The 51,276-nt window shown below is 51.4% G+C and carries 61 protein-coding genes (1 of these 61 cut by a window edge); 28 read left to right on the forward strand and 33 right to left on the reverse strand.

Annotation, left to right across the window (positions count from 1 at the left end; all coding sequences use genetic code 11):
• Positions 1-365, forward strand: partial view of an ATP-binding protein gene (locus tag IPG80_RS07900; RefSeq protein ID WP_345104853.1) — the end only. 1,084 nt of this gene lie to the left of the window's left edge; the window shows 365 of its 1,449 coding nt (coding positions 1,085-1,449); its start codon lies off the left edge, out of view; its stop codon occupies positions 363-365.
• Positions 366-644: 279 nt separating this feature from the next.
• On the opposite strand, the gene IPG80_RS07905 is transcribed toward IPG80_RS07900, so the two are convergent.
• From IPG80_RS07905 to ssb, 5 genes are all read right to left on the reverse strand, one after another.
• Entirely contained in the window at positions 645-1,055 is a 411-nt protein-coding gene (locus tag IPG80_RS07905) for a nucleoside 2-deoxyribosyltransferase (protein WP_345104856.1), read from the reverse strand.
• Entirely contained in the window at positions 1,052-1,666 is a 615-nt protein-coding gene (locus IPG80_RS07910) for a hypothetical protein (protein ID WP_345104859.1), read from the reverse strand. The genes IPG80_RS07905 and IPG80_RS07910 overlap by 4 nt, the downstream gene beginning before the upstream one ends.
• Before the next feature lie 2 nt (positions 1,667-1,668).
• Complete coding sequence (locus tag IPG80_RS07915) at positions 1,669-2,358, reverse strand: haloacid dehalogenase (RefSeq protein ID WP_345104861.1); 690 nt, start codon at positions 2,356-2,358, stop codon at positions 1,669-1,671.
• Between the two features lie 2 nt (positions 2,359-2,360).
• Positions 2,361-2,699: a DUF3467 domain-containing protein gene (locus IPG80_RS07920; protein WP_345104864.1), complete on the reverse strand. Its 339-nt coding sequence runs from the start codon at positions 2,697-2,699 to the stop codon at positions 2,361-2,363.
• Between the two features lie 93 nt (positions 2,700-2,792).
• Complete coding sequence (gene ssb / locus IPG80_RS07925; protein ID WP_345104867.1) at positions 2,793-3,218, reverse strand: single-stranded DNA-binding protein; 426 nt, start codon at positions 3,216-3,218, stop codon at positions 2,793-2,795.
• A 139-nt stretch (positions 3,219-3,357) separates the two neighbouring features.
• On the opposite strand from ssb, the gene IPG80_RS07930 reads away from it, so the two are divergent.
• Both IPG80_RS07930 and IPG80_RS07935 read left to right on the forward strand, forming a co-directional pair.
• The gene (locus tag IPG80_RS07930; protein WP_345104869.1) at positions 3,358-3,891 is read left to right on the forward strand and encodes a cytochrome b/b6 domain-containing protein; all 534 of its coding nucleotides are present in this window, start codon (positions 3,358-3,360) and stop codon (positions 3,889-3,891) included.
• Between the two features lie 48 nt (positions 3,892-3,939).
• Positions 3,940-4,305: a hypothetical protein gene (locus IPG80_RS07935; protein WP_345104872.1), complete on the forward strand. Its 366-nt coding sequence runs from the start codon at positions 3,940-3,942 to the stop codon at positions 4,303-4,305.
• 4 nt (positions 4,306-4,309) lie between these two features.
• Here the strand turns inward: IPG80_RS07935 and rsmG are convergent, their stop codons facing one another.
• The 4 genes from rsmG to coaBC form a co-directional block, all read right to left on the reverse strand.
• A complete protein-coding gene (rsmG, locus tag IPG80_RS07940; protein WP_345104875.1) occupies positions 4,310-5,020 on the reverse strand; it encodes a 16S rRNA (guanine(527)-N(7))-methyltransferase RsmG in 711 nt (236 codons plus the stop codon).
• A 133-nt stretch (positions 5,021-5,153) separates the two neighbouring features.
• Positions 5,154-6,122 (reverse strand): DUF4349 domain-containing protein, encoded by a 969-nt coding sequence (locus IPG80_RS07945; RefSeq protein ID WP_345104878.1) that lies wholly within the window; start codon positions 6,120-6,122, stop codon positions 5,154-5,156.
• 143 nt (positions 6,123-6,265) lie between these two features.
• A complete protein-coding gene (locus IPG80_RS07950; protein WP_345104881.1) occupies positions 6,266-6,997 on the reverse strand; it encodes a metallophosphoesterase family protein in 732 nt (243 codons plus the stop codon).
• Between the two features lies 1 nt (position 6,998).
• Positions 6,999-8,204: a bifunctional phosphopantothenoylcysteine decarboxylase/phosphopantothenate--cysteine ligase CoaBC gene (coaBC, locus tag IPG80_RS07955; protein ID WP_345104884.1), complete on the reverse strand. Its 1,206-nt coding sequence runs from the start codon at positions 8,202-8,204 to the stop codon at positions 6,999-7,001.
• A 303-nt stretch (positions 8,205-8,507) separates the two neighbouring features.
• Here coaBC and aroH point away from each other — a divergent pair, with 303 nt between their 5' ends.
• From aroH to IPG80_RS08015, 12 genes are all read left to right on the forward strand, one after another.
• Positions 8,508-8,879: a chorismate mutase gene (gene aroH / locus IPG80_RS07960; RefSeq protein ID WP_345104887.1), complete on the forward strand. Its 372-nt coding sequence runs from the start codon at positions 8,508-8,510 to the stop codon at positions 8,877-8,879.
• Positions 8,880-8,907: 28 nt separating this feature from the next.
• Entirely contained in the window at positions 8,908-9,960 is a 1,053-nt protein-coding gene (gene aroF / locus IPG80_RS07965; protein WP_345104890.1) for a 3-deoxy-7-phosphoheptulonate synthase, read from the forward strand.
• A gap of 90 nt (positions 9,961-10,050) precedes the next feature.
• Positions 10,051-11,085: a 3-deoxy-7-phosphoheptulonate synthase gene (gene aroF, locus IPG80_RS07970; RefSeq protein ID WP_345104893.1), complete on the forward strand. Its 1,035-nt coding sequence runs from the start codon at positions 10,051-10,053 to the stop codon at positions 11,083-11,085.
• On the forward strand, positions 11,072-11,929 hold the full coding sequence (locus tag IPG80_RS07975) for a prephenate dehydrogenase (protein ID WP_345104895.1): 858 nt from the start codon (positions 11,072-11,074) through the stop codon (positions 11,927-11,929). The genes aroF (IPG80_RS07970) and IPG80_RS07975 overlap by 14 nt, the downstream gene beginning before the upstream one ends.
• 32 nt (positions 11,930-11,961) lie before the next feature.
• The gene (gene aroA / locus IPG80_RS07980; protein ID WP_345104898.1) at positions 11,962-13,281 is read left to right on the forward strand and encodes a 3-phosphoshikimate 1-carboxyvinyltransferase; all 1,320 of its coding nucleotides are present in this window, start codon (positions 11,962-11,964) and stop codon (positions 13,279-13,281) included.
• A 5-nt stretch (positions 13,282-13,286) separates the two neighbouring features.
• Positions 13,287-14,153 (forward strand): shikimate dehydrogenase, encoded by an 867-nt coding sequence (gene aroE / locus IPG80_RS07985; protein WP_345104901.1) that lies wholly within the window; start codon positions 13,287-13,289, stop codon positions 14,151-14,153.
• A 49-nt stretch (positions 14,154-14,202) separates the two neighbouring features.
• On the forward strand, positions 14,203-15,417 hold the full coding sequence (aroC, locus tag IPG80_RS07990) for a chorismate synthase (protein WP_345104905.1): 1,215 nt from the start codon (positions 14,203-14,205) through the stop codon (positions 15,415-15,417).
• A gap of 71 nt (positions 15,418-15,488) precedes the next feature.
• Complete coding sequence (gene aroB / locus IPG80_RS07995) at positions 15,489-16,988, forward strand: 3-dehydroquinate synthase (RefSeq protein WP_345104909.1); 1,500 nt, start codon at positions 15,489-15,491, stop codon at positions 16,986-16,988.
• 2 nt (positions 16,989-16,990) lie between these two features.
• Positions 16,991-17,425, forward strand: coding sequence for a type II 3-dehydroquinate dehydratase (gene aroQ / locus IPG80_RS08000; RefSeq protein ID WP_345104911.1), 435 nt, complete (start codon positions 16,991-16,993; stop codon positions 17,423-17,425).
• A 17-nt stretch (positions 17,426-17,442) separates the two neighbouring features.
• Positions 17,443-18,219: an alpha/beta fold hydrolase gene (locus tag IPG80_RS08005; RefSeq protein ID WP_345104913.1), complete on the forward strand. Its 777-nt coding sequence runs from the start codon at positions 17,443-17,445 to the stop codon at positions 18,217-18,219.
• A gap of 53 nt (positions 18,220-18,272) precedes the next feature.
• A complete protein-coding gene (locus IPG80_RS08010) occupies positions 18,273-19,412 on the forward strand; it encodes an MFS transporter (protein ID WP_345104917.1) in 1,140 nt (379 codons plus the stop codon).
• A 14-nt stretch (positions 19,413-19,426) separates the two neighbouring features.
• A complete protein-coding gene (locus IPG80_RS08015; RefSeq protein ID WP_345104920.1) occupies positions 19,427-20,062 on the forward strand; it encodes an MBL fold metallo-hydrolase in 636 nt (211 codons plus the stop codon).
• Positions 20,063-20,070: 8 nt separating this feature from the next.
• Here IPG80_RS08015 and IPG80_RS08020 read toward each other — a convergent pair whose 3' ends face one another.
• From IPG80_RS08020 to IPG80_RS08030, 3 genes are read right to left on the reverse strand one after another with little or no spacing between them, the layout of a single operon-like run.
• The gene (locus tag IPG80_RS08020; protein ID WP_345104923.1) at positions 20,071-20,394 is read right to left on the reverse strand and encodes a cupin domain-containing protein; all 324 of its coding nucleotides are present in this window, start codon (positions 20,392-20,394) and stop codon (positions 20,071-20,073) included.
• A gap of 55 nt (positions 20,395-20,449) precedes the next feature.
• Entirely contained in the window at positions 20,450-21,664 is a 1,215-nt protein-coding gene (locus tag IPG80_RS08025) for an MFS transporter (protein ID WP_345104926.1), read from the reverse strand.
• Between the two features lies 1 nt (position 21,665).
• Positions 21,666-22,508, reverse strand: coding sequence for an RsiV family protein (locus IPG80_RS08030; protein ID WP_345104929.1), 843 nt, complete (start codon positions 22,506-22,508; stop codon positions 21,666-21,668).
• Between the two features lie 112 nt (positions 22,509-22,620).
• Between IPG80_RS08030 and rlmB the strand changes: the two genes are divergently transcribed.
• Positions 22,621-23,346, forward strand: a complete 726-nt coding sequence (gene rlmB / locus IPG80_RS08035; protein ID WP_345104932.1) for a 23S rRNA (guanosine(2251)-2'-O)-methyltransferase RlmB — start codon at positions 22,621-22,623, stop codon at positions 23,344-23,346.
• Positions 23,347-23,395: 49 nt separating this feature from the next.
• Positions 23,396-24,721, forward strand: a complete 1,326-nt coding sequence (locus tag IPG80_RS08040; RefSeq protein ID WP_345104935.1) for a family 1 glycosylhydrolase — start codon at positions 23,396-23,398, stop codon at positions 24,719-24,721.
• 108 nt (positions 24,722-24,829) lie between these two features.
• Here the strand turns inward: IPG80_RS08040 and IPG80_RS08045 are convergent, their stop codons facing one another.
• The 8 genes from IPG80_RS08045 to IPG80_RS08080 all read right to left on the reverse strand — a co-directional run bounded on the left by IPG80_RS08045 (position 24,830) and on the right by IPG80_RS08080 (position 30,834).
• Positions 24,830-25,732 (reverse strand): GNAT family N-acetyltransferase, encoded by a 903-nt coding sequence (locus tag IPG80_RS08045; protein ID WP_345104937.1) that lies wholly within the window; start codon positions 25,730-25,732, stop codon positions 24,830-24,832.
• A gap of 16 nt (positions 25,733-25,748) precedes the next feature.
• Positions 25,749-26,510, reverse strand: coding sequence for a DNA alkylation repair protein (locus tag IPG80_RS08050; RefSeq protein ID WP_345104939.1), 762 nt, complete (start codon positions 26,508-26,510; stop codon positions 25,749-25,751).
• An 83-nt stretch (positions 26,511-26,593) separates the two neighbouring features.
• Positions 26,594-26,989, reverse strand: coding sequence for a PIN domain nuclease (locus tag IPG80_RS08055; protein ID WP_345104941.1), 396 nt, complete (start codon positions 26,987-26,989; stop codon positions 26,594-26,596).
• Between the two features lie 2 nt (positions 26,990-26,991).
• Positions 26,992-27,198, reverse strand: a complete 207-nt coding sequence (locus tag IPG80_RS08060; RefSeq protein ID WP_345104944.1) for a type II toxin-antitoxin system VapB family antitoxin — start codon at positions 27,196-27,198, stop codon at positions 26,992-26,994.
• 70 nt (positions 27,199-27,268) lie between these two features.
• The gene (locus IPG80_RS08065) at positions 27,269-28,438 is read right to left on the reverse strand and encodes an FAD-dependent oxidoreductase (protein ID WP_345104947.1); all 1,170 of its coding nucleotides are present in this window, start codon (positions 28,436-28,438) and stop codon (positions 27,269-27,271) included.
• A gap of 50 nt (positions 28,439-28,488) precedes the next feature.
• A complete protein-coding gene (locus tag IPG80_RS08070) occupies positions 28,489-28,917 on the reverse strand; it encodes a nitroreductase family deazaflavin-dependent oxidoreductase (RefSeq protein ID WP_345104949.1) in 429 nt (142 codons plus the stop codon).
• 4 nt (positions 28,918-28,921) lie between these two features.
• A complete protein-coding gene (locus IPG80_RS08075; protein ID WP_345104953.1) occupies positions 28,922-29,977 on the reverse strand; it encodes an alkaline phosphatase family protein in 1,056 nt (351 codons plus the stop codon).
• Between the two features lie 14 nt (positions 29,978-29,991).
• On the reverse strand, positions 29,992-30,834 hold the full coding sequence (locus IPG80_RS08080; RefSeq protein WP_345104956.1) for an alkaline phosphatase family protein: 843 nt from the start codon (positions 30,832-30,834) through the stop codon (positions 29,992-29,994).
• On the opposite strand from IPG80_RS08080, the gene IPG80_RS08085 reads away from it, so the two are divergent.
• On the forward strand, positions 30,812-31,114 hold the full coding sequence (locus IPG80_RS08085; protein ID WP_345104959.1) for a hypothetical protein: 303 nt from the start codon (positions 30,812-30,814) through the stop codon (positions 31,112-31,114). The two genes, IPG80_RS08080 and IPG80_RS08085, sit on opposite strands and share 23 nt — an antisense overlap.
• A gap of 26 nt (positions 31,115-31,140) precedes the next feature.
• On the opposite strand, the gene hutU is transcribed toward IPG80_RS08085, so the two are convergent.
• The 6 genes from hutU to radA all read right to left on the reverse strand — a co-directional run bounded on the left by hutU (position 31,141) and on the right by radA (position 36,934).
• Positions 31,141-32,793, reverse strand: coding sequence for a urocanate hydratase (hutU, locus tag IPG80_RS08090; protein WP_345104961.1), 1,653 nt, complete (start codon positions 32,791-32,793; stop codon positions 31,141-31,143).
• A 12-nt stretch (positions 32,794-32,805) separates the two neighbouring features.
• Positions 32,806-33,666 (reverse strand): hypothetical protein, encoded by an 861-nt coding sequence (locus IPG80_RS08095; RefSeq protein WP_345104964.1) that lies wholly within the window; start codon positions 33,664-33,666, stop codon positions 32,806-32,808.
• Positions 33,667-33,738: 72 nt separating this feature from the next.
• Complete coding sequence (locus IPG80_RS08100; protein WP_345104967.1) at positions 33,739-34,152, reverse strand: Rrf2 family transcriptional regulator; 414 nt, start codon at positions 34,150-34,152, stop codon at positions 33,739-33,741.
• 166 nt (positions 34,153-34,318) lie between these two features.
• Entirely contained in the window at positions 34,319-35,161 is an 843-nt protein-coding gene (locus tag IPG80_RS08105; protein ID WP_345104970.1) for a toast rack family protein, read from the reverse strand.
• A 75-nt stretch (positions 35,162-35,236) separates the two neighbouring features.
• The gene (locus tag IPG80_RS08110; RefSeq protein ID WP_345104975.1) at positions 35,237-35,464 is read right to left on the reverse strand and encodes a DUF2277 domain-containing protein; all 228 of its coding nucleotides are present in this window, start codon (positions 35,462-35,464) and stop codon (positions 35,237-35,239) included.
• Between the two features lie 69 nt (positions 35,465-35,533).
• Positions 35,534-36,934, reverse strand: a complete 1,401-nt coding sequence (gene radA, locus IPG80_RS08115) for a DNA repair protein RadA (RefSeq protein WP_345104977.1) — start codon at positions 36,932-36,934, stop codon at positions 35,534-35,536.
• A gap of 184 nt (positions 36,935-37,118) precedes the next feature.
• Here radA and IPG80_RS08120 point away from each other — a divergent pair, with 184 nt between their 5' ends.
• Positions 37,119-38,420 (forward strand): hypothetical protein, encoded by a 1,302-nt coding sequence (locus IPG80_RS08120; RefSeq protein WP_345104979.1) that lies wholly within the window; start codon positions 37,119-37,121, stop codon positions 38,418-38,420.
• Positions 38,421-38,442: 22 nt separating this feature from the next.
• A complete protein-coding gene (locus tag IPG80_RS08125; protein ID WP_345104982.1) occupies positions 38,443-38,790 on the forward strand; it encodes a DUF1304 domain-containing protein in 348 nt (115 codons plus the stop codon).
• A gap of 36 nt (positions 38,791-38,826) precedes the next feature.
• Here IPG80_RS08125 and IPG80_RS08130 read toward each other — a convergent pair whose 3' ends face one another.
• The 3 genes from IPG80_RS08130 to IPG80_RS08140 form a co-directional block, all read right to left on the reverse strand.
• Entirely contained in the window at positions 38,827-39,861 is a 1,035-nt protein-coding gene (locus tag IPG80_RS08130; RefSeq protein ID WP_345104985.1) for a homoserine dehydrogenase, read from the reverse strand.
• 63 nt (positions 39,862-39,924) lie between these two features.
• Positions 39,925-40,620, reverse strand: a complete 696-nt coding sequence (locus IPG80_RS08135; protein ID WP_345104988.1) for an SCO1664 family protein — start codon at positions 40,618-40,620, stop codon at positions 39,925-39,927.
• A gap of 40 nt (positions 40,621-40,660) precedes the next feature.
• Positions 40,661-41,188, reverse strand: coding sequence for a DUF3090 domain-containing protein (locus IPG80_RS08140; RefSeq protein ID WP_345104990.1), 528 nt, complete (start codon positions 41,186-41,188; stop codon positions 40,661-40,663).
• 138 nt (positions 41,189-41,326) lie between these two features.
• On the opposite strand from IPG80_RS08140, the gene IPG80_RS08145 reads away from it, so the two are divergent.
• Complete coding sequence (locus IPG80_RS08145; protein WP_345104993.1) at positions 41,327-43,006, forward strand: methylmalonyl-CoA mutase family protein; 1,680 nt, start codon at positions 41,327-41,329, stop codon at positions 43,004-43,006.
• A 33-nt stretch (positions 43,007-43,039) separates the two neighbouring features.
• On the opposite strand, the gene IPG80_RS08150 is transcribed toward IPG80_RS08145, so the two are convergent.
• Positions 43,040-44,467, reverse strand: coding sequence for an MFS transporter (locus IPG80_RS08150; RefSeq protein ID WP_345104996.1), 1,428 nt, complete (start codon positions 44,465-44,467; stop codon positions 43,040-43,042).
• A 41-nt stretch (positions 44,468-44,508) separates the two neighbouring features.
• Here IPG80_RS08150 and IPG80_RS08155 point away from each other — a divergent pair, with 41 nt between their 5' ends.
• The 6 genes from IPG80_RS08155 to IPG80_RS08180 all read left to right on the forward strand — a co-directional run bounded on the left by IPG80_RS08155 (position 44,509) and on the right by IPG80_RS08180 (position 48,837).
• On the forward strand, positions 44,509-45,729 hold the full coding sequence (locus IPG80_RS08155) for a ribonuclease H-like domain-containing protein (RefSeq protein ID WP_345104998.1): 1,221 nt from the start codon (positions 44,509-44,511) through the stop codon (positions 45,727-45,729).
• Between the two features lie 28 nt (positions 45,730-45,757).
• Positions 45,758-46,171 (forward strand): STAS domain-containing protein, encoded by a 414-nt coding sequence (locus IPG80_RS08160; RefSeq protein ID WP_345104999.1) that lies wholly within the window; start codon positions 45,758-45,760, stop codon positions 46,169-46,171.
• 68 nt (positions 46,172-46,239) lie between these two features.
• Positions 46,240-47,517 carry a ferric reductase-like transmembrane domain-containing protein gene (locus IPG80_RS08165; RefSeq protein ID WP_345105001.1) on the forward strand — a complete coding sequence of 426 codons (1,278 nt, stop codon included), beginning with the start codon at positions 46,240-46,242 and terminating at the stop codon, positions 47,515-47,517.
• A 13-nt stretch (positions 47,518-47,530) separates the two neighbouring features.
• A complete protein-coding gene (locus IPG80_RS08170) occupies positions 47,531-47,935 on the forward strand; it encodes an STAS domain-containing protein (protein WP_345105006.1) in 405 nt (134 codons plus the stop codon).
• Positions 47,936-48,002: 67 nt separating this feature from the next.
• Positions 48,003-48,470: a rhodanese-like domain-containing protein gene (locus IPG80_RS08175; protein WP_345105009.1), complete on the forward strand. Its 468-nt coding sequence runs from the start codon at positions 48,003-48,005 to the stop codon at positions 48,468-48,470.
• A gap of 151 nt (positions 48,471-48,621) precedes the next feature.
• Positions 48,622-48,837, forward strand: a complete 216-nt coding sequence (locus IPG80_RS08180; RefSeq protein ID WP_345105012.1) for a hypothetical protein — start codon at positions 48,622-48,624, stop codon at positions 48,835-48,837.
• Between the two features lie 79 nt (positions 48,838-48,916).
• Here IPG80_RS08180 and IPG80_RS08185 read toward each other — a convergent pair whose 3' ends face one another.
• From IPG80_RS08185 to IPG80_RS08195, 3 genes are read right to left on the reverse strand one after another with little or no spacing between them, the layout of a single operon-like run.
• Positions 48,917-49,603, reverse strand: coding sequence for a hypothetical protein (locus tag IPG80_RS08185; RefSeq protein ID WP_345105015.1), 687 nt, complete (start codon positions 49,601-49,603; stop codon positions 48,917-48,919).
• A 1-nt stretch (position 49,604) separates the two neighbouring features.
• Positions 49,605-50,498, reverse strand: a complete 894-nt coding sequence (locus IPG80_RS08190; protein ID WP_345105017.1) for a hypothetical protein — start codon at positions 50,496-50,498, stop codon at positions 49,605-49,607.
• 56 nt (positions 50,499-50,554) lie between these two features.
• On the reverse strand, positions 50,555-50,932 hold the full coding sequence (locus IPG80_RS08195) for a hypothetical protein (RefSeq protein ID WP_345105020.1): 378 nt from the start codon (positions 50,930-50,932) through the stop codon (positions 50,555-50,557).
• 3 nt (positions 50,933-50,935) lie between these two features.
• Here IPG80_RS08195 and IPG80_RS08200 point away from each other — a divergent pair.
• Positions 50,936-51,276, forward strand: a 341-nt coding sequence (locus IPG80_RS08200) for a hypothetical protein (RefSeq protein WP_345105023.1), incomplete at its 3' end; no start/stop codon positions are given.

Raw genomic sequence — 51,276 nt, forward strand, 5'->3', positions numbered from 1 at the left:
TCTCTCCAAACATCAAATCTTTACGTGCCAACCCGATCCGTATCCGCCAGATGATCGATAATCTGGTGGGGAATGCCATCAAATACACACCGCCTAATGGGCGCATCTTGCTGAATATTGTTATGCAGGAAAATCAGATCGTTTTGCGCGTCACGGACAGCGGTCCGGGTATTCCAGCAGATGAGCAGACCCGGATTTTCGATAAATTTTTCCGAGCATCGAACCGCCCGCGTGATGTGGAAGGGTCTGGGCTGGGACTGGCGATCGTCAAATCGATCGTTGAAAGTCATCAGGGACGCGTATGGGTGGAATCAAAGGTGGGTGTTGGTTCAACGTTTGTTGTTCTTCTCCCCGCACACGATTAAGAAAAAGTATTTATATTGCGGTGCGTACGACCTATTAAATGCAGGTCGCACGCACTTTTTGTATAACGAGGATCGTTGTCAGATTCAACATTCTCATAGTGTGTAAATTAAAATGCTGACGCCGGGGTATTCGCCCGGCGTCAGCTTTCGCCAAAGGAGGAGACAGGAATTCTGCGTTGAGAGGTGTCTACAACCGTCTCCGTGGTTGATATTAATTCAACTTGTCCTTTTTGGGCATCGTAATATGTCACCCATTGTCCGTGATGAAGAACATAAAGATTACAATCTGTCCAGAAAAATGCGCGCGTGAGCAATAGCCTCTTCCAGAGTGGAATAGGTCTTCATCTCCACTTCTGGGTTGCCCGTGATCATTTTGGAGACGCGGCGCTCCTGGTGGGCTATGCACAGCACAGGTTTTCTGGCATTTAAGGCGTATGCGATCTCATATCCGACCCCATGTGAAGGCACTCCCACTTCTGCGATCAACGCGTCGCATTCACGGATCCATTTTACATCCCGTTCGTAAACATCATGAGGCGATAGACGGCGTTCTCCATCCATGGCTTCAGATTGGGCGAGGTGTGAGGTGGGAATAATGTGCCTATCGGCTTCGAGTGCGGCGACGAATTCACGATAGAAGGACTCTAACTCGCGTCCACCCGTGATGGAGCAGGCAAAGTAAATGTTCATTTTTTAGGCAGTTTGGAAAGGATGGATATATCGCGCCGATGTTCCGGCGTGGCAACTTCACCGCCGTGGCGCATGCTGTCCATTTCGGCGCTGAAGCGCATCCAGTCTGAAACCAGAATGACGATGTGGGGCGATTTATCCTTGAAGTAAAGCTGGGAGAGGAAGAGCCGCAGTGCAGATTGCGACATGGGCATGACGTTGACCTCGATCACAATGGCGGTCATTTTTGCAATGGGCTCCACAATATCCTGAAGCGTATTCGAAACATTTTTGGGAGGGAATAACGCGCCCATGGCCGCCGTACTGGTGCGCCGGAAGCGTTTATAAGAAATGTTTAAACGTAGGAACGGTGTGACCAGTCTTAAGTGATCGTTGAATGGTTGAACATAAGCGCTCTTGCGCGCCAGCCACATTCCAATACCAGCCACCGCAGTGAATCCGCCAAGAATGGCAAAGGTCATCCAGCGCCACTCTTCAAAGACCCAACTGCGGAGTACCCACGCCAACCCGATCATGGACAACCCAAGTGCGAAGACGGCCGTCCACCAGCGGCTCATCATGTGTGTAAAAACGACCAGGGGATAGCGTCGTCCGCCTTTTTTTGCAGCCATGATTAATCGTCCTCATCCATGTTTGGAAAGGTCTCGCTTCCTTCTTGACCTTGAGCTTGTTCACCGTTCATTTGAGCTAGCAAACGCCCAATGGCTTTTTCAAGGTGACCACCGCGCAGGCTGAAGGTGATGTCGCCGCGGGTCTTTTCGATGATGCCGCGTGCCAGGTCGGTCTGGCGGCGAAGCCCATTGGTGATGGCGTCGGGATAATCCATGGTGACGAGGATGGAGTAGATATCATCCATCACGCCCATCAGCCGTTCGGCTTCGCTTGAATATCCGTGACGGAGAATATCCATGGTACGGCGGCGTAATTCGCCTACGACTTCTGCCAACCCGTTGAGAAAGGTTGCAGACTCAACACCCAGTTCTTCCGGAGTCGGAAGTGCCTGATTCCTGATCAAAGCACAGGTGACATTGGCTTCCACAAATTCCTTGAGTGCGTCCTGGGTGTATCCGGCGTGGAAGAGGTCGGGGTAGGAAATGAGGGAACTGCGCAAGGTTTCTGCGAGGCGGCGGGCTTCGAGCAATTGTGCCTGCATGGTATCGGTCTCGTCGCGGTGTACGGCGCGGATGGCAAGTGAACACGCACGGGTAAGTTGACGCGCTTGCGCCAGCGCCTGATCACGGGCACTGGTGCGGGCATCGAAATTCTTGCGGATCTGGTCGGCGATGGATTCCAGTTTATGCATGATTATTCTTTTGGGGGGTCGGGCGGTTGTTGGAACGGGCGGAAGAGATTATCGGCAAGGGATGAGTTGACAGGGATATTGATCTCACCGTAGGCGGCTTCGTAACGTGCGATGTTCTCGGTCAGCGCTCTCAACAGCAGTTTTGCACTGAGCGGGGTCATGACCACACGTGAGCGGATTTTTGCGCGTGCTTCACCAGGCAGAAGATGGGCAAAGTCTATGACGATATCGGAGAGGGAGTGGGCAATGCGCGCAAGGTTGACGTATTCGGGTTCCACACCGGGTGGAAGTTCCAGTATGGGACCGGTTGGTTTATTAGGAGGGGTGGTGGGAGTGTTCATGAGATTAAATTTTTTACCACAGAGCCCATAAAGTTCACGGAGAAAAGATTCTCTGTGTGCTCCTTGTTCTCTGTGGTAAATGAATTGGTTTCTTTAGAATGGAATGTCGTCTTCTGGCGGGAGTTCTGCCATTTCCATGCCGCCGCCTGCCATGGGTCCGCTGGGACCTTCATCACGCGAGGAGAGGAAGCGTACGGTGGAGGCTGTTACTTCAAAGGAGGCTCCGGCGGTGCCATCCTGCTTGCTCCAAATGCGCGGACCGCCGGTGGTCTTATCGGGGGTGAGGCGTCCTTCGATCAAAACTTTGGAGCCTTTTTTGACATATTGGTTGCAAACTTCTGCAGTTTTGCCCCAGGTTGAGACGCGGAACCAAATGGTTTCCTTGACCTGTTCGCCGTTCCCGGCAGTGTATTGACGGTTGGTGGCGACCGAGAACGAGGTCACTGCCTGACCAGAAGGGGTGTAACGCATCTCAGGGTCTTTGCCGACGTTACCAACGATGATGATAGTGTGATACATGGGGGATTCTCCTCTTGGGTTAAAGGTGCCCGCCGAATTTCGACGGGATACAATCTGACTTGTCCATTTTACACCCGCTCCAGACCGTAAGAAAGTAATTTAAGGGATAGTCTCTTTATACGAGAAGAGGAGATCTGTTATGACTGAAACTACCCCAAAACGATATCACCCCGCTTTAGCGACGATTCACTGGCTAATGGCATTGCTGGTTATCATGATGCTTGGTGTTGGTAAATTTGCCATGCCGGGGATCTCGCCAGATGACCCGCAAAAACCGATGATGTTGCAAAGCCATACCTACATTGGCGGTGCTATTGCAGTGTTGCTCATCATTCGCCTGGTTTTGCGTTTCACCACGAAACACCCCGCCCCTGCGGATGCCGGTAATGCTTTTTTGAACTTTGTTGGCAAGGCAGTTCATTTTCTTTTATATTTCTTCCTGCTGGGTATGGCGGTAAGCGGGCTGGGTTTGTTCCAGCTAGCGAACCTGCCTGCTGTATTTAGCGGTGCGCAGCCGTATCCATCCAATTTCTTTGAGTACCTTCCGCGCATGGGGCATGGGCTTGCCTCCTGGTTGGTGTTGGTGCTGGTGGCGCTGCACGTTGGCGCGGCAATGTTCCATCAGTTCGTCAAAAAGGATAACCTGCTGGGCAGAATGTGGTTTGGGAAGTAAGTAAAGGCGCGGTGCTGGAAGCATCGCGCCTTTTTTATAGGTAGGCTTATGGAATGGACGATCGAATATCTTGCAAATGAATGTTTGTTATATATCAAGACGAAAGGCGTTGTGACCAGGGAGCGTGCCAATCTCATGGTTGGTGATATCGTGGAAGCAATGGAACGATATAAATGCATCCGTCAGATCGTGGATCACCGCCTGTCTACCTTTGCGTTCCAGGTGAGGGAATATTATGAGCGCCCGGAAGTTAATAAGCAGATCGGTATTTCGACCCGCTGGAAGATCGCCATGGTGTTCAATGAACTGACAAAGGATACGTTCTTTATGGAAACCGTTTTTCGCAATCGGGGCTATGATTTCCGCCAGTTCTGCGATCTGGAAGAAGCTCGAGCCTGGGTGCTGACACCCTAGTTCTTTACAGGGGTGTTTTCATCGGAATGCCCGCCTTGCGCGGATATTTCGGCGGGGTCGCGGCGACCTTATCCACCAGCACGAGGTAACGATCATCCACAACACCGGGCAGGTTAATGGGGAGTAACTGCCTTAATTTTCCACCCAATAATTTCATCGCTTTTTCCGCGGACTGCGCTTCGGCAGGTCCGCTTTCGCCTTTTTGGGCGAGCATTGTCCCGCCGAGTTTGACGAGCGGGAGCAGGTATTCGCTGAGGATGTTGAGATTTGCCACCGCACGTGCCACAGCCCAATCGTATGTTTCGCGATGAGCCGGGTTCTGACCAATATCCTCGGCACGAGCTTGAATCACTTCGATGTTTTCAAGCCCCAGTGCTTTAACAAGGTGCTGGCAGAACATGGCTTTTTTGCCAACAGACTCGACCAGGGTGACATGCATGGTAGGGTAGATGATCTTGAGGGGAATGCCGGGGAAGCCTGCCCCTGTGCCTACATCAATCAGGCGGTTGGGCGGAGCGGCTTTCCATGCCGTGACACAGGAATATGAGTCAAGGAAGTGCTTGGTACGAATGGACTCCACGTCCCGAATGGCGGTGAGGTTGAATTTCTGATTCCATTCCATCAATTCTTTTTCGTAATTGACGAGCGCCACCACCTGCCTGGCTGTGAGGTGGACGTTGAAAAGCGTTTTTGAATCTTGAATGAGAGAATCCATATTAAAGGATTATAAAACAGGTTTCCGTCGTACTGGAATAATAGGCATCTGAAGAACCGCAGACCGCTAATGCATTTTCCTCATAAATAAAATGAACAAGAGGACGACCATTCAGCCGTCCTCTTGTTATTCGTTATTTCTTCTCTTCCGTCTGTTGTGGTTCGACCTTCTTCTTATTACCGCGCAGTTTGCGGAAGATCCAGCGCGCTCCGAGGAAGAAGAGGTAGAAAGGAATGCCGATGGTTACCAAAACAGGCAGGGTGTAAATAATGAAACGGATCAGGAAATCTACGAAGCCTTTCCAAAAATCGATCAAATCTTGAACAGCTTCGAGCGCTACGCCCTTCGGTTCCCATTTACCGATCTGCACTGGTTTGATGGTTTCTTCAGCGATCAGGCGAATGCTGATGGCAGAGAGGGCGGCAGCTTCTTCATAATATTTGATCTGTCCCTTTACCAGCTCGATCTGTTCACGGTAGTACATTAATTGGTTGAAGATATTCACGACTTCTTCGGCGTTCTGTGAATTCTCCATCAACTCGGTCAATTCTTTTTCGGCGGCTTCATAGGTCTTGAGGCGTGATTTTAGATCCACATATTCGGCGGTGACGTCGGTGCCGGAGCGGGTCTCGTTCTGGATATCAACCGCATCCTTCTTGATGAATGCCAGCGCTTCATCCAGCTTTTCGGCGGGCACGCGAATGGTGAGGCTGGCTTCCGGAACGGGGGTGTAATCGTTGGTGTATCCCTGATACAGGTTCGAGGATACAACGAACCCGCCCATCTCCTCTGCCATATTCTGGATCTCGTCCATGCGCAGCTCCACATCTGCGACGACCACAGAGAGGTCGGCGTTTTGAATGACCAGACGTTGGACCTGGCTGGCGGAAGCGTCGCCTCCACCACTGCCAGCGGCAGCTTCATTCGCAACGGCACCATCTGACGAGTACGCCATCATGGTCGGTGCTGGGGCGGCATCGTAATATGGCTCAACAGCGGCGGGAGCCTCGATTTCTTGTGGGGCGCGGGCACTGCTTCCTGCACAGGCTCCCAGGGTTATGGCGATAATGACTAAAAAGCTAAATGGTAAGAGGCGTTTCATTTCTCGTTCTCCTTATTTTTCTTATTGGTGATTTTCTCTACCAGAAGGACGCTAGTCCAAAAGAAATTGTTCCCCTCGTATTGTACAACTTATCGGTAAACAAAAAGCCCTCTCTAAAATAGGGAGGACTTTTGTGGGAGGTTCTACCAGCCTTCGGCTATTCTTGCGGCGTGTTTTTCCGGCAGCCCAGCCGAACGAATACGCTCCTGTACCTCAACAATTTTATACATCACTCGTTTGGGGGTCCAGGTATGGGTTTCCGTGTCGTAAATTGCATAGGCGGCACGCGGGTCGCGGTCGCGGGGCTGACCGACCGAACCCGGGTTCAGGATCTGTTTTGGGTGAAGGTTGAGCACAATATCCGGCTTGTTCTGTTCCACGAGAACGCGCCCTGTTTCATCGTTTTGGGTAAAACTGCTCTGAATGTGAGTATGCCCCACAAAGCACCAGGGGGTATCGAAATGATCGAAGTTCAAACTGGCGGTCATCGAGTTTAGGATGTATTCCCACAACGGGTCGCGTGGACTGCCATGCGCCATGGTGGCTTCTCCGCGTACTTTTATTTTAGTGGGCAGCGATTTGATGAACTCCATGTTACTGGCAGAAAGCACCTTCTCGTGATAAAGAAGCGAGCGTTTTGCATCGCCATTGAAAGTATCGAGCGACATCCTGCCGATGATCGCCACATCATGATTGCCCATCAGGCAGGTGAGATTCTTGATCTCGCGCACTTCCTCCACCACGGCATTCGGGTCGGGTCCGTATCCCACCAGATCACCCAGGCACCAGGTTTCATCCACTTCTCCGGCGTCTTTCAACACCGCTTCGAGTGCATTATAGTTCGCATGAATATCCGACATGACCAGTACGCGCATATTATTTCAACAGCCTCGCAATGTGTTCGATGATTTTTTCTGCCGCTTCAGCTTTGCTCATGAGCGGTAGATTTTCTTTCTCGCCATTCGCAAACAAGAGCGTAATTCGATTGGTTTCCACGGCAAACCCGGCGTCGTTGGCAGAGATGTCGTTCGCGGCGATAAAGTCCAGGTTTTTCGATGCCAATTTTTCGAATGCATTTGCCAGCAAGTCGCGGCTCTCGGCTGCAAACCCTACTGTGACCTGGAACCGCTTCGCGACTCCGCTTTGGCTTGCCAGCGTTTTCAGGATATCTGGCGCCGCCTCAAGTTGGATCTGCGGAATACCGTCGCGTTTTTTGAGTTTGTCTTTCGCCACATTCACCGGGCGGAAGTCTGCGCCTGCGGCTGCCATGATGAGTGCATCGGCAGATTCATTGAGTAAAGCATCGAGCATATCCTGCACGCTTTTTACATGAATAACCTTTGCACCAACAGGTGGAGTTAATGCCGTAGGGGTTGTGATCAGTGTTACATCAGCGCCAGAGTCCAATGCGGCTTGAGCGAGAGCATAGCCTTGCTTGCCCGAGGAATGATTGGTGATGACGCGCACCGGGTCGATGGCTTCCTGCGTCCCACCGGCGGTGACGATGACTTTCTTGCCCGCGAGCTTTCCTTTTTTACCAAGTGCGATTCGAATATGCCCGAGAAGTTCCATTGGTTCAAGCATACGTCCTACACCGCTCATGCCTGAGGCGAGGTGCCCGGCGGCGGGTCCGGCAACCAAGACCGAGCGAGATTGAAGCGTTTGGAGATTCGCTTGCGTGGCAGGGTGGTCGAACATCCCACCGTCCATGGCGGGTGCGATCAATAGCGGGCATGTTGCGGCAAGGGCGGTGACGGTGAGGAGATTATCAGCAATGCCATGCGCAAGCTTTGCCATCGTGTCGGCAGTACAAGGGGCAATCACCAGCAAGTCTGCGGTCTTGCCGAGGCTGATGTGCATGACATGGGCTTCATCACCCCACAGGTCTTTATCGGTGTAGGCGCGGCGACCAGTTACAGATTGAAAGGTGAGGGGTGTGATGAATTTCTCTGCAGCGCCTGTCAGGATCACATCCACCTGTGCCCCTGCCTGCGTGAGTTTGGATGCCAGATCTGCTGCTTTGTACGCTGCGATGGAACCGGTAACTCCGAGGAGGATGCGTTTGCCTGAAAGAATGGACATACGAAAGTGATTATACTTCCAAGCCAAACGAAAAAAACTTACAAACTCCCCCTTGACTCATTTGCCCTACGTGCATAGAATAGCGCCCAACATGCTTAAGTCCACCCGTTGGTTTAGCTTTTACTTTTATTACGGTTTCCGGAGTCCGGTTGCCGGTGGCGGCGCTTAAGTAGACAGCAAACACTGTATGCAGAAGAGCGAGACCACACGGTCTCGCTCTTTTTATTTTTCCCTCACCCCGCCTTTGGCACCCCTCTCCCATCGGGAGAGGGGCAGGGGGAGAGGGTCTTAGGAGAAAAATCTATGGCAGTTCGTGGAATTCGCGGAGCAACTACAGTTTCGGCTGATGAGCCGGACCTGATCCTTCAGGCAACACGAGAATTGCTTGAGACGATCATGAAAGACAACCCGGGTTTTACACCTGAGGAAGTTGGCAGCGCCATTTTCACCGTGACCGATGACCTTGCCTCCACCTTCCCGGCTCAGGCAGCCCGCCAGATGGGATGGAGTATGGTGCCGATGATGTGTGCCCGCGAAATTCCGGTGCCAGGCAGTTTGCCCAAGGCAATACGCGTGTTGGTGCATTGGAATACTGAAACGCCTCAAAAAGATGTCAAGCATGTGTATTTACGGGACGCGGTGAAACTAAGACCCGACTTGGTCGCTGCGCAGTAATTGAAATGTCAAATAAGGAGAAGAACCTATGATGATCATTATGAAATCCAATGCGACCCCGCAACAGACCGAAGCGGTGATCGCATCCGTCAAAGAGGCGGGATTGAACGTCCATCTTTCGCAAGGTGTGGAGGCGACGATCATTGGCGCCATTGGCGAAACGCATAGCATTCCGCTCGAACGTTTTGAAGGAATGGATGGAGTCGATGTTGTTCAGCGTATCACCAAACCTTACAAATTGGCATCGCGTCAATTTCACCCGGAAGATTCGCTCGTTCCATTGGATGGTTTCCACGTGGGCGGGGAGGATATCGCCGTCATTGCGGGACCGTGTTCCGTGGAGGGTCGCTCGCAGATTTTAGAAACAGCTCAGGCTGTGAAAGAAGCGGGCGCGTCCGCGCTGCGGGGCGGCGTTTTCAAGCCGCGCACATCGCCATATTCCTTCCAGGGACTCGGCGAAGAAGGTCTCGAACTGTTGGCGGAGGCGCGTGAGAAAACCGGTCTGCCCATCGTGGCAGAGATCATGTCTCAGGTGCAGGTGGATGTGATGGTGAAGTATGTGGACGTTCTGCAGGTGGGCGCGCGTAACATGCAGAACTTCAACCTGCTGCGCGCCATCGGTGAGACGCGCACGGCGGTGTTGTTGAAGCGCGGGCTTTCCGCCTCCGTGGAAGAATTGCTTATGTCGGCAGAATACATTTTAGCTGGGGGAAATAATCGCGTGATGCTGTGCGAGCGCGGCATCCGTACCTTTGAAACTTCCACACGCAATACGACCGATATCAATGCCATCCCTGTGTTGAAAAGCCTTACACACTTACCTGTGATCCTCGACCCAAGCCACTCCACGGGTTATTCGGAATTCGTGGCTGCGATTGCTCGTGCCGGTGTTGCCGCAGGCGCCGATGGGCTCATTGTGGAAGTCCACCCCGACCCGGCGAAAGCAGTGTCCGATGGCAGGCAGTCGCTCAAGCCGGAAGCCTTCGCTGCGATGGTCAAGCAGGTTGGGCAGATCGCGCAAGTGATGGGACGTAAACTGGCTACCGTGCAAGGTGAATATAGCAAGAACGGTTGGGCGTGAAGAGCAGAGATTGGTAAATAGTAAGTATTAATCTCTAATTACCAATTACTATTTACTGATCACTAATTACAAAAAGGAAACCATACCACCATGATGATCATTATGCGCCCCGGCGCACCCCGCGAACAGATCGACGCAGTCATTGCTGCTGTTGAAGGACATAAACTCACCGCTCACCCCATCTTCGGTGTGGAGCAAACCATCATCGGCGCAGTCGGTGACGGACATTACGTCCTGAAAGAAACCTTCGAAGCCTTCCCTGGCGTGCTCGAAGTGCAGCGTATTTCCAAACCGTATAAATTGGCTTCACGCCAATTCCATGAACAGGATTCTGTTTTTGAATTCAATGGCTTCACCATCGGTGGCACGGAAGTGCCCATCATCGCTGGTCCGTGCTCGGTCGAAGGACGCACGCAGATTCTCGAAGTGGCGCAAGCCGTTAAAGAAGCGGGCGCGAACGCTTTACGCGGCGGTGTCTTCAAGCCGCGCACTTCACCGTATGCCTTTCAAGGTCTGGGCGAAGAAGGTCTTGAATACATGGCAGAAGCCCGCGAAAAAACCGGCTTGCCTTTGGTCGTCGAAGTGATGGCAGTCTCGCAGATCGAGATGATGGAAAAATATGTGGACATCTTCCAACTCGGCGCGCGCAACATGCAGAACTTCAACCTGCTGCGCGCCCTCGGCGAAACCCGCACGCCTGTGCTTTTCAAACGCGGCATGTCTGCCACCATCGAAGAGATGTTGATGGCGAGCGAATACATTCTCAACGGCGGCAATCACAAGGTCATCTTGTGTGAGCGCGGCATCCGCACGTTTGAAACCGCCACCCGCAACACCACCGATATCAACGCCGTGCCCGTGCTCAAAAAACTCACGCACCTTCCCGTCGTCATGGATCCATCTCACTCCACCGGTGACTCCGCGTATGTGCAATCCATTGCCAGGGCAAGCGTCGCCGCAGGTGCCGATGGTCTCATCGTCGAAGTCCATCAGGATCCGCCGCACGCCATTTCCGATGGCAAGCAGTCGCTCACACCCGAAGCCTTTGCCAAGATGGTGAAGCAGGTCAAAGCGGTGGCAGAAGCGGTGGACCGCAAACTCGTCAACTCCCATGTCACAGCCTGACTTTAATCTCTCCGAATCCAAAATCGCCATCATCGGATTGGGCTTGATGGGCGGCTCTATGGCTTTGGGTTTACGCGGCAAATGTGCGGTTCTCTATGGAATCGACCCGCATCCTGCCACGCTCGAGCTTGCTCTGTCCCAACACATCGTGGACTACGCTGACAGTGATCCTGCCAAGCTGCCCTCCGATGTTGATCTTGTTATTTTGGCAGCACCAGTCCCTGCCATCCTTGCGATCATTAACCAATTACCAATTACCATCTCTCATCCCTGCATCGTCATGGACTTGGGTTCTACAAAACGATTGGTGGTCGAAGCGATGGCAAACCTGCCCGAACGCTTCGACCCCATCGGCGGGCATCCCATCTGCGGCAAGGAAAAACTCTCGCTTGCCAACGCGGAAAGAACGCTTTACTACGCCGCACCATTTTTGCTCACGCCTCTTGAAAGAACATCGCAACGGGCTGTCTCTGCTGCGAATCAAATCATCGAAGCGCTCGGTGCCAAAGGCAAAACGCTCAACGCCGTTGACCATGACCGCATCCTCGCTTCTACGAGTCATCTGCCGTTCCTGATCTCATCCGCGCTGGCACGCACCACCCCCGAAGATGTCGCCCCTTTTGTCGGACCCGGCTTCAAGTCCACGAGCAGACTCGCTGGTACATCATCTTCCATGATGTTGGGCGTCTTACAATCCAACCGTGAAAATGTGCTCAACGCACTTCATGGAATGCAAAGTCAACTGGCAGAGATCGAAGCCGCATTATCCGCTGGCGATTTTGAAAAATTAGAATCCCTGCTCAACGAAGCACAAACAAAATATCAATCTTTCACTGGCAACTGATCACTGGATACTTCTTTCATCTTTCTTCTTTCATGCCCACTCTCCCACCCTCCCTCCGCATTAACCCAATAAGCCACACACTCAATGCCACTGTCCGCGTGCCTGGCTCCAAGTCGCTGACCAATCGTGCCTTGTTGATCGCGTCTCTCGCAAACTGCACCACCCATCTTACCAACGCCCTCTTCTCCGACGATTCGCGCTACTTCGCCAAAGCCCTGCAAACCCTCGGTTTTGACGTTCAAATGGACGAAGTAAATCACTCAATGACGGTCACTGGGCTGGGCGGAAAAATCCCTGCAAAGAAAGCGGAACTCTTCATCGGCAATGCGGGCACTGCCGCAAGATTCCTCTCTGCGTTCCTTACGCTTGGCGATGGCGAATACATTTTGGATGGTGAGCCGCGCATGCGAGAACGTCCGATCGGGGATTTGGTGGAAGCACTTGCTCAACTAGGGTGTGATATTAAAGCAATGCAGAATGCAGAAGGCGGAATGCAGAATGGGCAAATTTGTCCGCCGATAAAGATCAACGCTTCGGGATTAAAAGGTGGAAAAACAAAAATCGCAGGTGATATCTCTAGTCAATTTTTATCTGCTTTGCTGATGACTGCTCCCTACGCCCAGTCTCCCATCGAAGTGGAACTCACCACTGACCTCAACTCCAAACCTTATGTAGACATGACCATTTCCATCATGAAAGATTTTGGCGTTGAAATTGAACGCAGCGGTTATCAATCCTTCAAGGTTTCACCTTCCAATTACCAATTACCAATTACCAGTTACCCAATTGAATCCGACGCTTCCGCCGCCTCTTACTTCTTCGCCGCGCCTGCCATCTGCGGTGGGACGGTCAAAGTGGAAAATATTTCCCGTAAGTCTGTGCAGGGTGATGTCGCTTTTGTGGATGTACTCAAACAAATGGGTTGCACTGTGGATGAAAACGATAATTCGATACTCGTTACTCGGAACTCATCGCTTCATGGCGTAGATGTGGACATGCGTGACATCCCAGACACTGCCCAAACCCTTGCCGCTGTTGCGCCGTTCGCTTCATCACCAACAAGAATTCGCGGCATTGCTTCGGCGAGAGTCAAAGAGACCGACCGTGTCCACGCAACCTGTGTGGAATTGGACAGACTCGGCGTCCGCGTGGAAGAGCATGAAGATGGCATGACCATTCATCCCGTAGAAAAGATGCGCAGCGCTTCCATCCAAACCTATAACGACCACCGCATGGCAATGGCGTTCTCTCTCATCGGCTTACGCTTCGATGGCGTGACGATTGAGAATCCAGCATGTGTGTCAAAAACTTTCCCGAATTTCTTTGAAGTTCTTGCGCAACTGAGTAAATAGTCTACATGAATTCGACCAATCGCCAATTACTAATTACCAATTACCAACTCGGCTTAATTGGTTATCCGCTGGGGCACTCCCTGTCGCCAAAGATTCACACTGCCGCTTTAAAGGCATGTGAACTCGAAGGTGACTATTCTCTATTTCCCATTGCACCCGAAGATAAGCAGGGACTGAAAGACCTGCTTGCCCGCGTCCGCGCTAGCGAAGTTCATGGACTCAACGTCACCATTCCGCATAAACAAAATGTGATCGGGTTCATGGATGAACTCACGCAAACAGCAAAGTCCATTGGCGCAGTCAACACCATTTACATGCGAGACGACAAACTCATCGGAGACAACACCGACGCGCCAGGATTTCTGTCCGATTTGAAGAGGGTCTCAAACTCATCATTTATCATTCCGCATTCTGCGTTGGTACTCGGTGCGGGAGGTTCTGCCAGAGCCGTTGTTTATGCTTTGCTCAACGATGGCTGGAATGTCACAATTGCTGCCCGTCGAATTGAACAAGCGCAAAAACTCGCAGACTCATTTACCAATTACCAATTACCAATTACCAATCTCGCCGACTTTCCACTTTCAAATTTCCACTTACTCGTCAACACCACCCCCCTTGGCATGACTCCTAACACCGAAACCTCACCCCTGCCTGAAAATATGGCTTTGTCGAAAAATGCTTTTGTTTATGATTTAGTGTATAACCCACGTGAGACCAAACTTGTCCGCGACGCCCGCGCACAGGGATTGAATGCCTCCACAGGTTTGGGCATGCTCATCGAACAAGCCGCCCTTGCCTTTGAAAAATGGACAGGTCACAACCCGCCGCGTGATGTGTTGTTTGAATCCGTAGGGGCGACCCGCCCTGATTAATCAAAACCTCGGACGACCATGACGGGTCGCCCCTACTTTTGGAGAACTAATGCTTAGATTCCTCACCGCAGGTGAATCCCACGGACCATCACTTACCACCATTCTTGATGGACTCCCCGCTGGGCTTTCCCTCTCACCAGACATTATCAACAAAGAACTTTCCCGCCGTCAGCAAGGTTACGGCTCAGGCGGACGAATGAAGATCGAAAAAGACACCGTGCAGATCCTTGGCGGTGTGATGGGTGGTGAGACCACGGGCGCGCCGATTGCCTTGCTTGTGCAAAACGATGACCATGTCAAATGGAAGGGCAAAGCGGTCGAGCAGATGACTGCTCCACGCCCCGGGCACGCAGACTTAACCGGCGCGGTCAAATACGGATTCAAAGATTTACGCCCCGCCCTCGAACGCGCCTCCGCTCGTGAGACGACCATGCGCGTCGCGGCGGGAGCTGTGTGCAAACATTTCCTCGCTCAGTTCGGGATCATTGTGGGCGGATATGTTGCCTCCATCGGTGAAGTCACCGCAGACTTCGGCGACATGTCCTACGAAGAACGCTTCACCCGCGCCGAAGAATCCGATGTTCGTTGCCCGGTTGATTCGTCCGCTGAAAAGATGCGCGCCGAGATCGAAAAGACCATCCACGGCAAGAACACGCTTGGGGGTGTGTTGGAAATCGTCGCATTGAATTTGCCGGTTGGACTTGGCAGCTTCGTGCAATGGGATCGCCGCCTTGAAGCCAAACTCGCCATGGCGATCATGTCTGTGCAAGCCATCAAAGGCGTGGAAGTGGGTGACGCCTTCGAAAATGCAAGACGAATTGGCACCGAAGCGCACGACCCGATACAAATGCAGAATGCAGAAGGCGGAATGCAAAGCGCCAGCAAACAATTGCCAATTACCAATTACCAATTACTTCGCTCTTCCAACCGTGCAGGCGGCACCGAAGGCGGAGTCTCCAACGGGCAGCCTATTGTTATACGCGCGGCGATGAAACCGATTGCCACCACTCTCGTCCCGCAACAAACCGTGGACCTCGCCTCTGGCGAGAATGCACCCACCAAATACGAGCGTTCAGATTTCTGTCCCGTCCCGCGTGCAGTACCGATTCTCGAGTCAATGGTTGCTTTTGTCCTTGCAGATGCGCTCCTCGAAAAACTTGGCGGCGACTCGCTCAATGAAATGAAGCCACGCTTTGAATCTTTGCGCAAAGCCACCCTCGAAGATTTACCGATGGATAACATCCCTCATATTTTTTGGGAATAAAAAGTAAACATGAAAACAAATAGACGAGTAAACGCACCCTATTTCTCATTCATCATTTTGCATTCTTCATTATGAAACACATCTTTCTTTACGGACCCTCTGGCTCAGGTAAATCAACCATTGGCAAACAACTTGCCAGTGACTTAAAACTCCCCTTTATTGATTCTGATCAAGTGATCGAGGTCAATGCGGGCATATCCATCCCTGAGATCGTTGAAGCGGAGGGGATGCCCAAGGTGCGTGACCTCGAAACCGAAGCCTTGAGACAGATCGTCAACGGTAGCGAAAGTGTCATTGCGCTTGGCGGCGGTGCTTTGCTGCGCGAGGAAAATCGCGCTCTGGTTGAAAAGAACGGAAAAGTGATCCTTCTAAAAGCGGAACTCTCCACACTGATGGACAGGCTTGATAAAGACCCAAATAAACGTCCGCTCCTTGCAGGCGATTTGAAGGCGAAACTTACAGCATACCTTGAAGGTCGTGCTGAGCATTACGCTTCATTCTCATTACAGATTACAGTTGATGAAAAAAGCGTTGACCAAATCTCCAGACAGGCACAAGTATTGGCTGGCAGGCATCACCTCTCCGCCATGGGTGAATATGATGTTGTTGTAGGCTCTGTGTTCAATGTTCCAAATTTGCAAAACCCCATCATTGTCACCGATGAGAATGTAGCAAAGCATCATCTCGAAAAAATTCAAACTCTATTCAACGCCAAATCGGTCATTGTGCCTGCGGGCGAAGAACATAAAAATCTCGAAACCGTTTCACGCTTGTGGAAAGCATTCCTCGAAAACGGGCTCGACCGTAAAAGCACCGTCATTGCACTCGGCGGCGGCGTGATCGGCGACATGACCGGCTTCGCCGCATCCACTTACATGCGCGGCATTGATTGGATCGGCATTCCGACCACTCTGCTTTCGATGGTGGATGCATCTGTGGGTGGGAAGACGGGCTTTGATCTGCCAGAAGGAAAAAACCTCATCGGCTCTTTCTACCCGCCGAAGTTGGTCATTGCAGACCCAAGCCTTTTGCTTACGCTGACAGAGCGTGAACTGCGCTCCGGCATGGCGGAAGTGGTCAAGCATGGCATCATCTCAGACCCAGACCTCTTTGCCATGTGTCAGCAGGGCATGGATTGGGTAAAGGCGAATCTGGAAGAAGTGGTTAAACGTGCAATGGCAGTCAAAATAAAAGTCATCGAAGAAGACCCATATGAAAAGGGAATTCGTGCGGCGTTGAATTTGGGACACACCGTTGGGCATGCGGTGGAACTTGTCAGCAAGTTTGAGTTGCGGCATGGCGAGGCAATCGCGATTGGCACAGCGGCTGAGGCGAGGTATGCGGCTCGGGTTGGGCTGGCAAGCCAAGGCACGGTCGAGGCGATCGAGTCCACATTTTCAAAGTTGGGACTGCCCATCCAAATCCCATCTGAAATGCCGCGCGAGAAAATCATCCAAGCCATGCGAGTGGATAAAAAGAAGAATGCGAAGGCGATCCGCTTTGCGTTGCCGGTTGAAATTGGTAAAGTTGAGTTAGTAAATGTTGATGATCTGGAATCTGTTTTGGAGTGATCATGAAAATATTAATCCTGCACGGACCGAACTTGAATCTGCTGGGTACACGCGAACCGGAAGTGTACGGCTCGATGACATTGGATGACATCAACCAGAAGATGATCGTCTTGGGCAAAGAGTTGGGTACCGAAGTGACTTGCTTGCAATCGAACCATGAAGGTGCGTTGATCGATGCTTTGCACGATGCGCGGACGTGGGCTTCGGGCGTGGTATTCAACCCTGGAGGATACACGCATACTTCGGTTGCCTTGCGTGATGCGATCTCAGCGATCATGATTCCGGTGATCGAAGTTCATCTTTCAAATGTGTATGCGCGTGAAGAATTCCGACATACATCGTTTGTATCTGCGGTCTGCAAAGGCAAAGTGACCGGCTTTGGGTGGAGATCTTACGATTTAGGTTTGCGCGGGCTCGTTGATATCATACCTACTTGAGTAGGTATAATCAAGGTGTGAACACTCAGATCATTCCTACAACTGAACCTTTTTTGTTGCCCGGCAATCGCACGGGCATTTTGCTTGTGCATGGCTTTACAGGCGCTCCCAAAGAGATGCGCTGGATGGGGGAATACCTACATCAACAGGGATATACCTGTCTGGGAATACGTCTTGCGGGGCACGGCACAACACCTGAAGATATGATCCGCTCACGTTGGATAGATTGGACGGCTTCCGTTGAAGATGGATACAATCTCTTGCGCGGTGCAACAGACCGTATCTTTCTCGCGGGGCTTTCCATGGGTGGTGTGTTGTCGTTGCTCATGTCCACTCGCTTGGATGTGGCGGGGGTGGTGGCAATGTCTACGCCGTATCAGTTACCACGCGACGAAAAAAATTATTCACCGGAATTCATCGAGTTCTATAGCCGTTTTGTAAAGTTCATGCCAAAATCAGCTGAAGTGCCGGGAGCTTCATGGTTCGACAAGGAAGCGTTCAAGAGCCATATTTCGTATCCACAAAACCCCATTCGTTCGATCGCGGAGATGAAGCGGCTTATCCTTGCCATGCGGGCGGCACTGCCCAATGTGACCAAGCCTGTGCTGTTGATCCATTCGAAGAACGATAAATATGTTCTGCCCGAAAACGTGGAACGGCTTTACGATGGGCTGGTGAATGCTTCAGACAAGACAAAGGCGTATGTGGTCGAGGCAGGTCACGTTGTGACAAGGGATGCGGCTCGTCATCAGGTTTTTGAAATGGCGCGGGATTTTATCCGTCATCATGAGTAAATCAGACCTGACAGGTTTCTAAAACCTGTCAGGTCTTAATAATAAGAGGACACTTGAATCGAAATCTATTTTTTATTGCGGCGGCACTTTTACTTTGGGGTGTGGGCGAAGGCATGTTCTTTAATTTTGTGCCGATCCATTTGGAAAGTGAATTTTTATTGAGTAAACAGCAAGTTGGCTTTGCTTTGGGCGCCTTCGGTTTTTTCATGGCGATCACTCACCTGCCGGGCGGACACCTGGCAGACCGTATTGGGCGCCGTCCGCTGCTCATCACCGCCTGGAGCTTGGGATTGGTTTCCACGTTGACGATGGGGCTTGCAAAAAGTCTGCCGATCTATTTGATCGGCTTGTTTCTATATGGTGTGACCGCTTTTGTCGCTTCGCCGCTGGGAAGTTATGTGACGGCTGCACGCGGCAAGTGGAAAGTAGGTACAGCACTCTCGCTTACCACCGCCACATTTAATATGGGCATGGCACTTGGTCCTGTGACCGGCGGCTGGATCGCGGAGAATTACGGTGTGCGCACCAGTTATCTGGCGGCGGCATGTGTCTTTGTGATCTCATTATTCTTTATTACATTTATTGAAAAGCAGCCCATTGATAAGCATGACCCCGAATCGCCGCCCACAGGTCTGTGGCAGAATACCCGTTTTATCAATTTCGTAATGATCTTTGCATTTGCGGTCTTTGCCTTGTACATTGCCCAGCCGCTCACACCGAATTTTTTGAAAGGCGTACGTTCTTTGTCGCTGACAGAGACGGGGTGGGTGTTTTCGGCGGGTGCCTTGGGGAATTCACTGTTGGCACTGGGAATCGGTCGCCTCAATCCACGCCGGGGCTTTTTACTCGCACAATTGCTTGTGACCTTTTTTGCCGCCTTGATGTGGCTTGGCATGGGATTGCCCGTTTTTATGCTGGCGTATTTCCTGTTGGGCGGTTTTCGTGCGGCACGCCCCATGGCAATGGCGCAGGCGCGTGAACTGGTCCACAGTTCGCAAATGGGGATCACCTACGGCACGATGGAAACCGTCAGCGCGATTATTTTTATCATTGTGCCGCCCATTGCCGGATTCATTTTCGAACGAGACCCGTTTATTATTTATCCGCTTGCGATCGGCTTGATCGTCATTTCTATTTTTGTCAGTTATTTCTTCATGCCGCGCCAAGCATCCACTGTAAATCAGCTATCGTAAATTGGAAGGTTCTTATGCTTGAAATCATTACGTTCACACTCGGTCCTGCTTCGACCAATGCTTATCTGGTTGCTGACCCGAATACCAAAGAAGCCGTGGTCATTGACCCATCCTGGGATGGTCACATCATTTTAGGCGAAGCCCAAAAGCGCGGATGGCGTATCGGTCACATGTGGTACACGCATGCACACTTCGATCATATCGGCGGTGCGGCAGCGATTGCAGATGCGCTCAACCCGCTTCCGCATGTGGCGCTTCACCCCGATGACCATGTCCTCTGGCGTGAGGGCGGCGGCGGTAAAAAATTTGGCTTGGATATAGACCCCGGTCCCGAACCGACCATTGACCTGGTCCACGGCATGAAGATGAAACTCGGCTCGAACGAATTCGAAGTCCGCTTTACGCCCGGTCACACCCGCGGACATTGCGTGTTGTATGTCGCGAAAGAAAATATCTGTTTTTGCGGTGACTTGATCTTCAACGAAAGCGTCGGTCGTACCGATCTGCCCGGTGGTGATTTTGCCACTCTCGAAAAAAGCATCCGCGAACAAATTTACACCATGCCCGATGAAACGATTTTGTTATCGGGGCATGGTCCGCAAACGACGGTTGGTCATGAGAAACAATTCAATCCATTTGTGAGTGTGTAATGCGTAATTTATGCGCGGATCATCGTCAGCAGCATCTTGAATTTTTGGATGGCTTTGAGGGCATGCGGCTCATTCGCGGGCATGATGATGGCATCACCTGTGTTCAATCGGAACGGTATGCCGGAAATGGTCACTTCCGCTTCACCTTCAATTATGTGAACAAGCGCATCAAAGGGGGCAGTATGTTCGCTCAAACCTTGATTAATATCGAAGGCGAAAAGGGTAACATTGCCCGCGTCCGCTTTGGTGATCTGGCGGCTGACGACGGAGCCTTCTTGATAATTAACCATTTCAGCGATGTGCAAGATCTGTGATGTAGGGGCAGTGGACATGAGGTTTCTCCAATTAGGTGACTGTCACTTTCAAAGTGACAGTCACCTTGTTGTTTTATTTTTCTTCCGGCGGTTTGACCTGGCTAAACTCGCGCCAGAGCAAAAGGTCGTAGACGATCTTTAACCCACCGCAAATAAAGAATGGTGCGCTAAATAGGGCGGGAATGCTGAACATAATTCCTGTAAGGGCTGGGGATAGCGACGCGCCCACCGAACGCGCGATGGCGGTCACACCTGCAGCGGCGGAGCGTTCGTCTGGCGCCACAACAGCCATCGTGTAGGATTGACGCGTGGGCACATCCATTTGAGAGATACTGAAGCGCAGAAGCAGAATTCCGATGGCGAGAGGCAGGGAAGGCATCAGCGGGACGAGGATCAAAAGGATGTTGGATGGGATGTGCGTGAAGACCATCGTGTTGATCAGCCCGAACTTCTCTGCGACCTTGACGGCGAGCAGGGATGAGATGCCCGCGAGAATGTTTGCACCGAAGAAGATGCTGCCGAGGATGCCGCTGTCCACACCGAATTTGACGTGGAACCAATAGGCGATCATGCTTTGCACGATAAGCCCGCCTGCAAAAGCATCCAGCGCGAAGAAGGCACTGAGCTTGAATACGACATTGCGCGATTGGTGCAAGCCGAGAATTTTTTTTGTTTCTCTCGCCTGGCTGTGGACTTCAATGGCGGGGGAAAGTTGTAAAAATATAATCGCAATGAGCAAGCCGCCGATCGCGTACCCAGTCAGGATGTAACGATACGCGTCCACTGCAGACCAGCCAGCGGATTGCAGCCATTGAGCCAGCCAGCCGCCAGTCAATGCGCCGAGGGCAGTGGAGAAGGATCCGGCAAGGTTATACCAGGCGAAGACCTTCGTACGAAGTTTATCGGGCAGGAGCTGGCTTAACCCCGCCTGTTCCACTGAAAGGAAGGGACCGATCTCGTTGCCGCTTGGGCTGATAACCCCAATGATGGCGGCGATCATCAGGACAACGATATTGTTCGTCATCAAAAATATGATGCCCGCGCCGAGCATCAGCAAGGCACCGATGATAAGCGTTTTCTTGCGACCAAAACCATCGGCATGCGTGGTGAGCCAGAGAGAGATGCCTGCGTCACCAGCGAGGGTGAAAGTGAAGAGCAAGCCTGCTTGCTGCTCCGTCAACCCCACTTCAGAGAGATACAGTACAAGGACTACGGATAAAAATCCGTAGCAGAACATGCGAATGATGCGTGTGGTGAAGAGCAGGGGGGTATCCAGTGTGATAGGCATATTATTGCCCGGAAAAAAGAAGGCTGCGATCTGGATTAATAATACTTTGCAGAGCAGAAGCGGGGATCACCACCACCTGCGGACCGGCAGCGTATGGCGCAACTTGATATTCATCGAACGTAATGACCAGTCCTTCTTTAGAGATATTCCAGCGGGTATAGTTTTCAGGCAGCGGGTCGGCACCCACTGCAAACCCGTCGAAGCCGATGTTGCGGGCGCTGAGTTCAGCTTTGCAGAAATCCGAAATGACTTGCAGGTAGTTTGAATCAGGACTGAAAAGTTCAGCCAGAGGGATTTCCCTGCCCTGATCGAGGTTGTAGTTAATGGTGACACTGTAATGGCTTGGATGTGCCGAGCCGTCGAAATACAGGGAAATATCGTACTTGATACCCCAGTAATCCTGTTTTTGTCCAACCAGGGTGTATTGCAGGTCGAACGAACTTCCTGCGTTGATGGGGTCCAGCGGGGCAATGGTCAGAATGCTGTCACGAAATATGCTGATCTCTTTTTCTGCGATCTGTCTGAGCAAGGCGTTGAAGTTCGTTACACGAATATCATCTGATCCTTGCAGGTAGGGAATTTGTGCGGTGAAGGTATATGGAGGGGCATCGCCTTTTTCGCTGAACGGCTCGGCATTCAGGGATAGTGTTTCGCTCGATTGCGGGGAGGGCGCCGCTGCGGTGAAAGTGGGAATGGGCGTGAACGTAACTGCTGCTTGCGGCTGAGAAACAACCTCCGTGACCCCGGCAGAGGCGGGCACTTGAGTTGTGGGCGGGGTCATCAAACTGCAAGCAAAGGTGGTCAACAAAAGAAGGATCCAAACGAAATAGTTTTTATTTTTCACAGTGACTCCTTAGTAGAGTAGGATTCTATCCCGAAAGCGAAGTTCTGACCTGCTTTGTGTGTTGGCTGTGCATTCTTGATGGAGAGAGTTATCAAGTAAAATACAACCGCTTATGAAAGAATACATTTACTCACGCAACGCCGTCCATGAAGCCCTGCGTGCCAAACGCAGGCAGATCTTTTCCATTGAAATTGCCGAAGGGGCGCAAGAGAAGGGCACCCTGGCAGAGATCGTCAAGCTTGCCGGGCAGCAAAAGGTCAAGGTCAACCGTGTGCCGCGCGGTAAGCTCGATAAGGTGCACCAGAATCATCAGGGAGTGATCGCTGAAGTCAGCAGCTACCCGTATTCGGACTTGGTCGATATTCTGGATGGCATCAAGGATGAACCGCCGTTCATCCTCATCCTCGATTCGCTGCAAGACCCGCAGAACTTTGGCACGCTCATCCGTACGGCGGAAGCCGTGGGCGTGCATGGCATCATCATTCCGCTGGCACGCTCGGTGGAAGTGACTCCTTCGGCGGTGAATGCTTCTTCGGGGGCGAGCGAGCATATGCTCATTGCCAAGTCGAATCTTTCGCAGGCGATGGATGCGCTTCGAGATGCAGACGTCTGGCTGGTAGGCTTGGACCAAGCCGGGGCGGAGGTGGAGGCGAATTCCCGTCATCTCAAAGGTGCATTGGGATTGGTCGTTGGCTCAGAGGGGGAAGGTCTGCATGATCTCACGCGCAAGAAGTGTGACATCGTTTTGAAATTGCCGATGAAGGGCAGCATCGAATCATTGAATGCGGCTGTGGCGGGGTCGGTGGCGTTGTATTTGGCTTATCTGAATAGAAAATAATGTGTAGGGGCGACTCGCGAGTCGCCCCTACTATAATGTGGAGAACAACATGCCTCAAGGAACATATCATTTTCCAAAAGGATTTTTATGGGGGACGGCGACGGCCTCTCATCAGGTGGAAGGCGGCAACACGAACAACAACTGGCACGCGTGGGAAGAAGCCGGGCATACGGTGCATAAATCAGGTCTCGCTGCCGATTGGTGGAATGGACGCTGGCGCGAGGATTTCGACCGAGCCGCCGAAACGGGACAGAACGCGCATCGCTTGTCGATCGAATGGAGTCGTGTGCAGCCGACGCCGGATAAATGGGATGAGGAAGCCATCGAAAAATACCGCCTCATGCTACGCGGACTGCGGGAACGCAATATGACGGCTTTGGTGACGCTGCATCATTTCACTGAACCGTTATGGGTGACAGAACGCGGCGCATGGGAAACAGAAGCCATCGTGCCGTTGTTCGAGAAGTACGTCCGCAAGATGGTGGACGCGTTAAAGGAATACACCAATCTGTGGGTGACGATCAACGAGCCGAATGTGTATGCCTTGAGTGGTTATGCGGTGGGAGCTTTCCCGCCTGGTAAAAAGGATCTGAAATCTGCGATGCAGGTTCTCGCCAACATGCTGCGCGGACATGCCGCCGCTTATCGCGCCATTCATGAATTGCAACCCGAGTCTCGCGTGGGCTATGCTTTGCACTTCCGCCCGATGGTGCCGCGCACCGGCTGGAATCCGTTGGATCGACTCATGCGTAACATCCGCTATGAGGGAGTCAACATGGGCTTCCCAACCGGTATTTCAACGGGTGTGATGAAAACTCCGTTGGGCAATTTCAATATTCCCGAAGCCAAAGGCACGCAGGATTATCTCGGTTTGAATTACTACTCGGTGGATACGGTCTGGTTTGACCTTGCCAAAGCGGGTGAGATGTTCTCGAACAGCGGTTATCCCAAAAATGCCGATATGAGCGACACGAATTTCCTTGCGAACATTCCTGAGGGAATTTACGACTCGGTCAAGTGGATCGTGCGCACGTACCCGAACCTGCCCATCATCATCACCGAGAACGGCGTGGAAGATTATGACGATCATATGCGTCCGCGTTATCTGGCACAGCATTTGCATCAGGTCTGGCGCACGGTCAATTTCAACTGGCCCGTCAAGGGATATTTCCACTGGTCGCTGGTGGATAATTTTGAATGGGAGCGCGGCTGGACTCAGCGCTTCGGTCTGTGGGGCTTGGATGTGGATACACAAAAGAGAATCCGCCGCCCGTCTGTAGATTTTTACGCGGAGATCTGCAAAGAGAATGGGATTTCCAGCGAGATGGTGCAGAAGTATTGCCCCGAAGTGTTTGAGAAGTTGTTTCCTTCATAAGTTTTATTAATGTCACCGAGGGACCGGTGCGGATGCAGGGTGAGGTCTCTACCTGGGTCAGCTCTTCGGTCGCGAAGAGCACGCTCCCTCAGAGTGACATAGCGATATTCACAAAATATAGGGCGGACTGGTCAGCAGGTAATTCTCAAATTTCCCAAACGGTTTTTCAGACATGATCGAGCCGAGGAAGCCTTCGAGGCGGTATCCGCGTTTGAGCAGGTGACCGATGGCGCTGGAGTTGATAGTAGGTACTTCAAACCCAACGGCTGTTGCGCCTAGTTTGTAGGCTTCATTCTCAGTGTGTGCAAGAATGGCGGGGAAATCATCCTTCTCAAGCACTGCAAACGGACCATAATAATCACGCTTGATATAACCATAGCCAACCATCTGACCGCTGCGCTTATAAAAGTACAGGCTGCGGTCGTTGGATAAGAATTGGTGGTCCACGTCGCGGCGGAAGCCGAGGATCGAAAGGTCGATCCTGCCCAAGTCTTCGAGAGAGGCGGGCGAAGCGTCTGCCAAGTCGATGACAAGATCCGTTTCCACTTCCTGCGCTTCGGGCGTGCGCTCAAAATAAAATTCGGTCATGAAGGGATACACGCCTGACTTAAGATAACGAGCCTGAGCGCGGATGTCGGGCGTGGCAATGATGGTGCGATGCGGCACATCGTCTGGGAAGGCGCGTTGGATCAACTCCCTGCCCACGCCCGCGGACTGGCTGCCCGGCAAGACGAAGAACTCGGTCAACTCGCGATGATTGCCGCGCAAAATGCTGCGGGCATAACCAATGGCTTCGCCGTCTTTTTCTGCGATCCAAAAGTTATCACTGGTGTTGGCGAGATGATCCCAAAACGGTTTGCGGGTCTCCCACAACTTTTCGCGAGTCTCCGGGTCGTTGGCTCCGGTAATGGCTTGCACGCCGCTGCGCTTGCTAAAATCTTCGAGCGCGGCGCGGCAAATATTGAACGAGGTGAAGTTATCTTCAAGGGTGGCGCGACGATATGTGATCATATGCGGATTGTAGCATTTATTTAGTGGCTCTTCGCAACTCACGCAATCTTGCCAGTTCTTTGGCGTTCAATCGCTCAACGGCTCGCGAAAAGGCAGGCGCACTTAATCTACCTGCGTGCGTTTGCAAGTATTTGATAACCTCGCTTTGATACACCTGTCGCATCTCGCGCAAAACCCAGCCCACGGCAGTTTGCACATAATAGCGTTCGTCATCCAGACAGTTCGTCACCAACGGTAGGACCTTTTTCAACGGCATAAAGACAGCGTTCTTGCCGCTGTAATGGATGAGACTGACCAAAGACATGCGCCTCAACCACTCACCTTCGGCTTGATTCCACTCTACAAGCTGGGGATATACTTCTTTTTGGTTGCTCTCTAAAACGCGCGAATAGATGGCGCTTAGTCCGTCACTATGACACCAATTGTCGATGCGTGGAGCCCAGCCCTTGACGACAGGCCATAATTTTTTAGGGACTTGTTTTTTCACAATCGGGAGATAGTATTCAAGCGCGGCAAAAAGCACGTCACCGTATGGCGAGGTTTTCCAGAGCGCATCCCACACTTCTAATACTTGTTCTTCTGGTAATTTATAAAAAGAGAAACCTTGTTTTACCCTGCGCCTTAACGCAGGGAATTTAATACCAAGATGCTTGAGCTTCGAGCCACGGTCTTGTTGCACGGCTTTGCCAAAGGCAGGGTTGCCGATGGCGGTTAGTGCTTTGACGACTTCGCTATGATATTTTTTTGTTTGTGGGTGGTTTATTTTCAAGGTCGTCATAATCTTTTGTTGACGGGATTATAAGCCTTTACTTTGTAACAGAATCAAAACAGGACTACGTTTCATTCACAGTCCTGTTTTTGTTATGGATGGATTACTCGTAGACCTAGGTGTTTTTCGTACCCATCAAAGTCGTTATCATTATGCAATAGCTCATATTCGTTTTCGATGCAGAAGGTGGCAATTAAGCTATCGATTGTTTTTCGGACAGTAATACCTTTTTGCCTAAGAAAACGATAATTTCTTGCACTTTGTACGGCAAGAGCAGTATCTACCATGTTTGCCTGGGTGAATCTACCCAATGTGCGGCGTACTGTTTCGAAATCTGGATCATGGCGAAAGCCTTGTAATATTTCTGTGAGGATTAAGTCGCCAATCAAGATGGGGGTCGCATCCAATACGTTATGAAGAAAGTTGGTTTGTGGATTTTCCACACCGTTGAAATAATCCACCCAAACGCTTGTATCAACAACCAGCATGACTATTGAACCTTTACTCTTGATTGGCGTTGGTCACCCAAGTTGCCATCCCACGGCAATTTACCCCGCAAGGATCGGACTTCGCCCTGCTCATTCAATAGAATCAAAAGGCGCAAGGCTTCATGCACCACTTCCCGTTTGGTTTTGATGCCTGTCAATTTTTGGGCACGTTCTATCAATTTATCGTCAAGCACAATGTTCGTTCGCATGACAGATCCTTTCGTGTGTATAAAAACTGATAATTATGTGTATTATACATCAACTTCCAGACCTGATGGATCACTTCCAAATATGCCCATACCCGTATTCGCCTTCCAATAACTTTCCTTCGGCGAAGCGACTGAAACGAAACGGCGAGATGTCTACGGTCTTTGGTGTTCCGTCAAGAATTAATTCAACCATGCTCGCCCCAGCCGCCGGGGAGGTTTTAAAACCGGTGCCGCTTAACCCGCAGGCGAGGTAAAAGCCGCCCAAGTCGGTTCCGCTATAAATGGCACGTTGATCGGGAGTGATGCCGTCACGCCCAACATGCACGGAATGCAAGCCGCTCTCTTCGATCTTTGGCATGCGCTGCACCATCGCGTCGATGAGCTTCTCGAGGAAAGTCGGTGTGGGCGTTTGGTCTTCGGCATCGGGTGCTTCGCCGCGCAGGGATTCATCTTCGCCTGCTGCCAAAATCAATGCACTGCCCTCAGGGCGGAAGTAACAGTTGATGACGTCATCGATCACGGCTGGGAATTTTCCCAACGTGGGCGGACGATGCAGGAAAGCGACATCGTGAGTCCACGTGACGAGCGGGACATCAATACCCGCTAAACTGGCGACATGCTTCGCCCACGGTCCCGCCGCATTGATGACGATTGGGCTGGAGAATTCGCCTTTGGTCGTGCTCACGCCGGTCACGTTTCCGCCACTGACGTGGATGGCGGTCACTTCGCAGTTTTGAATCAGCGTGGCACCGTTTCGTTTTGCAGAATCAAGAAACGAGTTGGTAGTGAGCGTCGCATCCGCGTAGCCCGAGTCTGGTTCATAGGCGGCGTAATCAAAATGTTCGGTGAGCAGGTCGGGGAAGAGTCTGCGCACTTCATCTACTGAAATGACCGAGGTGTTGATGCCGATCTTTTGTTGGTTTGTCACATTGCCGCGCAGTTTGTCTTCGTGTTCGCGTTTGGCGATCTGTAAGAAACCAGTCTGTTGAAAACCACATTCGCCGCCTACACGGTCTTTCCATACGTTGAAATAATTTTTATAGCTAGTAAAGGTCAAATGTGATTCAGCCGCGAGATCGTAATGCATGCGGACGAGTCCGCTGGAGTGACCGGTGGCACCCGCCGCGCTGACGGTGCGTTCAAGGATGGCGGTCTTGAGTCCGCGTTCGGCGAGGTGAAAGGCGATGCTTGCGCCCATCACACCTGCACCAATGACAATGGCATCGTAGGTTTGAGTCATGGAAAGCTTCCTTTACGTGTGAATGGAAAGATTTTAGCAGAATGGAATAGTTATTGCCGTTCCAAAATCACCAGCGGAATGCGGCGGGACGTCCATGAACGGTATTGTTCGTAATCGGGAGTCTTTTTGGCAAGCGCCTGCCAGATGCTTTCGCGTTCATCTTCTCGCGCTTCGCGAGCATGGACAGTGAATTTTGAACTTCCGATCTGCACGCTTGCTTTTGGTTCTGCCTGTAGGTTGAACCACCAGGCAGGGTGATTATCTTTTCCTAAATTCGAAGCGATCACAACAAAATTATCGTTGTAGGGCAAATACATCAACGCTTTGGTGCGAAGCTGACCGGTCTTCTTCCCTTTGGTGGTCAGTAATAGAACGGGCAAGCCGCGAAGTATATTGCCAACCTTTCCGGAAGTCCATTGATAGACCTTGAGATGAAGCAACCAGAATATTTTTATGACAGGGTTGTGGCTTGAAGACATGAGGTTAAGGTGTTGTTCCAGCGCAGCCACGTTGCTGTAATGGATCCACTGGCAGCCCAAAGGCTTCGTAAACAGGCGCGCCATCCCAGTTGGGCTGGATGGGCAGACCAAGCGCAAAAGCGACAGTGGCGGCGGTGTCCATGATGTAGACGGGGGTTTGTAATACGCCAGGCACGACCTGCGGTCCACTGATGATCCAGGGGATGGTCATGGCTTCGGGGATGTTCGTGCCGTGCGGCGGGTCGGTCAATGCGCCGCCATGATCGGCGGTGATGATAATGAGCGTACCCTCGTAGAGTCCGCTGTCTTTCAGAACATTCAAAAAGGTGCCGAAAGACCGGTCATTTTTGCGATAGGCACTTAGCTGCTGTTTAGACATCCACCCGTATTCATGCCCGACCACGTCACCATCGGGAAAGTGGACAAGCATGAGCCCAAAGCCTTCGCGAATTTGCTCGACAACGATGTTGTCAAGCGTGGCGATGTCTTTTTCCTCATCGGTGTTATCCACGAATCCGAAGAAATCTGTGCTGCCCGATTCGGTGACATGCCGCAGCTTTTCCTTGCCGGTGATCAGTACGGTGCGCAAGCCGACTGCATGGGTCAGGTCAAAGATGTCGGTGCCGAGGGCGTAACCATTATCTGGGACGTATTCATTCCAGCGCACAATGTGTTTTGCTGGACAGGTGCCCGTCACCAGCGAGGTATGGGCGGGCAGGGTTGTGCTTGGCATGATGGTCTGTGCTGTGAGTGTGTAGGCTCCATTTTGCATGAGCGATAACACGTTGGTCATTTCTGCGGCTTGAATGGCATCCGGGCGTAACCCATCGAAGGTGACGATCAATACGCGGGAGATCGGCTGCGGCGGGGCGGAGATTTGGGTGGGCTCAGGGGTTTGCGGTGCGGGTGGTGGCGGAGTCGGCGTGAGCGTTGCGATGGGGATGGTTGGAACAACTGTCTCGGTCGGAGTGGAGGCGGGAAGGGATGTCCCGTTTAGTGGAGAAAAACAGGCGTGCAAAAAAATGGCAAGCAGGGTTGTGAGCCAGAGTCGTCGGTTCATATATGTTTTTTTGATCAAGTTTTGCAGGGATATTTTTCGTGGATCTTTAACTGCGGCTCACCGAAGATCTTGTACACGGGAATGCCGTCCCATTCTTCCTGAAAGGGCAATCCCAAGGCATATGCAGCGGTGGGTCCCGTATCGAAGGTGTAGAGTTGGAAGTCGATCACCTGTGGGATAACGCCGGGTCCGCTGACGATCCAGGTGATGCGATAATCTTCGATCAAAAGACCAATGTGGTTTGTGTCATGCCCGCCATGATCGGCAGTGACCATAATAAGCGTACTGTCGTACATTCCCTTGTCCTTCAGGGTTTTGATGATCTCGCCCAGAACTTCGTCTCCGGCGCGCAGGACTTTAAAGTATTCGCCGGACATCCAGCCATATTTGTGCCCGCGGTTATCGGGGGTTGCGAAATGGATGAACATCAGGTTGAAGTCCGCTTCGATCTGTGCGAGGGCAGCTTTTTGGATGGCAGGCTCACCGTAAGCGACTTCAAAGACATCGGTCGTTTCAGGTTCTGCCAGTTGGCGCAGTTTGTCCTTGCTGACGATCATGACGGTCTTTAGACCAGCCTCGTGCGCAAGCTGAAAGACATCTGGTCCTTTGGCATAGCCCATATACATAAAGAACTTGTTGTAGATCACACCGTGGTCTTCCATGCATACGCCGGTCAGCATCGAAGCATGACTGGGTGATGTGGCGGGATAGTCAATGGTGCGTGCCGTGAGCGGCGCATGTGCGCCGCCATCTCGAAGAGTCATCAAATTTGGCATGGGCGCTTCGTCGATCGCGTCGGGGCGCAACCCATCATAGCTGATGATGAGGACGCGCTTGATATCCGCTTTGGATGGCATGGGAGTGGCGCTGGCTGTGAATGTGGGTTCGGGTGTGAATGTTGGCGTGATCGTGGCAGTTGCGGTTGGGGTCAGAGTGACAGCCGAAGTGGCAGTGAAGATCGGTGTTTGCGTGGGGATGCCGGGGAGATTGGTTGGTGTTGGCGCAGGCGGCAGGGAATTGCCCCAAATATTGGGCAGAGTTGCGCAACCACTCAGAACGAATGCAAGTAGGAAAACAGTAAGACGTTTCAGGGGAATTTCTCCAACCAGATCTTATCACCACAATATATTGCCATAGTTCAAAGAGCCGGTAATTTCTTTTGACTATTTCAACATCGGCATTTTGATGCCGTGACGTTTGGCAGCATCGATGGCGATCTCATAGCCGGCATCTGCGTGTCGGACCACGCCCATGCCTGGGTCGGTCGTCAGGACTCTTTCCAGCCTGCGAGCCGCTTCCGGCGTTCCATCCGCAACGATGACCTGCCCCGCATGTTGGCTGTAGCCCATGCCCACGCCGCCGCCATGATGGAATGATACCCATGTCGCGCCGCCGACGGCGTTGATCATCGCGTTGAGGATCGCCCAATCAGAGATGGCGTCGGAGCCGTCTTTCATGGCTTCAGTTTCGCGGTTGGGAGATGCCACCGAGCCCGAGTCCAAATGGTCACGACCGATGACGATCGGTGCTTTGACCTTTCCGCTGGCAACGAGTTCGTTGAACATCAAGCCCGCTTTGGCACGTTCGCCGTAGCCCAGCCAGCAAATCCGCGAGGGCAATCCCTGGAAGGGAACTTTTTCGCGTGCCATCTTCAACCAGCGGTGCAGATGCGCATCTTCAGGGAAAAGTTCCATGATGGCTTTGTCGGTGGTGTAAATATCTTCCTTGTCGCCGGAAAGCGCCACCCACCGAAATGGACCTTTGCCCTCACAGAATAACGGGCGGATATAAGCAGGCACAAAGCCGGGGAATTCAAAGGCATCGCTCACGCCGTGGTTATAGGCTTGCTGACGCAGGTTGTTGCCGTAGTCGAAGACTTCCGAGCCGGCACGTTGAAAGGCGAGCATGGCTTGGACGTGCTTTGCCATCGAATCCATCGCCATCTTTTTATATTTCTCGGGGTTCTCCACCCGCAGTTGATTCGCGGCGGTCAGGCTGATGCCCGATGGGACATAGAACAGCGCCTCATGTGCCGACGTTTGGTCTGTGACGACATCGGGAATGATGCCGCGCTGTGAGAGTTCCGTGTACACATCCGCTGCGTTGCCGATCAGACCGATGGATTTCGGCGTGCCGCTCTTAACGTTCTCTTCCACGAGCGTCATGGCTTCTTCAAGGTTATCCACGACCATATCCACATAGCCGATCGCGCGGCGACGTTCGGCGCGTTCAGGGTCCACTTCTACAATAAGACCGACGCCTTCATTCATCGTGATGGAGAGAGGTTGGGCGCCGCCCATGCCGCCGAGTCCTGCCGTGAGGACGAACTTGCCTTTGAGCGAGCCCCAGCCTTTGAGCTTGGCTAATGCGCCGAAAGTTTCGTAGGTGCCTTGCAAAATGCCCTGTGTGCCAATGTAGATCCATGAACCGGCGGTCATCTGCCCGTACATCATGAGCCCTTTTTTATCGAGTTCATCGAACTTCTCCCAGGTTGCCCAATGCGGCACAATGTTGGAGTTGGCGATGAGGACCTTGGGCGCATCCTTGTGACTTTTGAAGATGACGACCGGCTTGCCCGATTGCACGAGCAGGGTTTCATCTTCTTCGAGGTTCTTCAACGAATCAAGGATCGCGTCGAAGGCTTCCCAATTACGGGCGGCTTTACCACGCCCGCCGTAGACGACCAGGTCTTCGGGCTTTTCTGCCACTTCGGGGTCAAGGTTGTTTTGGATCATACGATAGGCGGCTTCGCTCATCCAATTCTTGCAGGTCAGTTGGGTTCCATGCGGCGACCGAATAACGCGGGGTGTGGACATGATTCCTCTCTCCTATTCGAGTACTATAAATGATTCGATGATCTTATCAAAGGATGGTTCAACAGTCTTTTGCCACTTTTCGGTGGTCGAAAGAGTGATGGATAAGGTGCCAAGGGGCAGGTCGAGGTACACCAGTTTTTGAATGACGATGATCTGCTCACCTTCCTGTGAGAGGGCCGGTGTTCGGGCTGTGATCACACCGTAGGGGATTCCCGTTTCGGTGAGTTCCAGCTGGGTGGCAGTGATCTCCACGCCTTTTAATGAGGCGGGCAGGGTGGCTGCGATGCCCTTGATGTCGATATCGCTGGTGAGTGAAACTTCCATTTGCTGATCCCATACCAGGTTGATGTTGGTCACAAAGCCGTTGTCGATCTGTTTCTCGTCGATGTCCAACAGAAAGAGGCGGAAGACGTTCGGGTCCTGGTTTTGGATGGTGTTCAGGTTGCGTTGAATAGCGGGGTTTTCGGCTTCGGGCAGCAGACCGGCTTCGAGATATTCCGGCCCGTCGATGCGCAAGGCCAGCCATTCTGTAGGGATCGTGATCTGGTACTTTCCGCTCAGGTCAATGTAGGTGTTGGTGCCGTCTGTGTTTTCGTCCAGTATGTTTTGAACGGTGAGGGTAGGCGAAGCAGGGATCGGTGTAATGGTGGCAGTTGGTATGGGGGTGGATGTGGATGTGGGAACAGGAGTACTGGTGGGGACGGCTTGCTGTGTCAGCTGCAGGGCGGCGGAAACGGTTTCAGCGACCATGCGCTCAAGCCGTGTATCAGGCGTCGGCGGGACCGGCGAGGCGGGCAGCAGGCTTGGCACAACACATGCCAGGGCTGTCATCCCGAGGACGACCGAGATCAATAATCCGCGATTGTATTTCATGGTTCCATCCTTGCAGTGAAATTAAAAAGCCTCCCGGCAATTATAGCCGAGAGGCTTTGATTTCTTTGGTGGTTATGCGGAGGTTTGTCCTTTGGCGATCATATCTGCAAAGTTCGTACCTTTGAGCCGCCCCACCAACTGCTCCTGCGCTTCACACCAAACCGGGCGCAGCGGACAACTATCATCGAAAGAGCAGACGCCGGTATCGCCGACACATTCATTGAGCTGAATGGGTCCGTCGATGGCTTCGATAACTTCGAGAAGGGTGATCTCTTCCGGTTGGCGAGCCAATGTTACACCGCCGCGCGCGCCGCGTGATGTGTGTAATAACCCGGCGATCGAAAGTTGGGAAATGATCTTGGCAAGAAAAGATGGCGGAATTTTTTGCTCTTCAGCGATAACGCTGGTTGCTGTGCGAATATCACCGCTGCGAGCCAGGTGGAGTACTGCGCGAACGGCGTAATCGGCTTGTCGTGTTATTTGCATGATGACCTCACTTAATATAGGTAAAAATTACCCACAATCACGATTTTATTGTGAATGTGGGTACAAGACAAGTGATAGAGGTCACTGCTCAATTATGACCTTTCGCGCCGAATTTCAGTTCATTACGGAGTATATCTTGCATACTCCGTAATGTGTACGGTAGCTGTTACTGAGCGAGTGTAAGGTTCCCTGCGCCCATTTCGATGACGAAGGTGAGAGTTGGACCTTCACCTTCCTGCTGATAATCGTTCCCGCTTCTTTCCCAGCCGGAAACTGCATTCACATTCGACAGCCCGCCCTCCACCGTGACCACAGCATGGACTCCCTCTGGGACGATGATGATGAGGTTACTAAGACCGCTTTCGACCTTTACGGAAGCGTCACGCTGAAGCTCGCCGGAGAAATCGAGGGTGTAATCGCCTGCACCTGCAGAGAAATCGAGCAGGCTGAAGTTGGCGTTGCTTAGCCCGGTCAGTTTCACATCTGAGGCGCCGGAACTATATGTGAAGGTGCTCATCTCAACCGGGTTCGGTTCAGAGAATGAAACATTCGTATTCGAAGCACCATCTGAAATATCAAGCCGGGTGAGAGCCAGCCCGCCCAACTCGAAGATACCGTCATACGCGCCTGATTCGATGGACAGATTCATGGGCTGGTCGCCGAGTTTCAAATCCCATTCATTTTTGAGACCATCAAATGCGGGGATGCCGTTGAAATTCCCATCGCCAATGCGGATCTCAACATTGCCATCATTCACATTGATCTCCGGCTTGAATTGGTCGTAGTTGTAAGTTGCGGTACCTTCTGTGAGTGTGGCGGCGCCGGGGTTGAGCGTTAATTTACCTGCGCCGAATTTGAGTTTCAGGGTGATCTCGTCTGTGTCTGGGTAGTCCACCTGGATCTTTTCGGTCACATCCGGACCTGGCTGCGGCGGCTTGGGAACATTGATCCCACATGCCAGGGTGCTCAGCGCGAAGACCGCGATCAAGGCTGTAAGTTTGCGATACATAAGAAAAACCTCCTTAGGTTAATGCCTAAGAAGGTATACGGCTGAAGGTGGGATGTGGTTGCGTAGAAGAATTAGTTAACCTTCAACTTTCAACCTTTGACTTTCGACCGTCTTTAGATTTGATAGTATCTTCCGCGTGGACTCCGCCACTTCTTCTATTGCTTTATTGAACGCTTCTTCATTCGCTTTAGACGGCTTGCGATATCCGCTCACTTTTCTTACATATTGCAATGCGGCTTCGTAAATCTCCTGCTCAGTGACAGGGTGATCCATATTTCTAAGGGGTTTGATGCTTCGGCACACGATGACCTCTTTATTCCTTCTGGTAAGTTGGTTGAGTTGTATGTTTTAATGCCTAGCGAACACGCATGACTAACTTACTTCTTTCTTCAATGCCTTATCCAACGCCTGATCCAACGAACGGACTTCGATGATCTCGATGCCCTTCGGGTATTCTTCACCCTTGCGGATCGCCTTCGGGATGATGGCGGTCTTGAAACCGAGCTTCTGCGCTTCTTTCAAGCGTGCCACCATTTGCCCCGGCATGCGCAATTCGCCTGCCAGACCAATTTCACCGATCAAGACTGCCTCGGCGCGAATCGGCACATCCTTCCATGAAGAAGCGATGGCGGCGGCGACAGCTAAGTCTGCGGCGGGTTCGTCAATTTGAATGCCGCCGACCACGTTGACGAAGACATCCTGCTCGGCAAGTTTCAAGCCAACACGGCGAGTCAACACAGCCGTGATGAGCAACAGACGGTTGAAGTCCACACCGTTGGGTGTGCGGCGCGCATTGCCGAATTGAGTCGGTGACGTTAATCCTTGAATTTCTACGAGAATGGGACGTGTCCCTTCCATCGTCACCGCAATGGTCGAACCTGCGGCATTAATTAATCTCTCCGCCAAAAACGCTTCAGACGGATTGGTCACTTCGATCATGCCGCCTTCGCGCATTTCGAAGACACCCACTTCAGAGGTTGCACCGAAGCGATTCTTCACCGAACGCAGCAAACGATACGCCTGGAAGCGATCCCCTTCGAGATACAAGACCGTATCCACGATATGTTCCAACACACGCGGACCGGCAATCGCGCCTTCCTTGGTGACATGTCCGATCATAAAGACCGACACACCGGATGACTTCGCCAACTCACGCAACTGTGACGAACACTCGCGCACCTGCGAAACGGAACCCGCAGAAGAATCTAACCCGGTCAGGTACACAGTTTGAATGGAGTCGACGATCAACAGGTCTGGCTTGGTATCGCGGACGTGGTTCATGATCACTTCGAGATTCGTCTCGGTTACCAATAAAAGATTCTTCGGTAATTCCTTGCTTGCGTTGAAAAGACGCACGGCACGCATCTTGATCTGCCGTTCCGACTCTTCGCCGGAAACATACAGCACACGCTGCACCTTCGCCATCTCCATTGCCATTTGCAACATCAACGTGGATTTGCCGATACCCGGGTCACCACCCACGAGCACGATCGAGCCGGGGACAATGCCGCCACCCAACACGCGTGCGAATTCACCGATGGGCAGGTGGACACGATCTTCCGCATCACCACTGACCTCGGAGATGGGGCGCGGCTCCGAACGTCCGCTCAAGCCGCGAACGGCTCCCGACCCCTTCGAGACCGGTTCATCGTGGACGACTTCTTCGACCATGCTGCTGAAGGCGTTGCATTGCGGGCATTTGCCCATATACGATGCGGCGACACGTCCGCATTGCTGACATACAAATCGGGTATGAGTTTTTGTTTTTGCCATGATTTCACCTGTATTGTGTCATTCTGAGCGATAGCGAAGAATCTCTCCCATTGCTCGGAAACCTTGCTGATTTATGGTAGAGACCCTTCGCCTGTCGGCTCAGGGTGACAACAAAGGCAGTATAACAGAATTTTTGTTCTGTTTTCGGAGTCTGCTATACTCGGAAGTGTTGAAGGAGGTAAGCATGAAACAACTCAGCCGGATTTCAATTTTCTTTTTCCTACTCTTGGCAATTGGATGCAGCAGCCAAACAAACAACTCGACTTCATTGCCAGAAACAAAAACGATTGAAAACACCGAAACTCCAATGCCAACGTCTACACCTACAACGAGTCTCTCTCCAACCCCTGAACAAATTACAATTGAATTTCCTGAGTGGGTGAATAATCCAGAAACACAGATATTGTTAGTTCCGATTGGGACAAGAGAATCCGGTTATGAAAACATGGCGTTGTTCAATGCTGAATCTGGCGAGAGGTTTGATATTCCATTTACAAAAGAAGTGGGAGATTATTTCTGGATGCCTGATGGGTCAGGATTTGGTTTTTTGCCACAAGATAAGAATGACGTCATGTTTTTTTTACTTGGAGATAGATCTGTAATTAATATTTCCTTATCAGAAGAAATTCTTAGGTTTCATTATCACAACTCTGATGTCGACTCTATTCAAGTTACATCGTCAAATTTTACAGTCCCAAATTTCTTAATCATTCCTGATTGGTATCCTTTATCATCAAATGGAAAGTTCTTTGAATATCAAGAAGGGTATGACAATACCTACACCAGCATTTTTGATGTTTCAAACAATCAAATTCTCAATATCTCTGACCCTAACGATGGGTATTTTGATTTATTTTCAGGATTTTCTCCAAACTCAAAATTTATCGCCATTTCTCAAGCCGATGAAGAACCTGGTAATTATTACGCTTTTGAAAATTCACCTACAATAAGATTAATCGTTTACGATATTGAATCTCAACAAGTAGTTGCTTCATATAAAAATTTAACTTTTCAAAAATGGTCGCCTGATGGTACAAAGTTTTTATTTCAAGAATGGCGGGATTCGGATTTTTATTGGTTTGCTGAATCACCACCTTGTATATTTGATACTATTTCGGGAGAAACTGAATGCTATGAGGTTAATAGTCGCATCGTAAATCCATATTGGTCACCCAACCAAACAATGATAAGTTATATTTATTCGAGCGATGAAGCTAAAGGCTTTTGTACAATTAAATTGAATACAGAAGAAAAAAATTGTGTTATTGAAAAATTAGAGACTGAAGAACAAGTGCCTATTGATTACCTATGGTCGCCAAACAGCAACTTTATTGTTTTTGTATATGATACTTCATGTCCTTACTGTGACTATATTGACAGTCCGAAATTAGGTATTGCAAATGTTTTAACTGGAGAATATTTTTCAATTGGTGATAATGTTGATATTCATAGTCTAGGTCTATGGAGACCCTCACCAAATCCATAATCATATAAATAAGGAGAACCCCATGAAACTCGTATCAGACATTCTTATCGTGATCGTCGCCCTCTTGCACTTCTACTTCCTCTACCTCGAAATGTTCCAATGGGACAAGCCGCGTGGGATGAAGTCCTTTCGCATGACGGAGGAGCAAGCCAAGCAGTCGAAGACCCTGGCTGCCAATCAGGGTTTGTACAACGGCTTCCTCGCCGCTGGTCTACTGTGGGGATTAATCGCAGGTGACCCGGTGAAAATCTTTTTTCTGAGTTGTGTCATCATTGCTGGAATTTTCGGCTCGTTCACAGTGAGTAAAAGAATCTTTTATATTCAAGCGGTCCCCGCTATTTTGGCGTTGGTGATTTTGTTGGTGTTTTAAACCGTAGGGGCGGATCGCGATCCGCCCCTACATTATTTATTTCACGATATTCACGAAATCCGCGAATAGACCATATGCCGTTTCGACGGGTCCGCCGGTCATGCCGGGCTTTTCGGATAAGACGATCGAGTAATCAATGATGACATCGGTGCGGAAGGTGATGCCCGTGCTGGAGTTCATCATGCCGTACAGCGACGAAGACGAATCCACCAACTGCGGGGCAACGCCAACTTTAATGTCTCCGTTTACTTTTTCAGCAGAGCAAACCAATTTATAACGCTTGCCTTCCGCTTTGGCTTTGGCGATCATCTCAGAGGTGATGCCGCGAATGCCGGTGGGGTTCACTTGCTGCGGCGTCATGGGTGTGTCCCATAACACGGTTACCAGTGCGGCAACCTTGATGGCGGCATCCCAACCGTCCACGTCGTTGGTGGGGTCGGTTTCAGCCAAGCCGATCTTCTGCGCGTACTTGAGCGCTTCGTCATAGGTCTCGCCGCTTTCCATTCGGGAGAGGATGACATTGGTCGTGGCGTTGAAGATACCCTTGAAGGATTCCAACTCCGCGAGCGGGAACGCCTCACGCATGACCGAGAAAACGGGCGCGCCTCCCAGAACTGCGGATTCATGCCTGAAGGTTTTTCCCTTCGATGCCGCTAACGCGGTTAACTCACGATAGCCATGCACGACCGGACCTTTATTTGCAGTGCTGACGTGCATCCCCAATTCCAACGCCGTGCGGATATGATCCAGCGCGGGTTGACCGGTCTCTGTATTGACGGGGGAATTTTCAAACATGAAGTTGGCTTGGGAATGTTTAATAACATCCAGTGAGTTCTTTACTTCCAAAGAAGAAAGTGAAGCGATATCCTTTCCGCTTTCGACAAGTTCCAGCGCTTTTTGAATATCCAATCCATTCGGGTTGACGGCGTGTCCATGGCGACCTGTGGAGATACCGGTGAACGAAAAGGTAACATCATGTTTGGATTTCAAAATATCTTGTTTACGAACCAACAAGCGCGCCAATGCGCGGGCGACATTTCCAAAACCAATGAGGGCGAGGTTGTAGTGCATGGGGAGACTCCTAATAGTATTCCGTCATTTGCGAGAAGGGCAAGAACGCCCTCGCAATGACGTTTAGATCGGCGGATACGGATATGCCCGGCGTCCTTGGATCGGGCGGGGGAATACTTTGGCTGTGTATAACTCTTCAGCGCGCAGAAACAGGGCTTCGATCTCTCTTGAGTTGAGATACGGCTCAAAGAGGCTGGACCAGCTCCCGGCGGAGGCAAGCGGCGCGAGCAATTCATCCGGAATGGCTTGACCGGCAAAGTCCCATACTACGGTGCGGAGTTTTGGCTCTTCATGAAAGCAAATGCCATGATCGATGGCGAAGAGACGGTGAGTGTCGTCTTCAAAGAAAACGTGACTGCCTTTGCGGTCGGCGTTGTTGGCGAGAATGTCGAAGAGCACGACCGGGCGCAGCTTTTGTTTGTCTTCAACGCTAAAGTTGAAGTAATGATAGTCAACGTCGTATTCAATATATTGCTGCAACGAGCCGGGACCATGCGGACCGTCGTCACGATAAATGGTGACTGGCACGAGGTGAAAGCCCAGCGCTTCGCTGAGTTGATAGGCTGCACACTCACGCAGGGCAAGTGTATTGTCGGGGAAGTCCCACAGCGGCTGCTCGCCTTTGCTGGGTTTGTATACGGCTTTTACAGTTTCGCCTTCATGATGAACATCGACAAGAAAGGTGTAATTCGAACCAAGCATGAATTGACCACGAAGTTCGTAGTCGCCGTGAGTGAGAATAGTTTTAATTTGGGTCATGGGAAACGTTTAAACGTTCGAACGTTTTCACGTTCAAACGTTAATGCAGGTGTCCGTTCTTCTTGGGGCAGAAGTGACCGCCCGGTTCCATGGGCTGACCACACTGCGCACAGATGGGGCGTCCGCGTGAGGAAACTTCCTGCCCCCAGCGGGCAAGCTGACGCAGTTGTGTGCGCGTTGCCCAATAGCGGATCTGCGATCCTTCTTCGGGGTCTTGTTCTTCGGTAAGCAGTTCCTTGGCAAAAACAACGACACGGTCGCGGTCTTTATCGTAGCCAAGACCGATCTCACCGGCGCGGAAGAGCGGGTCTACGGGTGGGTTGATGCGCATGACTTCTTCGACATAATCGCCCGAGGCTTCTTCAAGGTCGGGGTATTGCTGGCTAAGCTGCGCGAGGAATTGCTCCACACCAATGGCAAGCGAAACCAATTGCGCCTTCTCAATGATGATGGTGATGGTGCGCTTGTCTTGATAGGCATGCAGATAAAAAACGCGCTGACCGGGTTTCCCAATCGCGTCAGCGGTGATGTGATCACAGGGGTCGACGTCAATATCAATGCGGGACATAAGTTACCTTTTTGTGAGTATACCACCCCCACCCGTCCTCCCCCAAATGCGACAGATCTAACGTCGCATTTGGGGGAGGTGCCGCTTCAGCGGCGGAGGGGGGCGGTATAATCTCATCAACTCGCCAAAGGAGCTGCCATGTACGATAAAAAAATTCTCGATGAATTAAGTAGATCGCTTTCCAAGTGGGAAGAAACCTCTCTTAAGAAAGCCTTGAATCAACTGCCTGAACGCACCGACGAATTTATCACGACATCCTCCGACCCGATCAACCGACTTTATACGCCGCTCGATATTGCGGATATGGACTACAACGCCTCGCTCGGTCTTCCGGGTGAGTATCCCTACACAAGAGGCGTCCACCCGACGCTGCATCGCTCCAAGTTGTGGACGATGCGCATGTTCGCTGGCTTTGGTACCGCAGAAGAGACGAACCAGCGCTTCAAATACTTACTCGAGCAGGGTCAGACCGGCTTGAGCATTGCCTTCGACCTGGCCACTTTGATGGGTTACGACACCGACCAACCCGAAGCGCTCGGCGAATTCGGCAAATGCGGTGTGGCAGTCTCTTCGTTGAAAGACATGGAAATTTTGCTGGATGGCATTCCGCTCGATAAAGTGTCCTCCAGCATGACCATCAACTCACCCGCATCTATTATCTGGGCGATGTACCTCGTTGCTGCTGAAAAGCAAGGCGTGCGGCTTGACCAGTTGCGCGGCACATTGCAGAACGACATCCTCAAAGAGTTCATTGCCCAAAAAGAATTTATCTTCCCGCCGGAACCGTCCATGCGCCTCGTAGTGGATACGATGGAATACGGCTCGAAGTATGTGCCGCAGTGGAATACCATTTCCATTTCGGGCTATCACATCCGTGAAGCCGGTTCGACCGCCGCACAGGAACTGGCGTTCACATTGGCAGACGGGTTGGAATACGTCCGCTGGGGAGTTGCGCGCGGTATGGATGTGGACGAGTTCGCGCCGCGTCTATCCTTCTTCTTCAATGCGCACAATGACTTTTTTGAAGAGATCGCCAAATATCGTGCGGCTCGCCGCATTTGGGCACGTGAGATGCGTGAGACGTTTAAGGCGAAGAATCCGCGCTCGTGGCTGATGCGCTTCCACACGCAGACGGCGGGAGTCTCGCTCACCGCGCAGCAACCAGAGAATAATATCGTCCGCGTGGCGTTGCAAGCGCTTGCCGCCGTCCTTGGCGGCACGCAAAGTTTGCACACAAACTCAATGGATGAAGCGCTCGCACTTCCTTCTGAACATGCGGTCAAAGTTGCCTTGCGGACTCAGCAAGTCATTGCTGAAGAATCCGGCGTGACGAATACGGTCGATCCGCTTGGGGGAAGTTTCTTCGTCGAAGCGCAAACAAACCGAATGGAGCAAGAGGCGTATGCCTATTTCCGTCAAATCGAAGATCTGGGTGGAGTCATCCCTGCGCTCGAAAAAGGCTTCATGCAAAGTGAAATATCCGACGCGGCGTATCGTTATCAACGCGAGATCGACACTGGGCGGAGAAAAATTGTCGGTGTAAATGCTTATATGGAGGAAAAGCCTGCTGTCATTCCCATCCTACGTATGGACCCGAATGGATACACCCGCCAGATGTCGCGCTTGAACGAAGTTAAGAAGACCCGCGATAGTGGGCAAGTTGGGCAGGCTCTCGATAAACTGCGCATCGCCTGCGAAGGTACGGAAAACACCATGCCATATATTGTGGATTGTGTACGGGCGTATTGCACGCTTGGCGAGATCGTGAGTGTGATGACGAAAGTTTTTGGGAAATATGAAGAACCGACGATGATATAAAGCGGATTAAAAATAAAAACGCGAAAACGAGGTTTAAGTCGTTTTCGCGTTTTTATTTCTGCGGATACTTAGCAGCCGTTGAATACGCTGGTATCGTTCCCGTGTCAATGGATAGGACCAGGCAATGACGATCGTGCCCAGCAAGATGGCGGCACCGATGAATGAAACCATCATGCGGATCATGAACAGGGCAGAGGCAGGCTGTTGGTAAACGTTTACGTTCTCTGCCGGGGATTGATAACCCGACCAGCCCAGAACCTGCAACGTGACGAAGATGATCAACGCCCCAGTCAACTTGCGGATAAGCGTGCGGATACCGTAGTAGATACCCTCCTGCCGCCGACCGGTGCGCAGTTCGTCCCACTCGATCACATCTGGAAGGATCGAGTCTGGCAGAATATATGCCGCCGAGACGCCAACCCCTGCCAGTGCGGCAAGGAATAGCATGTAACTAGTGTCGCCGGGTTGAATGGTGAAGATCAACGCTTGCACAACCACCCAGGCTGCCATGCCAATGATATATGCCTGGATCTTGTTGCGGCGTTTTGAAAGCCAGAGCCAGAACGGCACAAAGAGAATACAGACAAACATTAAGACACCAAAGAACGCAGACTCAAGCGCCAGATCCACGCCGAGGAAATTTACCTTTGCCAGTAAATTTCCTTCTGCCACCCAGTACAAAAGAAAGAAGGGGAACGTGATGGAGACCATATCCACCGCAGACCAGTTGAACATGTAAATGCCAACTGCATAGCGAAAGGGAATGTTTTGCCACGCCAGGTTCAACGTTTCACGAAAGGAAAGCAATTCCTGCTCGGTTGCTTCAGAGGCAAAACGTTCACGCACAAATAAACCGATCAAAAACAAAGGGAATGCACCAATGGCACCAAAGACCGCACCGGCAGCCATAAAGCCCTGCTGTTGCGAGCCGCCGCCGAGAATGACCGCATCCACGATCATTGGCGCGGAGATCACCACGGTCATGGCACCAAGCAATTGAAAGACCGTGCGAAAGCTCGAAAGCGAAGTGCGCTCGTCATAATTTTGGGTTAATTCGGGGGTTAGAGAGAGATATGGCACAGCCACAAGAGTGGTCAGTGTATCTGAGATCATGAACGCCAGTGTCACATACAGCAACAAAGCCACCTGGCTGTCCCAGTTCGGTGCAGACCATAACATGATGAAGCTTAAACCAAATGGAAAAGCGAACCATAAAAGGAACGGTCGGCGCCTGCCCAGTTTAGATTTCATGCGGTCGCTCAAAATGCCGATGATGGGGTCGTTGATGGCATCCCAAACGATACCTGCCAGCGCGCCCAGCGAAGCGAGTCGTGGTTCAATGCCGACCACATCTGTTAAATAAATGGCATAAAAGATGGAACGCATCATACCGATGCTGGCTATTCCCCAATCGCCCGAACCATATAAAGTCTTTAACCAGAAAGGGAGTTTCACACTCATCTAAATCTTCAGGCAAGTGTAACATGGATATAATACCCGGTATGCCCTCCTTAGCGGATAAACTTAAATCCCTCGGCGTGAAGACGGCGAACACGCTGCCTACCCCGCCCCAGCCTGAGCGCCAGTCGATCGACTCGGTCGTCGCCGGGAGCTTTATTGCCACTCCGCGCGGGGAGGCGTTTGTCACCGAGCAGGTTTTCGAACAAGATTACTTCCACGGCGGTATTTCTCCTTATTCTGCTTTCCCGCTCTCGATCATCTCCCAATGGACAAAAGACCCGCGTGTTGCGGAATTGCCCATTCATAAATTTGCCTTTCTCGATACCGAAACTTCCGGCATTTCTGGCGGCACGGGTACGTATGCCTTTCTCGTCGGTGCGGCGCGTTTTGTGGATGGGAAGTTCACTCTGCAGCAATTCTTCCTGCGCGACCCCTCTGAAGAACCCGCCATGCTCGAAGCGTTGATCAACTTCCTTGCCCCATGTGAAGGCTTGGTCACTTTCAATGGCAAGTCCTTCGATGCGCCGCTGCTCGTTACCCGATATTCGTTGCATCGTATTCCCGTCCCTTTTAAGGATTATGCCCATATCGACCTGCTGCCCCTGGCCCGCAGACTCTGGCGGGACCGCCTGCCTTCACGCGCATTGAAGTATCTCGAAGAACATGTGATGGGCTTTACGCGTTCTTCTGATGAAGTTCCGGGGTATGAAATTCCGTGGCTGTACTTTGATTATTTGCGCAGCGGGGATGCCCGCCCGTTGGGCGGCGTGTTCTATCACAATGCTATGGATATAGTGGCAATGGCGGCACTGCTGGGACATGTCAGTGAGATCCTTGCCGACCCGTATGATGGGCGTGTGGAGCACGGACTTGATTTCATTGCGCTGGGCAAGTTGTTCGAGGATCTCGGTCACTGGGATGAAGCGGCACGTCTGTTCGAGCGTGGGCTCGAGCTTGGGTTGAACGAAGCAGATTTCGGCGTGGCGGTGAAGCGCATCTCCATCCTGCAAAAGAAGCGCGGTGATGTGGAGCGTGCCGTGGAGTTGTGGAAGGCGGCGGCGAAGCAGGGTCATATTTATGCTCATATTGAGCTGGCAAAATATTATGAGCATACGGCGCGTGATGTGAAGTCTTCGCTTAAGTGGGCAAAGTCTGCCAGGGCTGAAGTTGAGAAAGCGGATCTGCCCGCATATGTGCGCAAACATTGGTTGACGGAGATCGACCACCGCCTTGAACGGCTCATGCGCAAAGCGGGTTTATAATTATTGAAACAACGCATGGAGAGGAACTATGGAGATTAACATTTCGCAAGAAAAGGGAAGTGTGCCGGTCACCGTCCTTGAATTGACCGGGCAGTTGGATGGGCAAACGTTCAAAAGCCTGATCGCTTCGGCGCAGGAAGCTTTGGACGGTGGAGCGCAGAATATTTTGCTGGATATGAGCGGACTGACCTTTATTTCCAGCGCGGGTCTGGTCTCTCTGCATGTGATCGCCCTGCTGTTGCGCGGCGAGAAACTGCCGGACCTCGAACATGGCTGGGCGGCGCTTAAGTCTGTCAACCAGTCACGCGAGAGCGGAGTGCAGCAGCATGTGAAGCTGTTGAACCCGCGTCCCGAGATCGTCAATGTGCTGGAGATGGTCGGCTTTTCTTCATTTTTTGAGATCTTTACTGATAAGCAGAAGGCGCTCGAATCATTTTCATAACCTGCAAGGACAACAGCGATGCGGACCCTTCTGCATCGCTGTTGATTCATATTTATAGGTGACATTTCATGAAACGCAATCTTGGGAATATTGTCTTTATTGTTTTAGCCGCGCTGACGGTCATTGTTTGGGTGCTGTTTCCCCCGCAAGCCGACGGTGTGGAGAATTATGTGCGCTATCATGTCGGCATGACTCTCGGCTCGCTTGTGATCACGCTGATGTCATTCTCGTTATTTCTTTCCACCCGCCCGCGCTGGGCAGAACCGTACTTCGGCGGTTTGGACAAGATGTACATGACCCATCGTTACACGTCCACGGCGGCATTCCTGTTGATGTTCGTGCATCTGCTGATCGTGCCGCTGCACCTGGTGGACCTTGCCGTTGGGAATTATCTGGCGATCGTTTCTTTTCTTGGCATTATCGCCATCGTCCTGCCAACATTGGCGCCGCGTGTTCCGTTCTTGAATAAATTGACCAGCGGCACCTACGAAGGCTGGAAGCGCTTGCACGGTTTTATTGGGCTCTTTTTTATTTTGGGATACTTGCATTCGATCACCGTCAATGCGCCCACCACGAAGGTTGCCATCAACTGGAATCAGATCTTTGTCTTTCTCGGCATTGGTTCTTATGTTTATACCGAGGTGCTTAGCCGATTCCTGGGCAGGCGGGTTCCTTATACGGTGGCAGCGGTCAATCATCCCAATAGTTCCACCACCGAGGTGGTGATGCGCGCCAAGGGCAGACCGATCCGGCATGCGCAGGCGGGGCAGTTCCTGTTCGTGCGTTTCAAAGCGGACGGGATCATGGATGAGGCACATCCCTTCACCATTTCGAGTGCGCCGCATGAAGGTGAACTGCGCGTTACCATCAAAGCGGTTGGTGATTTCACCCGGCAGGTGTTCCAGAATCTCAAACCGGGCGCCGATGCGCTGGTGGAAGGCGCGTATGGCTTGTTCAACTACAAGACCGGCGGTGACAGGCAGATCTGGGTGGCGGGCGGAATTGGCATTACGCCCTTCCTCTCGTTCCTGCGGGACCTGCGTACGGAGCTGGCTTTCGATGTGCATTTTTATTACACGGTAAGGCACCCGGAAGAAGCGGTCTTTGCGGAGGAGATCGAGGGCATTGCGGCGAAGCACCCGCGGTTGAAGGCACATATCCGCCACTCATCCACGCATGGCTCGCTTAGTGTAGACGAGATCGTTCGGAATGCGGGCGGAAATGTGAACGCCCATCATGTGTATATGTGCGGACCCCTGCCAATGGTGCAGGCGTTCGCGCAGAAGTTTGTCGAAGCGGGCGTGAGCAAGGATCACGTTCACTTTGAGGAATTTAATTTCAGGTAAGCAGGAGGCTTTTATGCAGATCTCTTTTTCGAAATATGAAGACATCACCGTCGTACACCTTGTGGGGGATGTGGATTCTTCCAATTATACGGATGTGATCGCCAAGGCGCAGGAACTTTTTGATGATGGTGTGCGTAACCTGCTGCTTGATCTGACCCAGGTCCCTTATGTGAGCAGCGCCGGGTTGATGGCCTTGCATACGGTGGCGCGCATCTATTCGGGTCATTCCCTGCAAGGCAAGGATGGCGGCAGACCGATCTTCCGCGCGATCAACTTGAAGGAAGATGCATCGGCGCGGGAGCATGTCAAGCTGCTTAACCCGCAGCCCGCGGTGGATCAAGTGCTGGATGTGGTCGGATTGAAGCAATTCTTCGAGATCTTTGCAGACCTGGATACGGCAGTCGGTTCCTTTGCATGATGGATTGAAACTTTCTTTCACGTTGTGCATCTAAATTAGGAAAACAATCCAGTACTTGTGAGGCAAAATGTCGAAGAAGAAAAAAAGAACGAGTAATAATAACAGCGGGGTGGTTTCCTTTTTGCGTAAACCCGCCGGGCAGGTTACTGTCGTGGCGCTTGTGGCGTTGGTGGTGTATCTGATCGCTGCCAGCTCGGGCGGCGGCACGGCTGCATCCACTCAGGCGCGTGAGATCAGTGTGGATCAGGCGTATGAAATGTATCAGGCGGGCACCTTTGTGGTGGATGTGCGCACACAAGCGGAATGGGACGAATACCATGCTCCGAATACCACGTTGATCCCATTGGATGAATTACCTGCGCGCTTGAATGAATTACCCAAAGACCGTGAGATCGTGGTGGTCTGCCGTTCGGGTAACCGCAGCCAGGAGGGACGAGACATCCTTTTGCAGGCTGGGTATAACGCCACCAGCATGGCGGGCGGTTTGAAAGAATGGTATGCCAAAGGCTACCCCATTGAAGGCGCGCCGCAATAAACAAAAAAAACAAAGAGCCCCGAAAGTTCTGAACTTTCGGGGCTCTTCTTATAACCGCCCCACCCCCACGCGGACAAGGTATCCCACCCACCGCAAAGCTCGCCGCAATCGCGGACACGAGTCCCGCCATAGTGCCCCATCGCATCCCCACTTGGACATTCGCCAACATGGCAGCAATCCCACCCAGGAAAAGGATGATTATGAGCGTGAAAACCATCACTCCCACTTCTTTGAGAATTTTGGCACGGGCGTGTCCGGTCCTTTTGTGGGTTTGGTAAATGGTGTAGATGGAGAGGGTGAGGGTGGGCAAGGCAAGCATATACTCAGTATTGGCTGGTGGAAAGAAAAGTCACATAGAGCAAGGTAACGTAACAAGCAAGAGTAGGCGTCTAGGAAAGTTCTTTCCTTATCAAGTGCGCTTATTCAGATAACCATATCGTAGTTTGTCATGGCAATACCGGATACTTCTTATCAACATCGCCATAACCGGCCCACCTGTATCCATATTTTTCGAGATCGTCGCGGGTTACAACATTTTTTTCTATGGCTTCAATCGAGTTGAAAAAACTCATTTCAACTATTTCGCTTTGCGGAACTAAGTCTCTTTCGACAAACAACCCTGACTCCATTTGATGAAGAAGCGCCACAGCTTCTTTTTCGTAAATAATTATCAATATAGAACCATTATGCCCTAACCCTGGATAAATCCAGTCTGGCTCACCCAAAATCTCGATCACCTCATTCAAAGTTATATACAATTTATGAGAGAAGCTTATCTCAACAACCATATCCTCGACAATAAAAAAATTGATTTTTTGCCCATACTGAGAATAAAGATAAATACTAACTATGTCATCCCAATTACCCAATCCTTCATCATGATCGATGATCGAATCGTTATTTTTCTCAATCGAATATAGTATCGTCATTAATTCCTGTTTCGATGTCTCACCAGGAATCACTCCTTCCCAGCAAGGCGGCAGACAAGTAATATTTTTCAATATGGACTCCCCCCTGTCTTCACTGTTTTCCTGCAGAGGGGATGTTACAAGACACCCTGTCGAAAAGATGTAAGTTACCAATAAAACAGACAACTTTAGTAGTTTGAAAAAGGGGTTATGTTTTTTTTTCATATTAAGGTAATCGTAAAGTTTCATCATTAATTACATCCACGAACCATTGTTTCACGTCCGATGTCGGAATTGTACCAGGATCATTAATCAATGCATCGAATCCCTCTGCAAAATAATCTGCTGTAGAGTTGTTTCCATAATCTTTGTTGAAACCGTTTATCCATTCATATGCGTCAGGTATTCGGTCTCGACCAGTGTTAGCTGTCATTCGAGTTGAGTTTAATTGCACTATATCTCCGCCAATGAATGTATTCAAATCATCTGCCGCTCCATTGACAATACCTATAATAGGTTTATTGTTTATCAAACTAATAAGCACTGCGCGAAAATCAACATGCCCAGTTGCTATATCCCAGACATGTCCAAACTCATGGGTAAGTGGCATGATCTTTGGGTCTTTCTCGTATATCTTTTCGTAAGAATTCTCCCAATTTTGGGGTAGCAAGATAATCGATTTCCCAAAAGGAGACAAAATCTTTGGCAAAGGCAACGTCCAAGGTTGATCCATCTTAAAAAATGTGGACCATTTCATGATGAGGACATCGGACATATATCTGTCCATCCAATCGCTTCCGTATCCTCCATTAATCACATCAATTTTAGTTTCGATATTGTTTCCCGTGTCTGCGATATAGGCAAGTTCTTTCTGAGAAAAGTTCCCGATTGGCGTCCATCCATATTCATTGCGAATTGTTTTCCAGGTGTCATATTGTTGATATTCATTCTTAACAGTTGTCACTACTTTGGTTACGGTATTCTTCACGGGCTGAACCACATGGTCATTTACCCATGTCTTTGTATCTTCCCATTTTTGAATTATAGCTTTCTTTGTATCTTCATACTTATTTTGTATGGCAATAGCGGTATTGATTACAAATTTTTTAACTGTCGTCACAATTTTTGTATAGGTATCCTTAACCGGCTGAACAATATGGTCGTTTGTCCATAATTTTATATCTTCCCATGTTTGTTCGACTTTCTCCCACCATGTAGGCGGATCATCCGTCCTGCAAGTGCCTTTACTCCGCCAGTATTTTTCTTTTCTGTCTCTTGCTTCGCCTGCGCCACGGACGCCACGCCTGCCCAGCGCTTTGCATCCACACTCTGTTGCACCAACTGCTCGACTTTCTTCATATCAATCGGAGCACGATCCTCGTTCTTCGCAATCAACTTCTCGCGGTTAGACTGCGCCTGCATTATTTGATTCACCTTTGCTATATCAATCGGCGCACGGTCTTCGTTCTTGGCGATCAACTCTGCCTTTGCAGCCTGCGCTTTCGCATTCTGTTCTGCCTGCAAGGCTCCCACAATGCGCTTCTCCTGCATCATGGCTTGGTACGCCTTGCGTCCCGCATTCGTCCTGCCGCCGCCATCTCCTCCTTCATCCCCACCGCCACTGTTTCGCAGGGCGGCGAGACGCGCCGCTTCCTCCTCCGCCCGCTTGCGCTGCCACTCCGCCAGGGTCGCTCCCAGCAGGGCGGTCGCTGCCCCACCCCACAGGATGTTCGCATTGGAGATGGGCTACCTTATAACCCGCCCCATCCCCACGCGGACAAGGTATCCCACCGCAAAGCTCGCCGCAATCGCGGACACGAGTCCCGCCACGGTGCCCCACCTCATGCTGACTTGGGCATTCGCCAACATGGACGCTATCCCACCGAGGAACAATACGA

The organism is Candidatus Villigracilis vicinus (genome assembly GCF_016702885.1).
Classification (GTDB): Bacteria; Chloroflexota; Anaerolineae; order Anaerolineales; family Villigracilaceae; genus Villigracilis; species Villigracilis vicinus.

Coding starts and splice junctions, on each gene's coding strand:
- IPG80_RS08015 (WP_345104920.1), top strand. CDS start 19,427: ATGCTTGAAATCATTACGTTCACACTCGGTCCTGCTTCGACCAATGCT.
- IPG80_RS08165 (WP_345105001.1), top strand. CDS start 46,240: ATGAAACGCAATCTTGGGAATATTGTCTTTATTGTTTTAGCCGCGCTG.
- aroB (WP_345104909.1), top strand. CDS start 15,489: ATGAAACACATCTTTCTTTACGGACCCTCTGGCTCAGGTAAATCAACC.
- coaBC (WP_345104884.1), bottom strand. CDS start 8,204: ATGTCCATTCTTTCAGGCAAACGCATCCTCCTCGGAGTTACCGGTTCC.
- aroE (WP_345104901.1), top strand. CDS start 13,287: ATGAATTCGACCAATCGCCAATTACTAATTACCAATTACCAACTCGGC.
- IPG80_RS08025 (WP_345104926.1), bottom strand. CDS start 21,664: ATGCCTATCACACTGGATACCCCCCTGCTCTTCACCACACGCATCATT.
- IPG80_RS08160 (WP_345104999.1), top strand. CDS start 45,758: ATGGAGATTAACATTTCGCAAGAAAAGGGAAGTGTGCCGGTCACCGTC.
- IPG80_RS07905 (WP_345104856.1), bottom strand. CDS start 1,055: ATGAACATTTACTTTGCCTGCTCCATCACGGGTGGACGCGAGTTAGAG.
- aroA (WP_345104898.1), top strand. CDS start 11,962: ATGCCCACTCTCCCACCCTCCCTCCGCATTAACCCAATAAGCCACACA.
- IPG80_RS07975 (WP_345104895.1), top strand. CDS start 11,072: ATGTCACAGCCTGACTTTAATCTCTCCGAATCCAAAATCGCCATCATC.
- IPG80_RS07920 (WP_345104864.1), bottom strand. CDS start 2,699: ATGAACACTCCCACCACCCCTCCTAATAAACCAACCGGTCCCATACTG.
- IPG80_RS08125 (WP_345104982.1), top strand. CDS start 38,443: ATGAAACTCGTATCAGACATTCTTATCGTGATCGTCGCCCTCTTGCAC.
- IPG80_RS08060 (WP_345104944.1), bottom strand. CDS start 27,198: ATGCGAACGAACATTGTGCTTGACGATAAATTGATAGAACGTGCCCAA.
- aroH (WP_345104887.1), top strand. CDS start 8,508: ATGGCAGTTCGTGGAATTCGCGGAGCAACTACAGTTTCGGCTGATGAG.
- aroF (WP_345104890.1), top strand. CDS start 8,908: ATGATGATCATTATGAAATCCAATGCGACCCCGCAACAGACCGAAGCG.
- rsmG (WP_345104875.1), bottom strand. CDS start 5,020: ATGGATTCTCTCATTCAAGATTCAAAAACGCTTTTCAACGTCCACCTC.
- aroQ (WP_345104911.1), top strand. CDS start 16,991: ATGAAAATATTAATCCTGCACGGACCGAACTTGAATCTGCTGGGTACA.
- IPG80_RS08075 (WP_345104953.1), bottom strand. CDS start 29,977: ATGAACCGACGACTCTGGCTCACAACCCTGCTTGCCATTTTTTTGCAC.
- IPG80_RS08070 (WP_345104949.1), bottom strand. CDS start 28,917: ATGTCTTCAAGCCACAACCCTGTCATAAAAATATTCTGGTTGCTTCAT.
- IPG80_RS08080 (WP_345104956.1), bottom strand. CDS start 30,834: ATGCCATCCAAAGCGGATATCAAGCGCGTCCTCATCATCAGCTATGAT.
- IPG80_RS08170 (WP_345105006.1), top strand. CDS start 47,531: ATGCAGATCTCTTTTTCGAAATATGAAGACATCACCGTCGTACACCTT.
- IPG80_RS08130 (WP_345104985.1), bottom strand. CDS start 39,861: ATGCACTACAACCTCGCCCTCATTGGTTTTGGAAATGTCGCCCGCGCA.
- IPG80_RS07935 (WP_345104872.1), top strand. CDS start 3,940: ATGGAATGGACGATCGAATATCTTGCAAATGAATGTTTGTTATATATC.
- IPG80_RS08055 (WP_345104941.1), bottom strand. CDS start 26,989: ATGCTGGTTGTTGATACAAGCGTTTGGGTGGATTATTTCAACGGTGTG.
- IPG80_RS08150 (WP_345104996.1), bottom strand. CDS start 44,467: ATGAGTGTGAAACTCCCTTTCTGGTTAAAGACTTTATATGGTTCGGGC.
- IPG80_RS08185 (WP_345105015.1), bottom strand. CDS start 49,603: ATGAAAAAAAAACATAACCCCTTTTTCAAACTACTAAAGTTGTCTGTT.
- hutU (WP_345104961.1), bottom strand. CDS start 32,793: ATGTCCACACCCCGCGTTATTCGGTCGCCGCATGGAACCCAACTGACC.
- IPG80_RS08155 (WP_345104998.1), top strand. CDS start 44,509: ATGCCCTCCTTAGCGGATAAACTTAAATCCCTCGGCGTGAAGACGGCG.
- IPG80_RS07915 (WP_345104861.1), bottom strand. CDS start 2,358: ATGCATAAACTGGAATCCATCGCCGACCAGATCCGCAAGAATTTCGAT.
- IPG80_RS08175 (WP_345105009.1), top strand. CDS start 48,003: ATGTCGAAGAAGAAAAAAAGAACGAGTAATAATAACAGCGGGGTGGTT.
- radA (WP_345104977.1), bottom strand. CDS start 36,934: ATGGCAAAAACAAAAACTCATACCCGATTTGTATGTCAGCAATGCGGA.
- IPG80_RS07945 (WP_345104878.1), bottom strand. CDS start 6,122: ATGAAACGCCTCTTACCATTTAGCTTTTTAGTCATTATCGCCATAACC.
- aroF (WP_345104893.1), top strand. CDS start 10,051: ATGATGATCATTATGCGCCCCGGCGCACCCCGCGAACAGATCGACGCA.
- IPG80_RS08195 (WP_345105020.1), bottom strand. CDS start 50,932: ATGATGCAGGAGAAGCGCATTGTGGGAGCCTTGCAGGCAGAACAGAAT.
- IPG80_RS07950 (WP_345104881.1), bottom strand. CDS start 6,997: ATGCGCGTACTGGTCATGTCGGATATTCATGCGAACTATAATGCACTC.
- rlmB (WP_345104932.1), top strand. CDS start 22,621: ATGAAAGAATACATTTACTCACGCAACGCCGTCCATGAAGCCCTGCGT.
- aroC (WP_345104905.1), top strand. CDS start 14,203: ATGCTTAGATTCCTCACCGCAGGTGAATCCCACGGACCATCACTTACC.
- IPG80_RS08020 (WP_345104923.1), bottom strand. CDS start 20,394: ATGTCCACTGCCCCTACATCACAGATCTTGCACATCGCTGAAATGGTT.
- IPG80_RS07930 (WP_345104869.1), top strand. CDS start 3,358: ATGACTGAAACTACCCCAAAACGATATCACCCCGCTTTAGCGACGATT.
- ssb (WP_345104867.1), bottom strand. CDS start 3,218: ATGTATCACACTATCATCATCGTTGGTAACGTCGGCAAAGACCCTGAG.
- IPG80_RS08145 (WP_345104993.1), top strand. CDS start 41,327: ATGTACGATAAAAAAATTCTCGATGAATTAAGTAGATCGCTTTCCAAG.
- IPG80_RS08065 (WP_345104947.1), bottom strand. CDS start 28,438: ATGACTCAAACCTACGATGCCATTGTCATTGGTGCAGGTGTGATGGGC.
- IPG80_RS08100 (WP_345104967.1), bottom strand. CDS start 34,152: ATGCAAATAACACGACAAGCCGATTACGCCGTTCGCGCAGTACTCCAC.
- IPG80_RS07910 (WP_345104859.1), bottom strand. CDS start 1,666: ATGGCTGCAAAAAAAGGCGGACGACGCTATCCCCTGGTCGTTTTTACA.
- IPG80_RS08120 (WP_345104979.1), top strand. CDS start 37,119: ATGAAACAACTCAGCCGGATTTCAATTTTCTTTTTCCTACTCTTGGCA.
- IPG80_RS08105 (WP_345104970.1), bottom strand. CDS start 35,161: ATGTATCGCAAACTTACAGCCTTGATCGCGGTCTTCGCGCTGAGCACC.
- IPG80_RS08095 (WP_345104964.1), bottom strand. CDS start 33,666: ATGAAATACAATCGCGGATTATTGATCTCGGTCGTCCTCGGGATGACA.
- IPG80_RS08050 (WP_345104939.1), bottom strand. CDS start 26,510: ATGACGACCTTGAAAATAAACCACCCACAAACAAAAAAATATCATAGC.
- IPG80_RS08045 (WP_345104937.1), bottom strand. CDS start 25,732: ATGATCACATATCGTCGCGCCACCCTTGAAGATAACTTCACCTCGTTC.
- IPG80_RS08040 (WP_345104935.1), top strand. CDS start 23,396: ATGCCTCAAGGAACATATCATTTTCCAAAAGGATTTTTATGGGGGACG.
- IPG80_RS08140 (WP_345104990.1), bottom strand. CDS start 41,188: ATGTCCCGCATTGATATTGACGTCGACCCCTGTGATCACATCACCGCT.
- IPG80_RS08135 (WP_345104988.1), bottom strand. CDS start 40,620: ATGACCCAAATTAAAACTATTCTCACTCACGGCGACTACGAACTTCGT.